General features: G+C 56.3%; 53 protein-coding genes, 1 pseudogene and 2 riboswitches (1 of these 56 running past the window's edge). Of the genes and pseudogenes, 18 read left to right on the top strand and 36 right to left on the bottom strand.

Annotated features, from left to right (window positions below):
- Nucleotides 1-490: 490 nt before the first annotated feature.
- From AC6ROY_RS18535 to AC6ROY_RS18550, 4 genes are all read right to left on the bottom strand, one after another.
- Nucleotides 491-1,612, bottom strand: coding sequence for a nitric oxide synthase oxygenase (locus AC6ROY_RS18535; protein ID WP_500102062.1), 1,122 nt, complete (start codon nucleotides 1,610-1,612; stop codon nucleotides 491-493).
- 186 nt (nucleotides 1,613-1,798) lie between these two features.
- Complete coding sequence (locus tag AC6ROY_RS18540) at nucleotides 1,799-2,254, bottom strand: GNAT family N-acetyltransferase (RefSeq protein WP_500102064.1); 456 nt, start codon at nucleotides 2,252-2,254, stop codon at nucleotides 1,799-1,801.
- Between the two features lie 16 nt (nucleotides 2,255-2,270).
- Complete coding sequence (locus AC6ROY_RS18545) at nucleotides 2,271-2,963, bottom strand: metal-dependent hydrolase (protein ID WP_500102065.1); 693 nt, start codon at nucleotides 2,961-2,963, stop codon at nucleotides 2,271-2,273.
- A 114-nt stretch (nucleotides 2,964-3,077) separates the two neighbouring features.
- Nucleotides 3,078-3,458 carry a response regulator gene (locus tag AC6ROY_RS18550; RefSeq protein WP_500102067.1) on the bottom strand — a complete coding sequence of 127 codons (381 nt, stop codon included), beginning with the start codon at nucleotides 3,456-3,458 and terminating at the stop codon, nucleotides 3,078-3,080.
- Nucleotides 3,459-3,666: 208 nt separating this feature from the next.
- Here AC6ROY_RS18550 and AC6ROY_RS18555 point away from each other — a divergent pair, with 208 nt between their 5' ends.
- Both AC6ROY_RS18555 and AC6ROY_RS18560 read left to right on the top strand, forming a co-directional pair.
- Entirely contained in the window at nucleotides 3,667-4,659 is a 993-nt protein-coding gene (locus AC6ROY_RS18555; protein ID WP_500102069.1) for an MFS transporter, read from the top strand.
- Nucleotides 4,660-4,833: 174 nt separating this feature from the next.
- Entirely contained in the window at nucleotides 4,834-5,829 is a 996-nt protein-coding gene (locus AC6ROY_RS18560) for an acrylyl-CoA reductase family protein (RefSeq protein ID WP_500102070.1), read from the top strand.
- A gap of 184 nt (nucleotides 5,830-6,013) precedes the next feature.
- Here the strand turns inward: AC6ROY_RS18560 and AC6ROY_RS18565 are convergent, their stop codons facing one another.
- The 4 genes from AC6ROY_RS18565 to AC6ROY_RS18580 form a co-directional block, all read right to left on the bottom strand.
- Entirely contained in the window at nucleotides 6,014-6,181 is a 168-nt protein-coding gene (locus AC6ROY_RS18565; protein ID WP_500102071.1) for a hypothetical protein, read from the bottom strand.
- A gap of 105 nt (nucleotides 6,182-6,286) precedes the next feature.
- A riboswitch (cyclic di-GMP riboswitch) is annotated at nucleotides 6,287-6,369 on the bottom strand.
- 52 nt (nucleotides 6,370-6,421) lie between these two features.
- The gene (locus AC6ROY_RS18570) at nucleotides 6,422-7,081 is read right to left on the bottom strand and encodes a sensor domain-containing protein (protein WP_500102072.1); all 660 of its coding nucleotides are present in this window, start codon (nucleotides 7,079-7,081) and stop codon (nucleotides 6,422-6,424) included.
- 104 nt (nucleotides 7,082-7,185) lie between these two features.
- Complete coding sequence (locus tag AC6ROY_RS18575; RefSeq protein WP_500102074.1) at nucleotides 7,186-7,647, bottom strand: HAD family hydrolase; 462 nt, start codon at nucleotides 7,645-7,647, stop codon at nucleotides 7,186-7,188.
- Between the two features lie 24 nt (nucleotides 7,648-7,671).
- Complete coding sequence (locus tag AC6ROY_RS18580) at nucleotides 7,672-7,929, bottom strand: hypothetical protein (protein ID WP_500102075.1); 258 nt, start codon at nucleotides 7,927-7,929, stop codon at nucleotides 7,672-7,674.
- A 126-nt stretch (nucleotides 7,930-8,055) separates the two neighbouring features.
- On the opposite strand from AC6ROY_RS18580, the gene AC6ROY_RS18585 reads away from it, so the two are divergent.
- On the top strand, nucleotides 8,056-8,304 hold the full coding sequence (locus AC6ROY_RS18585; RefSeq protein WP_500102077.1) for a DUF1450 domain-containing protein: 249 nt from the start codon (nucleotides 8,056-8,058) through the stop codon (nucleotides 8,302-8,304).
- Nucleotides 8,305-8,324: 20 nt separating this feature from the next.
- Here the strand turns inward: AC6ROY_RS18585 and AC6ROY_RS18590 are convergent, their stop codons facing one another.
- Entirely contained in the window at nucleotides 8,325-9,125 is an 801-nt protein-coding gene (locus AC6ROY_RS18590; RefSeq protein ID WP_500102079.1) for an RDD family protein, read from the bottom strand.
- Nucleotides 9,126-9,207: 82 nt separating this feature from the next.
- On the opposite strand from AC6ROY_RS18590, the gene AC6ROY_RS18595 reads away from it, so the two are divergent.
- Entirely contained in the window at nucleotides 9,208-10,239 is a 1,032-nt protein-coding gene (locus tag AC6ROY_RS18595) for a stage II sporulation protein M (RefSeq protein WP_500102080.1), read from the top strand.
- On the opposite strand, the gene AC6ROY_RS18600 is transcribed toward AC6ROY_RS18595, so the two are convergent.
- The 10 genes from AC6ROY_RS18600 to AC6ROY_RS18645 all read right to left on the bottom strand — a co-directional run bounded on the left by AC6ROY_RS18600 (nucleotide 10,199) and on the right by AC6ROY_RS18645 (nucleotide 23,701).
- Complete coding sequence (locus AC6ROY_RS18600) at nucleotides 10,199-11,581, bottom strand: DUF58 domain-containing protein (RefSeq protein ID WP_500102082.1); 1,383 nt, start codon at nucleotides 11,579-11,581, stop codon at nucleotides 10,199-10,201. The two genes, AC6ROY_RS18595 and AC6ROY_RS18600, sit on opposite strands and share 41 nt — an antisense overlap.
- The gene (locus tag AC6ROY_RS18605) at nucleotides 11,532-12,458 is read right to left on the bottom strand and encodes an AAA family ATPase (protein WP_500102083.1); all 927 of its coding nucleotides are present in this window, start codon (nucleotides 12,456-12,458) and stop codon (nucleotides 11,532-11,534) included. Before AC6ROY_RS18605 ends, AC6ROY_RS18600 begins: the two co-directional genes overlap by 50 nt.
- A gap of 5 nt (nucleotides 12,459-12,463) precedes the next feature.
- Nucleotides 12,464-13,594 (bottom strand): DUF4350 domain-containing protein, encoded by a 1,131-nt coding sequence (locus AC6ROY_RS18610; RefSeq protein ID WP_500102084.1) that lies wholly within the window; start codon nucleotides 13,592-13,594, stop codon nucleotides 12,464-12,466.
- On the bottom strand, nucleotides 13,578-14,213 hold the full coding sequence (locus tag AC6ROY_RS18615; RefSeq protein ID WP_500102086.1) for a DUF4129 domain-containing protein: 636 nt from the start codon (nucleotides 14,211-14,213) through the stop codon (nucleotides 13,578-13,580). The genes AC6ROY_RS18610 and AC6ROY_RS18615 overlap by 17 nt, the downstream gene beginning before the upstream one ends.
- Complete coding sequence (locus AC6ROY_RS18620; protein WP_500102088.1) at nucleotides 14,206-15,549, bottom strand: DUF7847 domain-containing protein; 1,344 nt, start codon at nucleotides 15,547-15,549, stop codon at nucleotides 14,206-14,208. The genes AC6ROY_RS18615 and AC6ROY_RS18620 overlap by 8 nt, the downstream gene beginning before the upstream one ends.
- A gap of 389 nt (nucleotides 15,550-15,938) precedes the next feature.
- The gene (locus AC6ROY_RS18625) at nucleotides 15,939-17,441 is read right to left on the bottom strand and encodes an extracellular solute-binding protein (protein WP_500102089.1); all 1,503 of its coding nucleotides are present in this window, start codon (nucleotides 17,439-17,441) and stop codon (nucleotides 15,939-15,941) included.
- A gap of 32 nt (nucleotides 17,442-17,473) precedes the next feature.
- Entirely contained in the window at nucleotides 17,474-18,352 is an 879-nt protein-coding gene (locus tag AC6ROY_RS18630; protein WP_500102091.1) for a carbohydrate ABC transporter permease, read from the bottom strand.
- A 20-nt stretch (nucleotides 18,353-18,372) separates the two neighbouring features.
- On the bottom strand, nucleotides 18,373-19,230 hold the full coding sequence (locus tag AC6ROY_RS18635) for an ABC transporter permease (protein ID WP_500102168.1): 858 nt from the start codon (nucleotides 19,228-19,230) through the stop codon (nucleotides 18,373-18,375).
- A 280-nt stretch (nucleotides 19,231-19,510) separates the two neighbouring features.
- Nucleotides 19,511-21,112 (bottom strand): glycoside hydrolase family 43 protein, encoded by a 1,602-nt coding sequence (locus AC6ROY_RS18640; RefSeq protein WP_500102093.1) that lies wholly within the window; start codon nucleotides 21,110-21,112, stop codon nucleotides 19,511-19,513.
- A 327-nt stretch (nucleotides 21,113-21,439) separates the two neighbouring features.
- Entirely contained in the window at nucleotides 21,440-23,701 is a 2,262-nt protein-coding gene (locus AC6ROY_RS18645; protein WP_500102095.1) for a helix-turn-helix domain-containing protein, read from the bottom strand.
- A gap of 145 nt (nucleotides 23,702-23,846) precedes the next feature.
- Here AC6ROY_RS18645 and AC6ROY_RS18650 point away from each other — a divergent pair, with 145 nt between their 5' ends.
- Nucleotides 23,847-24,368, top strand: a complete 522-nt coding sequence (locus AC6ROY_RS18650; RefSeq protein ID WP_500102169.1) for a hypothetical protein — start codon at nucleotides 23,847-23,849, stop codon at nucleotides 24,366-24,368.
- 162 nt (nucleotides 24,369-24,530) lie between these two features.
- Here the strand turns inward: AC6ROY_RS18650 and AC6ROY_RS18655 are convergent, their stop codons facing one another.
- The 3 genes from AC6ROY_RS18655 to AC6ROY_RS18665 are packed head-to-tail and all read right to left on the bottom strand — an operon-like array spanning nucleotide 24,531 to nucleotide 28,522.
- On the bottom strand, nucleotides 24,531-24,983 hold the full coding sequence (locus AC6ROY_RS18655) for a GNAT family N-acetyltransferase (RefSeq protein ID WP_500102098.1): 453 nt from the start codon (nucleotides 24,981-24,983) through the stop codon (nucleotides 24,531-24,533).
- Nucleotides 24,984-24,987: 4 nt separating this feature from the next.
- Entirely contained in the window at nucleotides 24,988-26,784 is a 1,797-nt protein-coding gene (locus AC6ROY_RS18660; RefSeq protein ID WP_500102100.1) for an ABC transporter ATP-binding protein, read from the bottom strand.
- The gene (locus tag AC6ROY_RS18665) at nucleotides 26,756-28,522 is read right to left on the bottom strand and encodes an ABC transporter ATP-binding protein (protein ID WP_500102102.1); all 1,767 of its coding nucleotides are present in this window, start codon (nucleotides 28,520-28,522) and stop codon (nucleotides 26,756-26,758) included. Before AC6ROY_RS18665 ends, AC6ROY_RS18660 begins: the two co-directional genes overlap by 29 nt.
- A 356-nt stretch (nucleotides 28,523-28,878) precedes the next feature.
- Here AC6ROY_RS18665 and AC6ROY_RS18670 point away from each other — a divergent pair, with 356 nt between their 5' ends.
- Both AC6ROY_RS18670 and AC6ROY_RS18675 read left to right on the top strand, forming a co-directional pair.
- On the top strand, nucleotides 28,879-30,105 hold the full coding sequence (locus tag AC6ROY_RS18670) for a chromate transporter (protein ID WP_500102104.1): 1,227 nt from the start codon (nucleotides 28,879-28,881) through the stop codon (nucleotides 30,103-30,105).
- A 141-nt stretch (nucleotides 30,106-30,246) separates the two neighbouring features.
- On the top strand, nucleotides 30,247-30,786 hold the full coding sequence (locus AC6ROY_RS18675; protein WP_500102106.1) for a DUF4352 domain-containing protein: 540 nt from the start codon (nucleotides 30,247-30,249) through the stop codon (nucleotides 30,784-30,786).
- A gap of 69 nt (nucleotides 30,787-30,855) precedes the next feature.
- Here AC6ROY_RS18675 and AC6ROY_RS18680 read toward each other — a convergent pair whose 3' ends face one another.
- Both AC6ROY_RS18680 and AC6ROY_RS18685 read right to left on the bottom strand, forming a co-directional pair.
- Nucleotides 30,856-31,104: a hypothetical protein gene (locus AC6ROY_RS18680; RefSeq protein WP_500102108.1), complete on the bottom strand. Its 249-nt coding sequence runs from the start codon at nucleotides 31,102-31,104 to the stop codon at nucleotides 30,856-30,858.
- 113 nt (nucleotides 31,105-31,217) lie between these two features.
- The gene (locus AC6ROY_RS18685; protein WP_500102110.1) at nucleotides 31,218-32,783 is read right to left on the bottom strand and encodes a methyl-accepting chemotaxis protein; all 1,566 of its coding nucleotides are present in this window, start codon (nucleotides 32,781-32,783) and stop codon (nucleotides 31,218-31,220) included.
- Nucleotides 32,784-33,064: 281 nt separating this feature from the next.
- Between AC6ROY_RS18685 and AC6ROY_RS18690 the strand changes: the two genes are divergently transcribed.
- The 5 genes from AC6ROY_RS18690 (at nucleotide 33,065) to AC6ROY_RS18710 (ending at nucleotide 37,470) form a co-directional block, all read left to right on the top strand.
- Nucleotides 33,065-33,373: a DUF2628 domain-containing protein gene (locus tag AC6ROY_RS18690; protein ID WP_500102112.1), complete on the top strand. Its 309-nt coding sequence runs from the start codon at nucleotides 33,065-33,067 to the stop codon at nucleotides 33,371-33,373.
- A 190-nt stretch (nucleotides 33,374-33,563) separates the two neighbouring features.
- Nucleotides 33,564-34,340, top strand: coding sequence for an ABC transporter permease (locus AC6ROY_RS18695; RefSeq protein WP_500102113.1), 777 nt, complete (start codon nucleotides 33,564-33,566; stop codon nucleotides 34,338-34,340).
- Nucleotides 34,337-35,155 carry an ABC transporter permease gene (locus tag AC6ROY_RS18700; protein WP_500102114.1) on the top strand — a complete coding sequence of 273 codons (819 nt, stop codon included), beginning with the start codon at nucleotides 34,337-34,339 and terminating at the stop codon, nucleotides 35,153-35,155. Before AC6ROY_RS18695 ends, AC6ROY_RS18700 begins: the two co-directional genes overlap by 4 nt.
- A 73-nt stretch (nucleotides 35,156-35,228) precedes the next feature.
- A complete protein-coding gene (locus AC6ROY_RS18705) occupies nucleotides 35,229-36,215 on the top strand; it encodes an ABC transporter ATP-binding protein (protein ID WP_500102170.1) in 987 nt (328 codons plus the stop codon).
- 70 nt (nucleotides 36,216-36,285) lie between these two features.
- Nucleotides 36,286-37,470: a MalY/PatB family protein gene (locus AC6ROY_RS18710; RefSeq protein ID WP_500102171.1), complete on the top strand. Its 1,185-nt coding sequence runs from the start codon at nucleotides 36,286-36,288 to the stop codon at nucleotides 37,468-37,470.
- A 1-nt stretch (nucleotide 37,471) separates the two neighbouring features.
- Here the strand turns inward: AC6ROY_RS18710 and AC6ROY_RS18715 are convergent, their stop codons facing one another.
- Genes AC6ROY_RS18715 through AC6ROY_RS18725 form a run of 3 tightly spaced genes read right to left on the bottom strand, consistent with a single transcriptional unit; the run spans nucleotide 37,472 to nucleotide 39,763 of the window.
- The gene (locus AC6ROY_RS18715; RefSeq protein ID WP_500102174.1) at nucleotides 37,472-37,867 is read right to left on the bottom strand and encodes a hypothetical protein; all 396 of its coding nucleotides are present in this window, start codon (nucleotides 37,865-37,867) and stop codon (nucleotides 37,472-37,474) included.
- Entirely contained in the window at nucleotides 37,798-38,304 is a 507-nt protein-coding gene (locus tag AC6ROY_RS18720; protein ID WP_500102115.1) for a phosphotransferase, read from the bottom strand. Before AC6ROY_RS18720 ends, AC6ROY_RS18715 begins: the two co-directional genes overlap by 70 nt.
- A 37-nt stretch (nucleotides 38,305-38,341) precedes the next feature.
- On the bottom strand, nucleotides 38,342-39,763 hold the full coding sequence (locus AC6ROY_RS18725; protein WP_500102116.1) for a hypothetical protein: 1,422 nt from the start codon (nucleotides 39,761-39,763) through the stop codon (nucleotides 38,342-38,344).
- 192 nt (nucleotides 39,764-39,955) lie between these two features.
- On the opposite strand from AC6ROY_RS18725, the gene AC6ROY_RS18730 reads away from it, so the two are divergent.
- Nucleotides 39,956-45,118 (top strand): AAA family ATPase, encoded by a 5,163-nt coding sequence (locus AC6ROY_RS18730; protein WP_500102117.1) that lies wholly within the window; start codon nucleotides 39,956-39,958, stop codon nucleotides 45,116-45,118.
- A complete protein-coding gene (locus AC6ROY_RS18735) occupies nucleotides 45,090-45,803 on the top strand; it encodes a response regulator (protein WP_500102118.1) in 714 nt (237 codons plus the stop codon). Before AC6ROY_RS18730 ends, AC6ROY_RS18735 begins: the two co-directional genes overlap by 29 nt.
- Nucleotides 45,804-46,004: 201 nt before the next feature.
- On the opposite strand, the gene AC6ROY_RS18740 is transcribed toward AC6ROY_RS18735, so the two are convergent.
- From AC6ROY_RS18740 to AC6ROY_RS18775, 8 genes and pseudogenes are all read right to left on the bottom strand, one after another.
- The gene (locus AC6ROY_RS18740) at nucleotides 46,005-46,133 is read right to left on the bottom strand and encodes a hypothetical protein (RefSeq protein WP_500102119.1); all 129 of its coding nucleotides are present in this window, start codon (nucleotides 46,131-46,133) and stop codon (nucleotides 46,005-46,007) included.
- A gap of 4 nt (nucleotides 46,134-46,137) precedes the next feature.
- Nucleotides 46,138-47,517 (bottom strand): glycoside hydrolase family 3 N-terminal domain-containing protein, encoded by a 1,380-nt coding sequence (locus tag AC6ROY_RS18745; protein WP_500102120.1) that lies wholly within the window; start codon nucleotides 47,515-47,517, stop codon nucleotides 46,138-46,140.
- A gap of 264 nt (nucleotides 47,518-47,781) precedes the next feature.
- The gene (locus AC6ROY_RS18750) at nucleotides 47,782-48,192 is read right to left on the bottom strand and encodes an exo-beta-N-acetylmuramidase NamZ domain-containing protein (RefSeq protein ID WP_500102121.1); all 411 of its coding nucleotides are present in this window, start codon (nucleotides 48,190-48,192) and stop codon (nucleotides 47,782-47,784) included.
- A complete protein-coding gene (locus AC6ROY_RS18755; RefSeq protein WP_500102122.1) occupies nucleotides 48,095-48,559 on the bottom strand; it encodes an exo-beta-N-acetylmuramidase NamZ domain-containing protein in 465 nt (154 codons plus the stop codon). The genes AC6ROY_RS18750 and AC6ROY_RS18755 overlap by 98 nt, the downstream gene beginning before the upstream one ends.
- A gap of 156 nt (nucleotides 48,560-48,715) precedes the next feature.
- Nucleotides 48,716-49,057 (bottom strand): annotated as a pseudogene (locus AC6ROY_RS18760) (ATP-binding cassette domain-containing protein); the annotation flags it as partial.
- Nucleotides 49,058-49,242: 185 nt separating this feature from the next.
- Nucleotides 49,243-49,521: a hypothetical protein gene (locus AC6ROY_RS18765; protein WP_500102123.1), complete on the bottom strand. Its 279-nt coding sequence runs from the start codon at nucleotides 49,519-49,521 to the stop codon at nucleotides 49,243-49,245.
- Nucleotides 49,522-49,833: 312 nt separating this feature from the next.
- On the bottom strand, nucleotides 49,834-50,850 hold the full coding sequence (locus tag AC6ROY_RS18770) for a cytochrome d ubiquinol oxidase subunit II (RefSeq protein ID WP_500102124.1): 1,017 nt from the start codon (nucleotides 50,848-50,850) through the stop codon (nucleotides 49,834-49,836).
- A gap of 12 nt (nucleotides 50,851-50,862) precedes the next feature.
- On the bottom strand, nucleotides 50,863-52,191 hold the full coding sequence (locus AC6ROY_RS18775; protein WP_500102125.1) for a cytochrome ubiquinol oxidase subunit I: 1,329 nt from the start codon (nucleotides 52,189-52,191) through the stop codon (nucleotides 50,863-50,865).
- A gap of 237 nt (nucleotides 52,192-52,428) precedes the next feature.
- On the opposite strand from AC6ROY_RS18775, the gene AC6ROY_RS18780 reads away from it, so the two are divergent.
- Nucleotides 52,429-52,644, top strand: a complete 216-nt coding sequence (locus AC6ROY_RS18780) for a YrzA family protein (RefSeq protein WP_500102126.1) — start codon at nucleotides 52,429-52,431, stop codon at nucleotides 52,642-52,644.
- 93 nt (nucleotides 52,645-52,737) lie between these two features.
- Here AC6ROY_RS18780 and AC6ROY_RS18785 read toward each other — a convergent pair whose 3' ends face one another.
- Nucleotides 52,738-54,033 (bottom strand): Gfo/Idh/MocA family oxidoreductase, encoded by a 1,296-nt coding sequence (locus AC6ROY_RS18785; protein WP_500102127.1) that lies wholly within the window; start codon nucleotides 54,031-54,033, stop codon nucleotides 52,738-52,740.
- A gap of 145 nt (nucleotides 54,034-54,178) precedes the next feature.
- Here AC6ROY_RS18785 and AC6ROY_RS18790 point away from each other — a divergent pair, with 145 nt between their 5' ends.
- The 3 genes from AC6ROY_RS18790 to AC6ROY_RS18800 form a co-directional block, all read left to right on the top strand.
- Nucleotides 54,179-55,048 (top strand): AraC family transcriptional regulator, encoded by an 870-nt coding sequence (locus AC6ROY_RS18790; RefSeq protein WP_500102128.1) that lies wholly within the window; start codon nucleotides 54,179-54,181, stop codon nucleotides 55,046-55,048.
- A 230-nt stretch (nucleotides 55,049-55,278) separates the two neighbouring features.
- Nucleotides 55,279-55,322: riboswitch (PreQ1 riboswitch) on the top strand.
- Between the two features lie 138 nt (nucleotides 55,323-55,460).
- A complete protein-coding gene (queC, locus tag AC6ROY_RS18795) occupies nucleotides 55,461-56,138 on the top strand; it encodes a 7-cyano-7-deazaguanine synthase QueC (RefSeq protein ID WP_500102129.1) in 678 nt (225 codons plus the stop codon).
- On the top strand, nucleotides 56,135-56,144 hold the 5' portion of the coding sequence (locus AC6ROY_RS18800) for a 6-pyruvoyl trahydropterin synthase family protein (protein WP_500102130.1). 434 nt of this gene lie beyond the right edge of the window; only the first 10 of its 444 coding nucleotides appear in the window; the start codon lies at nucleotides 56,135-56,137; the stop codon falls past the right edge of the window. Before queC ends, AC6ROY_RS18800 begins: the two co-directional genes overlap by 4 nt.

A 56,144-nucleotide genomic window follows, 5' to 3' on the forward strand; every position in this document is an offset into this window, starting at 1 on the left:
TCGAACAACGTAAATTGTACGAACCACAAATTTAATTATTTTTTCGTATAAAATTTAGAAAAATTGAATTTTTATGTGTAATTATCCTTACAACCCCTGTTCGGCCAGGCTGCCGGAGCCGGGGTTGCTTGTCTGCTTGCCAGTCGGCTGCCGAACACGGTCGGAGACCGTTTGAACAACGGCAAACCATCCCCCTCATTCCTTGTATAATCAAAGACAAGCAGCACATGGTAGTCTCCAAAATAATCCTCAACCCAAAAGAAGCACCGACATATTTGAGCGGTCCCCTGCTCTATCGGGAATTGAAGCTGACTCCCCCCGCGCCGGGCATAGATGACGAAAACCTGACGAATACCCATTCGTCAGGTTTGTTTGAGGATTATAGAATGTATAAATTATCAGCGAAGCTGAACGATTCTATAATCGCAAGAAAAGCTGCCACTAAAGCACGCATGTAGCTATGTTGAAGGGGCTTCGATCCGAAGCTTTCTTAGTATTCATGCCCATCCGTCCCATGTCCCTGGTATCCCCCGGCGTCATCGACGTTAAAAAAGTTCGGCTTCACGATGCTGTTGTCGTAGCTGGTATGAAAAATATGCGTCGTTGCCGGAGACACCGGCGGAATCAGCCAAGTCCAGTCTCCAGTAACGGCCCGCCCCTTATTCCCCTCATTTTCTTCAAATCGTTTGAACTGCTGAGCCGCCGTATGGTGATCGACGATAGCAACGCTGTTGCTTTTGAAGGCATGCAGCACCGCCACATTCAGCTCCACCAGCGCCTTGTCGCGCCAGAGCGACGATTCCCGCGCCGTATCGAGTCCCATAATCCGGGCCATCTCCGGCAGCATGTTATAACGGTCCTGATCGGCCAAATTGCGCGCCCCGATTTCCGTCCCCATATACCAGCCGTTGAATGGAGCCGCCGGGTAAGACAGCCCGCCGATCTCCAGCCGCATGTCCGACACAAACGGGACCGCGTACCATTTCAACCCCAGCTCCGCAAATGCCGGATAGTCCGGGTGCGTCAGCGGCACTTCCAGCACGAGGCGCTGCGGGATGTCATACAGCCGCGGAGTATCACTCCGCAAGCTCAGCACCAGCGGGAGCACGTCAAATGCCGTGCCTGCTCCTTGCCAGCCAAGCGATTGGCAAAAGGCCGTCAGCTCCGCCGAGATCGGGTCGCCGACCACCCCCGCATCGGTGCGATAACCTGCGTAACGAATGAGTTGGCGGTTCCAGATCCGCGCTTCCGGCTCCCCGGCCGCCGATGGCCGGAAGACGGTAATCGCCGGACGAATACGTCCGCCATTGGTCGCAAAGTCCAGATGGTGAAATAATGCCCCAGCCATTTCATCCTCGGTAGCTGCCGCACGCGCGTCGAATATCTCCAGCGTCTCCCAGAACAGCCGCCCGATGCAACGGTTGCTGTTGCGCCAAGCCATCTTGGCCCCATGCGCCAGCTCCTCCGCTGTATGGACATAAGTGCCGGAGCGTGCAATCGAAGCACGGATGTCGCTGATTCGGGCGTCCGCTTCGGCGGCGGATTTATGCAATTCTCCATAGCAGGTACGGATAAAAGCAATCGCCTCCTGCAAGAGCTCCTCTCGTTCCAATTACAGTCCTACCCCTCGCTGTATAGTTTCTCTTGAGTGTAACCTATAGCCGGGCCGATTCCAACGAACAAGCTGTGACAAGTGGCGTAAACCGCAAAGCTGTCAAAATAGCGGCATTGAATACGACCGTACTCTGGCATGGCATCGGCATGTGTTCAAAGAAAAAACGGCCTGTCCGGCCGTCGGCTACTCAAGGTCTTCCCATGCTTTCTGCATTCGCACATGCCAGATGCCCGCGTCCAGAAAAGGCTCCGCCGAAATACTGACATAGCCAAGACTTCGGTAAAACGGCTCCGCCTGAACTTGTCCGTCCAGGATAACCGCCTTGATCCCCTGTGAGCGGATATGCTCCTCCATCATCCCGATGATTCGCTTGCCAAGGCCATGGCCCCGATAGGCAGCAAGAACCGCGATCCGCTGCAGCTTGGCGGTATGCTCGTCATACATTCGGTAACGCGCAGCGGCCACCGGCTTGTCGTAATCCAGCAGCAAGTAATGGCGGCAGGCATCCCAGGACGCATCATACTCATCGACCTCCAGCTCAGCCGGTACGTGCTGCTCCTTCACAAATACTTCCACCCTGACGTCCAGGCACTGTTTAAGCTGCTCCTCGGAGGTCACTGCAACCTGTTGAATCCTCATGCGGTGTCCTGCTCCTCTATCCAATCGTATGTTGATCTCCCGGCTTCAGCGGAAGGCCCTGGATGCCGACACGCTCCAATTTGTCCGCAAACGCGGCTGTATCCTGACGAATCGGCGGGAATGTATCAAAGTGCAATGGCACGACTGCTTTCGCCCGGAGCCATTGAGCCGCCAGCACCGCATCATCCGGCCCCATCGTATATAAATCGCCAATCGGCAGAAAGGCAACATCAATATCATTCAGCTCGCCGAACATCTTCAAGTCGGAAAACAGTCCCGTATCCCCGCTATGGTACAAGGTCAATCCGTTCCAGCGGATGATATAGCCCGCAGGCATGCCCCCGTAGACGATCTGGCCCTGCTCTGCAAGCACGACGCCCGAGCTGTGGAACGCATGGGTCATCTGAACCTCGGCAAAGCCTAATCCGGCCCGGCCTCCGATATTCATCCCCAGCGTCTTCACACCTTTGGTTTCCATATAAGCCGCCAGTTCAAACGGAGCGACAACCGTCGCGCCATTGGCTCTGGCAATCGGAGCCGCATCCAAAATATGATCCTGATGCGCATGCGTCAACAGCACGTAATCGACTTGAATATCCTCCGGCGTAGTTACCGCCAGCGGATTGCCGCTCAGAAACGGATCAATCACCAGCGAGTTCCCGCCGGATGTCAGCTGAATGCAGGAATGACCATGATACGTAATTTGCATGGTACAAGTGCCTCTCTTTCCATCGTGAAATCCGCGCATGCTTGACACATACGTACTCCATGATTGTATCAAACGTTTAGCTCCGCACCAAATTTCTCACGGACTACCCGCCAGTCAGTGGCTGACGGGCTCCCTCGCCTCCACCGCATGAATCAACGCTTGGCGAATCCGCTCCTTGTTAAATGGCTTGATGACGAAATCGCGCGCCCCCATCCGAATCGCCTGAATGAGCAGCGACTGCTGACCCATCACCGACACCATGACCACCTTGGCCTCCGGGTCCATCGCCATCAGCTTGTCCAGCACCTGCATCCCGTCCATATCCGGCATCTTGATGTCCAAGGTGACAATGTCCGGCCGCTCGCTCACATATAATGATAACGCTTCCATCCCGTTGCTGGCTTCAACTACCGATTCATGACCTAATTCAAGGATGACATCCCTTAGCAGCATGCGCATAAAGAGTGAATCGTCGACGATCAGCACTTTACTCATGGCGGTACAGCCTCCTTTTAGCGAAGTGGTTGAAACCTCCTGCACCTTCAGTATAACCGATTGTGGGAATGCATGGGAAGCCGGAGATCGGTTTGTCTGCCCGAATCTGGATGCTGCCTATGTAAATTTTCGATGAAATGCAAGGCATCCGCCTGACGGCCACGAATACATGGAGCATAGGATCGAAACGAAAGGAGCGTGTGTCGACATGTCCACAGCCCCTCCATCTGCGACGCGCAACATCCCCGAGCTTCCAAGGAGCAGCTGGCAGCTGTATACGTCGTTGCCTGTACTCGTCTGGGCGCTGTATGATTTCGCCAATACCATCTTTACCTCCAACATCATTACGATCTTTTTTCCGTTTTATTTGCAGGAAGCGCTCGGCGGCAGCGAAAGGCTGAACCAGATCGCCAGCACCTTCATCACGTATACGAACGCGCTCGCCAGCGTGTTCCTTGTACTGATGACACCTTTGTACGGCGTACTGATCGACCGGACCGGGCGGAAAAAAGCGTTTTTGCTGCCGCTGTTTCTGCTGTACAAGGAGCCTCCAGGTAAGCCGGCAGCTGCCGGACCGCGCGCTTCCTTCTTTTCCGGGTACCGTGACATTTGGCAAGCGGTGAAGGAAGCGCGCACGTACCGAGCCGTGTTCCTGTTTATGATCGCGTACTTTTTTTTCAATGATGCCGTCGCAACCGCAATTGCCGTCATGGGCGTCTATGTCAAAGCTGTCATCGGCTTCTCGACCGGGCAATTTATTATGCTGTACCTCGTGTCGACGATATCCAGCATTGTCGGATCGTTTCTGTTCGGCTACGTAGCCCGCTCCATCGGATCGAAGCGGGCCGTCGGCGCGGTCGCGGTCATTATGATGGTGTCTATTGTCCTCGCTGCGCTGACGTCCAGCCAAGGCTTGTTTTGGCTGGCGGGCAGCTTGTACGGCGTCTCCATGGGCGCAATGTGGGTCACGTCGCGGACGATGATCGTTGAGCTGACGCCTGTTGAGAAGCGGGGCCAGTTTTTCGGACTGTTTGCCTTTTCCGGAAAAGTGTCGTCGATCGCAGGACCGCTGCTGTACGGCACTATAACCTTGGCGCTCGCGGACACCGGCAACCTGGCCAGCCGTCTGGCGCTTGGCTCGCTGATCGTGCCTGTGCTGATCGGGCTGCTTGTGCATATCCGCATTCCTTATGTTTATTAGAGATAGTCGCAACTGGAGCAGCACTTGGCTTGAGGGCAAAAGCGCTCCTTTTTCCGGGGATCCATGCTCTCCTGCCACGTTCCTGCTTGTCCGTCCCGCCAGCTTGTCAATTGCCTTCGGCAGGTATAGTATGGAGGGGAGAATTGAACCATTCCGAAGGGAGACGATTGTTGAATGAAACCCTTTTGCGCCTTTGTGCTGGACAAATCAGGCGATACCGCCTCCGGCTCCATCCGTCAGCTTGAACCGGAGCAGCTGCCGCCGGGGAATGTCACGATTCGTGTTCATTACTCCAGCGTCAATTACAAGGACGGGCTCGCCAGCCTGCCGAACAGCCCGATTGTGAAAAACTACCCGTTTACGCCCGGCATTGACCTCGCGGGCGTCGTGGAGACGAGCAACGATGCCGCCTTCGCTCCGGGCGATCCGGTGCTTGTGACCGGCTACGAGCTTGGCGTCACGCATGCAGGCGGCTTCAGCGAATACGCCCGCGTCCCGTCCGACTGGGTCGTTCCGCTGCCGGACGGTTTGTCGTTGGCCGAAGCGATGGCGCTTGGCACCGCAGGCTTTACAGCCGCATTGTCGCTGTATGAGCTGGAGCGCAACGGGCTGCAGCCGGGGGACGCCACGCCGCCGGTACTCGTGACCGGGGCAACCGGCGGCGTCGGCAGCGTGGCTGTCGCCCTGCTGGCCGCACGCGGATACCGGGTCACGGCCAGCACAGGCAAATCCGCCGAGCACGCCTACTTGCGGCAGCTCGGCGCTTCAGCCTTGATCGGGCGCGACGAGCTGCGCCCTCCGGAAGCCAAGCCGCTGCGCCGTGAGACGTGGAGCGCTGCGATTGATCCGGTCGGCGGCGAAGCGCTGCCGTTTATTTTGGGCTCCCTGCGCTACGGAGGCGCAGCCGCCGTCAGCGGGTTAACCGGCGGCGCTGCCTTTCCGGCGACCGTGTATCCTTTTATTTTGCGCGGCATCAAGCTGCTGGGCATCGACTCGGTGTACTGCCCGATGCATGTCCGGCAGCAGATTTGGAGTAGCCTGGGCGGAGACTGGAAGCCTCATGCCTACCTGGCGGCGGGCTTCCGTACCATCAGCCTGGAGGAGCTGCCCGCTGCGCTCGACGACATCCGCCAAGGCCGACTGCGCGGGCGCGTAATCGTCCGGCTGTGAAGGCTTGAATTGAAGGCCGGGAACGCCGACGCTTGTGGAACGCAAAAAACCCGGCCTCCAGGGCCGGGTCCATGTATAGCGAGCAGGTTCGCTCGCTGAATAGGCTCACTGTCGCTTGCTTGTTCCGTTTCTTCACGCAGCAAGCAAGCTTCATTACAAGCAGCCTTGCCAAGGCTGCGGTTTTTTAATGCAGCGGTTGCTTCAGGTTCTGCTCATAATGCATCAGCGTCTCAAACGCCTCGCGCATCGCCAGCAGCTCTTCCCGGGAAGCCTGGCTCATCTCCTGCAGCAAATTCGTTGCCACCTTATCGCCCAATAATTCGTTCAGTTCCCGCGCTTCTCTTTCGTTCATACCCCTCAACCTCCGCTGAATTTTTGCCAAAAGCTTGGTGTACAGCGGATGCAAAAAAGCTCCCCTGCACAGCCAAATGGGGAGCGAAGTTGTCGTCTTCGGACCTCCGGCAGCTGGCTGACATAGTTTACACGTTAGTCCCTTTAGCTTTGCGCCACTGACTTTCGTCAGATTTGCCTTGTTCTTGTCGGCTTCAAACCCGATGGAACGATTATATCACGAATATAGTCCCAAATCGAATTATTTGCTCCAGGCGCTAACGAACCAGATCGCCCACTTGAACATCCGGTTCACCACGTAAATCCCGAGCAAAAACCAGATGAAACCGACACCCGCGACGACATAAGAGCGCTGCTGCGGCGTAGCCATCGGAAGCAGCAGTTCCATGACAGCATCACCTGCGAACAAGTCGTAGCCGTACCCTTGCATGGCAGCGATATAGACCAGCGGGGCAAACAGTAATACAAAGCCAACCAGCGGAAACGTCACCGCCAGCACAAATTGCACGATACTGAGCGGCAGCTTGACCATCCAGTACAGCACCGGCAAATATGAATCCAGCGACAGCAGCACCGCCTTCATACCGCTTTTTCCCGGCTCCTGAGGCCAATCCGTCAGCGGCTCGCCTGCCTGCTGCGATAGAAGCGGCTGCTCCGGGCGTCCAAGCGCGCGGGCATCCAGCTCCTGCAGCCGCTTGCAGCCGATCAGCGCAAAGTACAAAATCGGAATCCCGATTCCGATCGGTGTCAATGCCACGCCGAGCGTGAAAAAACAAACGGCAAACGCAAAGCCCGTCAAGGCAAGCGGCAGCGTCGTTATGAGAAAATACTGCATTTTGATTAAAAATGACTGATTCCAGCCGATCGCGGCTGCTTCTGTTCCTGCGTGCATGTTGTCCATCCCTTTCTCTCTCCTCATCACTTAACTTCATTATAAATAGAGGAGAAAGACGTTCCTACCAACCTGCGAACAGGATCGGACTGGACCTAGGTCGGGGTTCAGCCTCACCCTTCCGCTAAGCCGAGCAAGGCGGGGACCCGGGCAAAGCTGGAAACGATCCGATCGGCCCGTCCGTCCACGCCCGGCTGCCGCTCCCGATTGTTGATCCAGATCGACCGCCAGCCTGCGGCCCCGGAGCCGACGATATCGTTCAGCCACATATCGCCGATATAGACACAGCGCTGCGGTTCCGTTCCCGTCTGTTCATTCACAAATCGGAAAATGCCGGGATCAGGCTTCGCTATGCCGACTGCATCCGAAATAAATTGCCGTTCCCGCGGTATAAGCAGGTCCAGACCAAGCGTGCGGATTTTGCTGCGCTGATGCTCGACCGGTCCGTTCGTAATGAGGCCAAATGTCCGGCCCTCGGCAGCAAGCTGCCGCAAGGCCGGCGCCACCTCGGGAAACAGCCGAATCCGTCCCTGCTCCGCGACATAAGCCTCCTGCAGCTGCGCGCATTGCGCCATCTCCAGCTCGCAGCCCAGCTCGCGTCAGGCAAGCTGGTAGCGCAGCCTGCGCAGCTGCTCCAGCTCCAGCTCTCCCCGCTTGTAGTCGTCCCACAGCAGATCGCTGTAGTGCCGCACCTTGGCGTACGCCTGCTCATACGTAAACAAGCCGTCCGGCAAGCCGACAGCCTGATCGACCCCTTGACGAAATGGCTCCAATTGATCATATAACGTATCGTCCAGATCGAAAAAAACAGCCGTGTCGCGTGCAAACGCAACCTGCGGCGTCGTAGCAAAACTCATGCTCCATTCGCTCCCTCACTTTTGGTGTCCGAATCCGTTTCCTTCATTGACAGCAGGCTTGTACAGCGCCTATAATAATCGAGAATGATTATCATTGGCATGCATAAGGCCGAAGGAGACTTCCTGATGAAAATCAAATATTGCTGTAAAAACTTCAAAAACGGCTCCAAGTCCGTTTTCAAGTCGATGAAGGACGAATTTCCCGACGTCGAGCATAAAAAGAAAGATTGCCTCGGCTGCTGTAAGCTGTGCTCGAAGCAATGCGTGGCAAAGGTCGGCAAATCCGGCGTGATTTGCGCCGAATCGCCTGATCTGCTTTATCTTCAGCTGAAGCAGCTGCTGAACGGCCCGATTGAGGAAACGGCCGCTGTCTAAGCAATCCCCGCTCTCCAAGCCTACAACGTCCAATCCTCCGACAACTGCTCGTACAGCACAATCAACAGCGCCGTCTGGCTGCTGGCATACGGATGGATATCCAGTCCAAGCCTGTCGGCAAATCGCTGGGCGATTTGCCAGGCCAGCGTCTCTCGTTTCATTTGATCCAGCGAAGGCAGCCGCTCCACGAAGGACGAAAGCAGCAGCCAATCCTCACGTTCGATTTTTCTGCGCTCCGCCTCCGTCAGTTGAATGTCCGGGCGGGGCTGCTTCCAATTGCTCAACCACTTCTCCGTCCGTCGGCGCAGCGCCAGCTGATCATGCCGCGTGTCGCGAATGACAAGCGTGCCTGCCGCCAAATCACCGAGCCGCTTATCCTTCGCGTGAAAAAACATCCACAGCGCGCCAAGAAAATAAAAGGACGGCAAAAAATCAATCAGCCGAAAAAAGTTGCGAATGACCGCCGCCAGGAAAGTGAGCGGCTGACCGTTTTCCTGAACGACCCGAAGCCCGACCCATCTTTTCCCGAGGGACTGCCCGGCCATGAAGTATTCCGTCAGCACAAAATAAGCGCCGATGAGCGCAAAGCTGAACAAGCCGAGGAACGCAGACGCATATTCGCCTCCGATCCCGGCCATCGTAGAGCCGGTCAGCAATACGGCGAGGCCGACTAGCAGCGACATCGCAGCCAATGCCGCTCCCAGCACAAGCACATCGAGCAGTTGAGCCGCCGCCCGGCTGCCAAGCCCGGCTGTACGGAACTGGAGACGGACGTGCTCCGGGGTTACAATGTCCGCCTCGCGGTTTAATGATTCGCTCATGTCAGGATCACCTTCTCCTTCTTCCAGTTTTTGTGGTAGTATGGTACATAGCATTGATTGCGAAGGAGGCACGTTTCATCTTATGGAGATTCAACGATTCATCCGTGAGCAGCGGCCCGTCTGGTCCGAGCTTGAGAAGCTGCTCGACCGGTTCGAGCGCCGCAAGAGCGAGGTGCAGGCAGCGGATATTGACCGGCTGACTGTGCTGTACAAGCAAGCCTCCGCTCACCTGGCTTACGCCCAAACGTATTACGGCGGCGACGATACGCTCGTGTATCTGAACCAGATCGTCACGCGCGCGCACCACGCCGTGCATGCCGGGCAGCGGCAATCCGACAGCCGGCTCGGCGATTTTTTCAAGCGCCGCTTTGCCGGCTATTTGCTGGAACGCAAATGGTTCATTGCACTGGCGCTGCTGCTGTTCCTCGTCGGCGGCTTGTGCGGCTTTGCAGCCGTCTGGCAGGACCCGCTGAACTTATACACGGTCCTGCCCGCCTCGATCGCCGAAAACGTCGACCCGCAGCGGGTTGGCGAAGGTCACGATACGATGCAGCACGCTGTCGTCTCAACGTCCATTATGACGAACAACATCCGCGTCGCTGTGCTTGCCTTCGTAAGCGGCATTACATTTGGCGTGCTGACCGTGTATGTGATGGCTTATAACGGTCTGATCATCGGCGCGCTGACGGCGCTGTTCTGGCAATCCGGCCGCAGCTACATCTTCTGGGCGTATATTTTGCCGCACGGCATTATCGAGCTGACCGCCATCTTCATCGCAGGAGGCGCGGGACTGTTCATGGGCTACCGGATGATCGTGCCCGGCCCGTACACGCGCAAGTACATGTTCCTTCGCTCCGTGAAGGAATCGGCGCTGCTGCTGATCGGCACGATCCCGCTGTTTGTCATCGCCGGCATTATCGAAGGTTATATTACGCCCTCCGCGCTTTCGCTGGAAATGAAATATGCGTTCGCCGGACTGACGCTGCTGGCGCTCGGACTGTACATCGCCTACGGCGTCATCTCGGCCCGCAGGCGGCGACTGCCGGACAGCAGCGTCGGGCAGCCGTCCACCGTTACAGCAGATCGTCGGCTTTCACATCAAGGTATTGGCTGACAGCCGTCCATGCCAGCTCGCCGACCGGCACATCGACAACGTCGATTCCGCGAGCGGCCATCCCGGCCGCGTAGTCCCGCCGATCGAGTGTGAGCTTGTGCGCGAGGCTTTTAATGTAAGCTTCGCGCCGGCTAGCGGTCGGCTTATGCGCCCAGCTGTGCAGCACCTCGTCGCGCAGCCCCAGCAGCAGCACATGATGCTGCCTGCGCAGCCGGAGCAGCAGCGGCAGCAGCTGGTTTTCAAACATATAGTTATCCAGATCGGAGAACAGTACAATAAGCCCGCGTTTTTTCTGCACCCGCATCAGATGCTGCAGCGCCATCGAATAGCTGGCCTCTACAAACTCCGCGTTCAGGTCGAAAACCGCTTCCGTAATCGTCTGCAAATGAGGCAGCCCCGCACCCGGCGGCACATACACCCGCACCTTGCTGGAAAAAGCCAGCACAGCCACCTTGTCCCCCTGCTTCAACGCAACCGCAGCAAGCGCAAGCGCCGCCTCCAGTGCGGCATCCAGCTTCGTGCGACCGTCCAGCTCGACCCCCATCATCCGTCCGCAATCCAATAAAATCGTGACGACCTTGCCCCGCTCGGGCCGAAATACGTTGGTCATCAGCGACCTTGACCGCGCCGATGCCCGCCAGTTAATAAACCGCGGATCATCGTCTGTCACATATTCGCGAATCGCATGAAATTCCGAGCCTGACCGCTCCCGCTTGTAGACACGCCGTCCATCCAGCACAAGATCGCGCTGGGCCGACGCCAGCAAGCCGCGGACCGCCGACAAATCGGGGTAAATGCGAATGCGCTGCTCCGTGCTGACCAGCATTTGCTTGGACCACAGACCCAGATTGCCGCTGAAACGAAGCCTGATCCGTTTCAAGGTATACGAGCCGCGCTCCAGCCCTGCCGCCGTATACGCCAGCACGGCCTCTCTGCCCTGCCACGTTGTCTGCAGACGCTCGCCTTCCGCGATGCGGAACACCTGCGGCACATCGTCCACCGCCTCCAGCCGAAGCGTTTGCGACAGCGGAGCAGACGCAGTTACCGTCAACTTAACCTGGAAGTCGGCGCCCAGATCGGCTTGCCCCGGCAGCTCGCGGCTCACCTGCAGCGCGCCGCACCGGGGAAGCAGCGACAAGTCCAGCACGGATGCGGCCAGCAGCAGCACATTTACCGCGATAAAAACAGCATCGCCAACCCCCGCAGCGTAGCCCCCGGCCACGACCAGCGCGCCCGCCGCAACGACGGCGGCCAGACGCGGCGTAGGCACGATGAGCCGCCGCTCCAGCCGGTCAGCGAGGGACCGGAATTTGGGCCAGCGTTTCCTGGATGAAGTGGTCACTCGTCTCCCCCTCCAATTCCACCTGCGGCGTCAGCAGCAGCCGGTGACGCAGCGTCGGAACAGCTACCGTCTTGATATCATCCGGCGTGACAAAGGCGCGTCCGTCCAGCAGCGCCCATGCTTTGCCCGCCATCATCAGCGCGATGCCAGCCCGCGGGCTGGCGCCCAGCAGCACCCGCTTGTCCTCCCGCGTCGTGCGGACGAGCGTAGCGATATAAGCAAGCAGCGAGTCCTGCACCACCACCTCGCTGAGCTGCTGGCGCAGCTCGCCCAGCCGTGCCAGCGACAGGGCAGGCGGCTGCTCGGCCCGGCCCCCGCCATGCGCGTAAAACGGCTTGTGCTCGCGCAAAATGCTTAGCTCGGCCTCCGGCGACGGGTAGGACACGATCAGCTTGAACAGAAACCGGTCCAGCTGCGCCTCCGGCAGCGGATAGGTGCCCTCGTATTCCACCGGATTTTGCGTCGCGACGACGAAAAACGGATCAGGCAGCTTATGGGTCTGTCCTTGAATCGTCACCTGACGCTCCTCCATCGCCTCCAGCAGCGCCGACTGCGTCTTGGGCGGCGTCCGATTAATTTCATCGGCCAGCAGCAAATGCGTAAACACGGGACCGCGGATCGTCTCAAATTCGTTGCTCTTCATATTAAATACGACGTTGCCCGTAATGTCGCTTGGCATCATATCCGGGGTAAATTGCACACGGCTGAACGTGCCGTCCACCAGGTCGGCGAGCGTGCGGACCATCTTCGTTTTCCCTAGTCCCGGCACGCCTTCCAGCAGCACATGGCCGCCTGCCAAAAATGCCGTCAGCAGCAAGCGGATATTGTGCTGCTGCCCGATTACGATTCGGTCCATCTGATGCAAAAGCTGTTGCAATCGGTTCACTTCCTCTCAAGTTTGCTGATCAGTTCATCAGCCAGACGGCTGTCGTGCTCCAGTTGTTTCGAACGGTACAGCGCGGCCTCGCGCGCCTGGCGGAAGCTGTCCAGCAGCTTCGCCAGATGCTCGACATCGCCCGCGCTCCCGTGAAGGCGAGCCGCCGCCAGCAGCTGTCCGTCGGTGGCGTCCAGCCGGATGCCCCATTTCTGCCGCAGCAGGCTGCGAAGATAAGCTTCCTGATGGCCGAGCGCCTCGCGGGCAAGCTGCCTGCGCTCATACCAGCCTGCGGCCGCCAGCAGCGTTTCATCGCCGCGCCGGACGGTCCAAGCGCGAGGCGTGTAGGCCGGCCCGAAGCGGACGGCCTTCAGCCACAGCCACAGCAGCGCGGCAATTGCCAGCTGCGCCAGCACCGCCAGCAGCCAGGCAGGATATACCGACAGCATGCCCGGCTGATCCTGCTGGCCGTGATGATAGTCGTCGAACCAGACGGCTTTGCGGTCGCGCGGCAAATACGGCCAAAGCAATTCAAAATGCGACTGTGCCAGCACCGTTTTGTTTGTCGTCCACTCCGGTACGAGCAGCAGCGTCACCGTTCCCTTCCCCTGCTTCATGCGCGCGGCAATGACACCTTGCCCATCCTGCAGCAGCGGCTCCGCCCCTGCGGCAAGCTTGATCCGCACCGCTGAAGCGACGGAGCCTGTCCAATCCTTGCTGCCGGGACGCAGCAAATCCGTAACGGGAACGGCCAACGGCTCGTCCGTTTGCGTCAGCTTCGTATAGCTGAAGGGCAGTCCGGCAGGCGGAGCGGAGTCGAACAGCAGCAAGTCATTGCCCTTCTCCACCCAGTCAAGCGCATCGTCGAGATCTCTGTCCGTCAGGTTGTACGGCTGGATCGACACCATCGTATGCCCCTCGGCATCCGGCAGCGCCCGCCACGGCTGACGCCATGCTTTCACCCGCTCGCCGTTTTCCTTCAGCAGGTCGTACAAGCCCTTCGCGCCATCCGCCGCAGGCGAATTCGAAAGGTACGGAGCATAACTCGGCAGCCCCGGCTTGACCAATCCATAACCGGCCAGCACAAACAGCAGCACACTGAGCGCTAACCAGATTAACTGCTTATGTCGCCGCAGCATCGGCTCCGCCTCCTTCCTGCGCCCGGTCGGCGAGCTCCCGCATGCGCGCGTAATCGGCAGCGGACGCTCGCCCGCTGCCGTACACAAGATGGTCGAACAGCGAGGACGCCTCGGTGAAGGCCGAGGTCAGCGCCGGGCGGCGCTCCAGCAGCTCCTCGCGATATTCGCGGTTCGTCTTCCACTTCTCCGCGCGCACCCAGCCCTGCTCGTCAAGCAGCAGCAGCAGGCCGAGAAACATCCGGCGCACCGCCTCCGGGTAGTCGCCTTCCCCGGCCAGCCGCTCCGCATCCGCGCGGTAAGCCCCCGACGTCGCAGCCAGCTCGCCTGCGCTGGCAAACACGCCGCGCCTGCGGCCGCGCCGGGCTATGATCATGTTGCGAATCAGCCAAATGATGACCCCGACCAGCGCCGCCAGCAGCACAATCAGCACGCCGTAGGCAAGCACCTTCGACGACTCGGGCGGCAGGTCCACATCGGGGAACAAGGCCAGCAGCTTCTCCCACATTCGCTCCAGCCAGTTCAACACCGGATTGGGCCGTGCGACGTACGGAGCAAACTCCTCGCGCGACAAAATGTCCTGCAGCTTGTCTTTATCCGCTTGCAGCTGCGCATTAGTCATGGTTCGAAGACGACTCCCCCGGTTTCGTGCGATCTGCCGGCTTTACCGGCTCCTCAGAGCCGGAACCGGACGCTGCTCCGGTATCGGACGGTGAGCCGCTATGACGATTTGCTTCCGCATCCGCCTGTCGTACCGGTTCAGTCGCGTCCCCGTCGCCGTCCGCCGTGCCGTCGGAGGACACAGCGCTGCCTGGCGCGGAAGCGGAAGCGACGTCGCCGATTTGACCGGATTGACCTGCTTGGGCGGACGGCCCGCTCGCAGCCGGATCGGAGCCTGTCTGTGCAGCCGTCTCATGTCCAGCACCGCCGCCATAGCCGCTGCCTGCCGGACCGCCATTTCCGCCGAAGCCGGCTGCTGACTGTGCTTCAGCGCCGGAGGCCTGCAAGTAACGCTCCAGGTCCGAGCCTTCATTGCGCACGCGGAGATCATAATAGATCACGCCGTAAGGAATCGTATACAGCGGAGCTACCAGCAGCACCAGCAGCACATTGATGAGCTGCCCGATCAGCGAGCTTTTGAACACGGCCACGATCAAGGCAAATACCCCTAGCGAAAACACCGAATAAATGATGCTCAGCAGCAAGAGCACAGCAAAAATGCGCCAAAAATTTCCTTTGGTCAGTCTCCAGCTGGTCCGAAGCGCCTGCTCGCCGTTTTCCAGCGCAATCACCGGGAAATAAAATCCGAACCGGATCAAAAAGTAACTCGAAGCCGCGCTCAATCCCAGTATGGATAGTATATATACGACGATGGCAATGACAACGAAAACGATTCCGCCTGAGGGCATATCCGATCCCAGTGCGGATAAGCCGGCCCCCACGCCAACCGTGACCGACACGATAATAAGAATGGCGATGACCAGCACGATCCAGATCGCCATCATAATTCCCATCCCAATAAGGCCGTATAACAAGGTATTGCCCACAAGCCGGCCATACCGGCCGAAGCCGAGACGCAGCAGCTCGCCGAACCGGGCTTCGCGCCCTTCCAAAGCAGCCTTGACCAGATGCAGCTGCGAGGACAGCAGCACCGGAAGCAGCAGCAGCGCATAAAGCGGCATCAGCAAAAAGACGAAAACAAGCAGACCGACGTTCAAATCCGAAGGATCTGCAGCGCCTGTCCCGGTGTACAGCTCAAAGGCATCCCTCATCGTTTCGCCGCTCTGCGGAAGCAGCGGGACACTGGAAAGATTATAAAGAATCCAGTTTTGCGCTAAATAAAACGGCCCGACAAACACCAGCATTAATAAGAATGCCGGGACGAAGTGCTTGCGGTATAACTGGAAGCTCCGGTCCAGTATGGCACCTACTCCCATCGGCCTGTTCAACAATTCCATGCACATACCCTCCATTTCTTATTCGACATCATTATACATGATTGCTGACATGAAGGCACCAAAAAAAACCAATTACTTGTGCCGGCAGGTCCGTTAACAAACAAAAGCCCCCGGCTCGCGGAGGCTTCTGCATTTTCGATCAGGGTCAGTCTACAGCATCAGGAACCGGCAAGCCGAAGTCAGGTTTGCCGGTTGTCCTCAGATGACGTTTGACGTATTCGCTCCTTTTCCTCTAAATGAGGGGGAATTGGGCTGCTAGCCAATCGACTAAGCGTTTGCGGACAAGCGCTGCAGCTTCCCGGTTATGAGCCGGTGGCTCCCTTTCTGCAGAAATGCAGGAATCCGCCGTCAACTCCCCGGCGGATTCCTGCTTCCTTATCATGGTTGCTTTACTTAGGCTTGTTGGCGTTATAGTAGGCTGTAAATTCCTCGATGACTTTGTCGCCGCCGTTTTTGCGCCATTTGTCAACAGCTGCGTTCCAGCCGTTTTCATCCAGCTGGCCAAGCACGTATTGCGTTTGCGCATCGGTAATGGCCTTTTTGAGATCCGAGCCCTTTTGCGTGTTGGTGCTGGAAAGCAGCGATGCGCTCAGATCAATCACAGCGAGCTGCTTGTTATCCGCGAACAGCTTCTGAACCTTTTCCTCAATCGGCTTAATCGTGCCCTTAATCTCCGACTTGCCGCCATCCCATCTTAAATTCAAGGCGTCCGCAGCCATAAGCGCTTTATCCTTCTTCTTCGCTGCGCCATTTTCGACCGTATAATCGACTCCCTCAACTCCCCATTCGAAGATATCGGTCATCGGCTTGTCAGCCAGCTTATCAAGGAAGGCGATAATTTGCTTCACCTTTTCCTCGGACGTCACGCTTTGCTTCGGAATCGCGATCAGGGAGTCATAGCCGAATGTGCCTCGAACATGCTGGCCCTTGGAGCCTTCGAAATTTTGCGCGACATCAACTTGCGCCTTAGGGTCAAGCTTGGGCAGGTCATTGTGCCGGGTAACACTGTCGTCGATCACGGAGAAATAGCTGCCTGCCTTGCCTTGATTAAAGTAATCATATTTTTTCGCGATCGGGAAGTCCGGGCTGATGATTTTTTCGCTAACCATCTTTTTGTACAGGTCGAGCGCCGCTTTGAACTCCGGGTACAGGAAGTCCGGCGTGACTTGGCCATCCTTCAAGCCCCAGCCATTCGGGCCGCCGTTGTAGACCGTAAGCTGCTTGAGCAGCTCCATCGTCGCGTCCTCCTGGATGCCGAACGTATCGTTTTTGCCGTTTTTGTCCGGGTCATTTACTGTGAACGCCTTTGCAACATTGTAAAGGTCCTCCGACGTTTTCGGCACCTGCAGCCCCAGATTATCCAGCCAGTCCTTCCGGAAAATCATCCCGTAGCGAGCCAGTGTCCGGTCACGCGGAATGCCATACAGCTTGCCTTCAATTTTTGCGTTCGTTAACGCAACCGGATTAATTTTGCTCAGATTTTTGGTGTCGGCCAGGAATGGAGTCAAGTCCCAGAATACTCCTGAGTTTTGCGCATTCAACATAGCCGTTTCCTTGTTCTTGCGGAGCAGCATAACATCGGGCAGTTTACCGGAAGCGAGCGTAGCGCTTACTTTATCATCGTAGGCGGAAGCTGGAACGAATGTAAAATTCAGCTTGGTGTTTGTATATTCCTGAATTTTCTTGATCGCAGGATTGTCTGCCGATGGCGGCTCAGGCATTTGCTGGATGAGCATCACGGACAGCTCCAGCGGCTTGCTCGCGTCAGCGCCCTGCCCGGACGGGGCCGGCGCTTCCTTCGTAGCACAGCCAGCCAGCACGGCGGCGGACAAGCAAGTGATGCAGACAGCCGAGGATACAAGCTTGAAGGTTCGTTTTTGCTGGAAAGACATCGTAATTCCCCCTGTTTTTTCGGAATATGAAATTAACCTTTCACAGAACCAAGCAGCGCGCCTTTGGCGAAATGCTTTTGCAAAAACGGATACACAATCAAAATCGGAAGCGAGGAAATAACGATAACCGCCATCTTGATTGTTTCCGCGGGTGGCGCAACATAGCCTTCTTCAAATGTGGACGAGTCTCCAATCCCCCCTTGAGATAATATAACGATTTGCCGCAGCCACACCTGCACCGGCCACAATGAGGAATCATTGATGTACAGCACGGCGCTGAAATACGAGTTCCAATGTCCGACTGCATAAAACAAAGCCATTGAAGCAAGCACCGGAGCAGACAACGGAATGACAATCCGGAATAAAATGCCGAAGTCGCTGCTTCCGTCGATGCGAGCCGCTTCCTCCAGGCCGTCCGGGAGCTGCTGGAAAAAGTTGCGCATAATAATCAGGTTGAAGGCGCTGATCAAGCCCGGAATAATAACCGCTCCGAGATTGTCCAGCAAGCCGGTCCACTTCACGATCAGGAACGTCGGAATCATTCCGCCGCTGAACAGCATCGAAAAAACGATCAGACGCATAAACAGCTTGTTGCCCGCCAAATCGCGCTGCGCCAGCGGATACGCCATCAGTGCGGTGAAAAACAAATTGACGAGTGTTCCCACAACAGTAATGAAAATGGACACGCCCAAGCTTTTCATAATAATCGGCGTCGATAAAATGTAGCGGTAGCCTTCGAGCGAGAACTTCGTCGGAATCAGGATAAAGCCACGTGCGAGCAGTTCCTCGGGAGCTGTAATGGAGGCGGCCACAATATAAACAAACGGTAAAATGCAAAGCAGCGCAACCAAACCGAGCAGCGTGTAGTTTGCCCAGTCCAGCACCCGGTTAGGCAAAGATTTGTCAACCATGAGCGATCGTTCCTTTCCTGTTAGTAAATCCCCTCTTCGCCAAACTTCTTGGACAAATAGTTCGCCCCGACGACCAGCACCAGCCCGACGGCAGACTTGAAGAGACCTACGGCCGTACTGTAGCTGAATTTGCCCTGCGTAATCCCGGTCGTATACACATACGTGTCAAACACTTCCCCAACCTCGCGGTTCATCGGGTTAATCATCAGAAAAATTTGCTCGAAGCCAGTGTCAAGAAAATGCCCGAGCCGCAAAATGAGCAAGATGATAATTGTGCTGCGGATCGCCGGCAATGTAATGTGCCATAGCTGCCGCCAGCGTCCGGCGCCGTCGATGCGCGCGGCCTCGTAAAGACCCGGATCGACGCCAGCGAGCGCGGCCAGAAAGATGATCGTCCCCCAACCCATTTCCTTCCAGATGACCTGCGAGGTAATCATCGTCCGGAACCATTCCTGGCTGAGCAGGAAGTTGATCGGCTCCTTGCCCCAGCTCTCCAGCATGTTATTGACAATGCCGCCCGGCGTATTAAAGAACAGAAAGCTGATCCCGACCACAACAACCCAGGAGACGAAATGCGGCACGTAAATGAGCGTCTGGATCGTCCGCTTGTACAAATCCTTGCGCACCTCGTTCAGCATAAGCGAGATAATGATCGGCATCGGAAAGAAAAATACGATATTATACACGGCCAGCAAAAAGGTATTGCGCAGCAGCTGCCAGAACGAATCATCGCCGAGAAACGCTTCGAAATGCTTCAAGCCTACCCATTGGCTGTTGGCGAAGCCGAGAAACGGCTGGTAGTCCTGGAAGGCAATGAGCACGCCCCACATCGGAATATATTTGTAGACGAGGAAAAACAGCAAACCCGGCGTCAGCATCAAATAAAACCAGCGATGCTTTTTGAACCGGCGCGCGAAGGTCGCCCATGCCGATGGTTGCGATTTATTATTGTTTAGTGTCGCGGTTTGCACCTGTCCTCAACTCCTTTATGTCTTTGTCTTTGTCGCTTCTTTGCTTTCGTTACTTGCGTTCGTTTTGTTTTGTACCTTTTTTGTTTTGTACCTTGTTGCTTGCTTACAGGTTGAAGCTTAGCGCGATCCGAGGTTCCCGTCTACAATCCAGGCAGCATGCGCTGCGCGCTTCGGGCCGAAATAATCATTAGGGAAGCTCGGATAATCCTGATGGAAGCTCATCGACCCGGAATTCATCGAACGCTGCGAACCCGCCGCCGGCCGTCCCTTGGCGGTTTACGGCGAACAAGCCGAGCTTCGCCCCTACCCAGCGGCCTGCGCTCGCCTGCAGCGAATCGCCCGCCTGCTGCCAGTGGAGGCCGTCGAAGCTGTAGCTGAAGCGGAAGCGCGCTTCCTCATTTATAGTCAGCCGAAGCTGTACGCCAGCTTCCCCTCCTGGTGCGACATGCTCCAGCTCGGTCGACCATAGCTCCCGCTCCGTTCGGGCGCCCTGCTCCGGCGCCCCCTGCACGACGGACAACCGCCAGCGCCCGTTCTTCGCCGTTACCGCAAGGCAAGCATACGTGATGCCAAACAAAATCAAGCCTGCCTGATCCCCGTCCGCCGCCGCGTGAAGCCGGAGCGGAGCCGTCGCCTGAAGGCTGGGCGCAGACAGCTTCTGCAGCAGCAGCTGCGGCGCTTCGTACAAGGTCGCTGCCCCGTCCGGCAGCGGCAGAGCATTCAGCCGCAGGCTGCCTGGCCTATCCTGCAAGGAATACCAGCCAGCGGCCGGGTTCGCCTGCCATTGCCACTGCCGCCCCAGCGACGGCGACGTGAAATCATCGGAGGCCGCAGGCGCGCTGACCGGGAAGACGCCGCCTACATCCGGCTTGGTCCACCGCTGCACCGGCTCGCCGATGCCGTCTCCGTTGCTGTCTTGCCCCATCACCGGCCAATCTTCCTCCCAGCGCATCGGCTGCAGATGAATGATCCGCCCGAATGCGCCGCGATCCTGAAAGTGCAAAAACCATGACTCGCCGGATTCCAGCTCGATCCAGCCGCCCTGATGCGGCCCGTTAATGTCCGTATCCCCCTGATGCAGCACGATCCGATCCTCATACGGCCCGGCAAGCGTCCGTGAGCGCAAAATCGTCTGCCAGCCCGGCACAACGCCGCCCGCCGGAGCAAATATAAAGTAGTAGCCATTGCGCTTGTAAAGCTTCGGCCCTTCAATAGTCGGATGCCGTTCAGTCCCGTCAAACACGATAACGCCTTCGCCGATCAATTCGCGGCCATCCGGCGACATCTCGACGAGCTGCAGCTTGTCCTTCAGTCCGCAGCGGCTGTGGGCAAACGCATGCACCAGATAGGCCCGTCCATCCTCATCCCAGAACGGGCAAGGGTCAATCCAGCCCTTCACCGCACTAACCTGATGCGGAGCGCTCCAGGGCCCCTCGGCGGCGTCAGCCGTACAGACGAACGTCCCTTCGTCCGGGGTCGCAAAGTATACCCAAAACTTGCCGGCATGATGCCGGATGCTGGGCGCCCAGACGCCCTCGCCGTGCCGTGGCCGGTCAAAGCCGGGCAGCTCAAGCCGGTCCATCACGTGGGTCAAAATCGTCCAGTTGATCAAATCCTTCGAATGCAAAATCGGCAAGCATGGCGCATGTGAAAAGCTCGACGAAACCATATAAAAATCAGAGCCTACCCGAATGACATCCGGATCGGCATAGTCTGCATATAAAATCGGATTCCGGTAAGTGCCGTCCCCCAGATCCGCCGGCCATACCGGCTTGCAGGTGTCTCTCATCTGCTGCCCCTCCTGTCAGGGATGATCGGGATGATCGTCCCGCACTCCTCATTCATCCTCATCCTTGTGCCCTTACTTTAAACGAACCGGTCCTTCATGCAAATAATCCGCCCGGCAGAAGCTGCCCGGATTGGCGGCCGGTTCAAGCAGAAGCAGCCGGAATAATCACCAGAGCAGGCTGGATAATCCGGATAGCGCCCTGAGGGTTATCCGGTTATTCGGCTATCCAGCCATTCAGCTATCGGCCTCCAGCAGCCAAGCAGCTGCCAGAAACGCAAACAGACTCTGGCGGCAAGCCAGAGTCTGCGAGCGTAAAGCGAATAAACATCAGCCGGAGCGGTACTTTTTGCGGTAATCGCCGGGCGTCATATCTTCCATTTTACGGAAATAACGAATGAAGTTTTGCGAGTTCTGATATCGCAGCCGCTCCGCGATTTCGGAAATTTTCATATCGCTTTCGATCAGCCATTTTTTCGCTTCGTTCAGCCGGAATTGAGATACATAGTCGCTGAAGTTGGTGCCCGTTTCTTTGCGGAACACCGTCTTCAAATAGTTCGGGTGGTAATTCAATCTGGCCGCGCACACATCAAGCGTCAGCTCCGACTCGAACTCCCGGTGAATGATCTCCTTCATCTGCTCGGATATGTTGCGGTTGCGCGCCTCCCACTTGCGGCTCATCACCGATACCATCGGCTCCAGCACCGTCGTCATAAACCAGCGCTCGATTTCCGCAGCCGTTTTCAGATGCAGCAGCTGCTCGAACAGCTCGCGTTCGCCTGTCGCCAGCGCAGGCAGCGATTCGCCGACCTGCTGCAGCTCGCGGAGCAAATCCGCCAGCAGCCGGAACAGCATCATCTGGTATTCCTGATGGTGCATCGTTTCCTTCAGCGTCATGCTTAACAGCTCATGCAGCAGCTGGCCGGCCTTCTCCAGGTCAGGCACCATCAGCGTATCAATCAGCTGCTTCTCGATCCACTCGGGAAAGACCAGCTGTGCGCGGCTGTCCGGCAGCACATCCTCCATATGCAAAATCGCTTCTTCGCCGAAGCGAATCCGGTATTTCAGCGCTCCGATGCTTTCGCGATAAGCCTGCGCGGCGGCGGCAAGCCCGACGCCGCTGCCGCTGATGCCAATGCTCACCTTCAGCTCCAGCAAATTACGCACGGTCGATTGGATTTTTTCGGCTGTGGCGTACACTTCATTTTTAGCCGCTTCCGGCGGCGTATCCGCCGGCATTTTCAGCAGCGTCACCTGATTGCCGCCAATAACGACAGGATCGTGGCGGCGCTGGGCCGGGATCAGCTCGGAAACGATGTTGTTGATCGCGAACATCAGCAGGTCGCGGTCCGACTCCATAAACCGCGTGCCGGAAAGCGTATCAATTTGTACGGTAAGCACACAATAAGAGCCTTCTTCCGCCCCGTCATGGTACTGACCGGCACGCTCCTGAATTTCCTTGCCGCTTAGCTCGCCCAGCAGCAGCTTGCGGACGAAAAACTCCTTGAGCTGGCGGGTTTGACCTTGAATTTGATCCAGCAGCTTCGTCTGGGAATGCTTCAAAGTCCGGATGTGCTCACCGATTACCTGAAATTCATCCTCATCGCGCCTGCTGTTCATCTCCTTCATGCTCCGGCCCAGACCCAACTCGATCACCTGGCGGATCGGCCTGTACATCCGGCGCGAGCCAAGCAAGGATACGCCCAGCAGCAGCAGAAAGATGACCGAGCATATAATGACGGTGTAGTAACCGATGGCCCGCGAATCCTTCGTAATTTCCGCAATGGAAACCAGGGAAACAAATTTCCAGCCATTATAATCCGACTGCCCGTACGTGATGCCGATCGAACGATGATCAAGCTGCACGGTCGTATACCCTTCGGTCGTTTCCAGCGTCTGCAAATGCTCAATAACCCGGTTAAGCGTGCTGTCGTCAAAGGTCGGATTTTCCGCATTCCGCGTCAGCAGCCGGTACTCCTCATCCAAAATAACCGTCATCGACTCCTCGGTCATCTCGGGAACCAGCTTCAGCAGCCGGGCATCGGGGAACGTCACCTCCAGTATGCCCTCCGGATTGGCAACCGAGTTAATCGGCAGCTTCTTGATCAGCCGCACGGATTGCGACGGTTCGTCCGTAACCCACTTCGACGTTTCCCCGATCGCGGCTGTGGAGGCAAGCGCGCTGCGAGCCTGCTCGGACATCAGCACAAAGGCGCTGTTATCCAGCGACCAGCCGCCCTCCAGACTGGCGAGCCGGACATTTTGGATACCTATGTCGTACGTCTGCAGCTTGTGAAGCCCTTCCGTCAGTTCATTGATTTTCAGAAAGTCATACGTGGACAGCCGCATACGGATCGTTTGACTGACCAGCGGGCTGATTGTAAACTGAATCATCGAATTGTCGATCGTTTCCAATAGCTGCTCGACCTTGAGTCGCGTCTGATTCAGGACCTGAATATTGCCTTGAATAACCTTCTCTTCAATAATCCCGCGGGCTTTCAGGTAGGATAATATACCGAGCGAAATAACCGGGATCGTCACCAGGATCAAACAAAATACGGTAAGCCTTCGTAAATATTTCGATCTCCACATAGTTCCCCCTTGTTGGCGAAGCCGGTCAATGATTCTAAATTATAATGAAAAGGCCATCCCCGTTCAAATGCCGCCCATAATCATCAGGGCAGAACCTGCCTCCGCAAATAATCACCAGGGAAGACATCATGATCTCTAGTGAACTATATGCGAGAAATGGACTTCCTACAACGGTCCGGGCCATTACCCGGACTGCGATATGCTGCCGCTCGGCCATATCGGCATCCGTTCCGTGGACGGCGGCGGCGCAGATCGCTTCACCCGGTTCACGCGGGACGAGCAGCGCACGATGATGACGCTGTGGTCGATCTTCCGCTCGCCGCTGTTTTACGGCGGAGAGCTGCGCGACAATGACGATTGGACACTGTCGCTGCTGACCAATGACGAGGTGCTGGCTGTCAATCAGCGCAGCTGCGACAGCCGCCTCGTCTCCAGCGATGGCGTGCGGATCGTCTGGGCCGCCACAGCCGAGGACGGCGACACGCTTGTCGCGCTGTTTAACCTCGGCGAGGAGCCTGCCGCTGTCTCCGTCACGCTGGAGCTGCTTGGCCTCGCGCCGGTCAAGCACGCCCGCGACCTGTGGGAGCAAGCGGCGCTGGACGACGTGCAGCAGACGCTTGAGCTGACACTGCCGCCGCATGGCAGCCGACTGATCAAGCTTTCCTAAAGTATTGGTTTAAAAAGGAGCCTTTCATTCCACGTTTACCGTGGTTTGGAAGGCTCCTTCTGATGCCGTTGACATGAAAAACTCCCTGCGGGAGGGAGCTTTCAAGAAAGCCGCAGCGAGCTGCGCTATAGCCCGCTTCCGCTCGCCGCGGCTTTATGGAGGCTACACATCCTGCGACAGCCGGACCATGTCCAGCAGCTGCATGCCGTTTTCATAAATCGGCTCCTTATAGTGGCGGACGAAAAAATCGCGGTCGATGCCAGTCATCCGAAATCCGCATTTCTGGTACAGCGCCAGCTGCCCGACACCCGTGCTGCCGGTGCCAACCTCAATCGTACGGTAGCCGAGCCGCTTCGCCTGCTCAACGGCGTGCTGCACCAGCGCTTTGCCGATGCCTTGACCGTGCAGCCGCTCAGCGACCGCCACATTAACCAGCTCGACTGTTTCCGGGCGGGTCGGCAGCAGCACATATACCCCGACGATCGCCTCCTGCCGTTCCGCCACATACGTCACGCCGCGACTCACGTAGTCGACCACCAGCTCTGGCGACGGGTCAGCGAGCAGCAGCAGCTCCATCGGCGGCGGTTCGCCTGTTGCCAATCTCCTAATACTCATTCGTTCAGCTCACTCCTTTCATTTTTCCCTGTGAATGACGGTACAACTGCTCATAGTAGCCGTGCTGCTCCAGCAGCTGCGCATGATCGCCTTGCTCGACAATCTCCCCGCTGCGCATCACAAGAATGCGGTCCGCCTGCATAATCGTGGACAGCCGGTGCGCAATGACAAGCGTCGTCCGTCCCTTCGAGACAACCGCCAGCGCCGACTGAATCAGCTGCTCCGTGTACGAATCGAGATTCGCCGTCGCTTCGTCGAGAATAAGCACCTTCGGCTTGAACACAATAATACGCGCGAAGGAAATGAGCTGCCGTTCGCCTGCCGACAGCCCGCTTCCGCGCTCCGACAGCCGTGTATCGTAGCCGTCCTTCAGCTTGGCGACCACCGTATCGGCCCCGACAAACGAACAGGCGCGGATTACGTCCTCGCGGGAGATCGACTCGTCGAACAGCCGGACATTATCAATAATGGTGCCGGAGTACAAATACGGCTCCTGCTGCACGAGTCCGACGATCCGGTGCAGCGTCGCCTGCGGCAGCTCGCGGATATCTGTATCGTCGATCCGGATGCTCCCCTGCTGCACATCATAAAACCGGCACAGCAGCGAAATCAGCGAGCTTTTACCCGCGCCGGTCGTGCCTACGATGCCGATCAGCGAGCCTGGCGCGATATGCAGATCAATCCCGCGCAGCACCGGCTGCCCTTCCCGATAGCCGAACGTGACCTGCTCGAAGTCCAGCTTGCCCTGTACCGTCTCCGGCACGAGGCGCTTCGGCACGGGAGCGTCCTTGACTTCAGGCTGAATCGAGAAAATGCTCCAAATGCGGCTAACCGAGACCGTCGTTGACTGCAGCGTGTTCCACTGCTGGGTAATCGTATTGATCGGCTGGAAAAACAGCCGGATGTACGTAATAAATGCGTACAGCACGCCAAATTCAATCTGCTTGTCGAACACGGCGATGCCGCCGAGCCAGGTGACAAACGCCACCGACAAATTGCCCAGCAAATCGAAGGAGCGGTTAAACAACACGTTCGTCCGGATTTCCCGCAAATTGGAACGGTAATACGTCCGGTTGCGGTCCGTAAACTGCTGCTGCTGCTCCTTCTCCTGATGGAACGCCTGGGTCAAATTCATGCCGGCGAGGTTTTCGGCGACAAACGCCACCAGCCGCGACAAATTCGTCCGCGCCAGCTGGTACGTCCTGCGCATATAGGAGCGGAAGGCGATCGCAATGAGCGCGATGATCGGCAACAGAATCAGACAATACCAGGTCAGCTGCACATCAAGCTGGAACATCAGCACGATGATGCAGACAAGCGTCAGCCCGTCGCGGATCAGACTCAGCAGCACCTGGTTGAAAAACTGGTTGATCGTCTCCGTATCGCTGGATACGTGGGTGATCAGACTGCCGCTCGGCACCCGGTCGAAATACGACATCGACAGCTTCGTAATATGCTCGAACAGCTCCTTGCGGATTCGCGCGACGATGCTCTGCCCGGCGAATTGGAGCAAATTGTTTTGCAGGTAAGTAAACAGCAGCCCGGTCAAGGAAAGCCCGACATAAATCGCGCTGATGATGATCAGCGTGCCATAGTTCGTATCGCCAAGCATCAGATGATCGTCGATCGCAATCTTGACCAGATAAGGCTGCAGCAGATCGGCCGCGATGGCCAGCAGCGTACAGGCGATCATCAGGATAAACGTTTTGCTATGCGGCTTCGTGTAAGCAAACAGCACCCGAAAAGCCGAGGTATACGCCTTCGCCTTGGTGTTATCGCCTGCTGACTTGTCCCTGGACATACGGGTTCCCCTCCTCTTGTATCGCATGCAGCATCGCATAAATACCGGGCTGAGCGCTGAGCTGGGCGTGCGTGCCCCGTTGGACGATCCGTCCCTCGTCAAGCACAATAATGAAATCGGCATGCTTGAGCGCGCTGATCCGGTGAGCGATCAAAATGGTCGTCCGACCGGCCCGCTCCTTGCGGATCGTTTCAATAATCGCCTTTTCCGTCACCGCGTCAACGGCGCTTACGCTGTCGTCGAGCAGCAAAATAGGAGCGCCCTTGATTAGCCCGCGAGCCAGGCTCGTGCGCTGCCGCTGGCCGCCGGACAACGTAACGCCGCGCTCGCCGAGCTTCGTTTCAAACTGCTCCGGAAACTCGACAATGCTGCTATGAATTTGCGCCTGGCGGGCGGCCCGCTCCACCTGCTCCAGTCCCGAGTCGCGGCGGTAAAAGGCAATGTTGTCGCGAATCGTCGTGCTGAACAAGAAGCCCTCCTGCGGCACGTAGGCGATCTGGCCGCGCAAGCTTTCCAGCGTCAGCTCCCGGATGTCGATACCGCCAAGCTTGATCGTTCCGGCCGGCGGGTCGTAGGTGCGCAGCAGCAGCTTGGCAAGCGTCGTTTTGCCGCTGCCCGTCTTGCCGACGATGCCGACCGTCTGCCCCGGCTCCACCGTCAGCTCGATATCCCGCAGCGCAGGCTTTTCCGCATCGGGGTATGTAAAGGTCAGCCGAGTGATCTGCAAGGCAGAGCGCTCCAAATCAACCTCCCGCGCGCCCTCCAGCTCCAAAATGTCGGGACGGCGGCTCAGCAAATCGTTTAACCGCTCCAGCGAAGCGCGAGCGCGCTGCATCGTGTTGATCACATTGCCGATTTGCTGCAGCGGGTTCACCATCATCCGGATGTACAAGGTCAGCGCGACAAAGTTGCCGAGTGAAATTTGGCCCCGGATCGTCAAGTACCCGCCGTAAGCGAGCGTAATGACTAGCGAAAGCGCCCCTAAAAACGGGATCAGCGCCTGAAACAGCGAAGAGATCCGGACCAGGCGCAGCTGCGCGTCGCGAATCCGGTCAACCGTCTGCCCGAACCGGCCCAGCATCACGGACTCCACCGCAAATTTTTTGATCACGCGAATGCCGCCGAATTGCTCCTCGACCGATTCCGTCATCGTACTCAGCGATTCCTGCACCTTGAGCGAACGGCTGCGAATAACCGGACCGAACTTGATCACGAGCAGCGGGATCAGCAGCAGCGGAGCGACACAGATTGCGATCAGCGGCAGCGGAATCGCGCTGCTTACCATCATCGCAACCGCCGCAATGAGCAAAATGCTGGCATTGGTCGTCTGGTTGACCCCCATCGAAATCGACTCGCGGATGGCCGTGACATCATTCATCACGTAGCTGAGCAGCTTGCCGACACCATGCTTGGAATAAAAGCTTTCGCTGAGCTGCGTAAAGTGCTCAAACAGCTGCTTGCGGGTAATAAATTCGAAATACCGTCCGGCACGCATAATCACATACTGCCCGACCCCGGCCAGCAGCCCGAACAGCAAGCCAATCGCCAGCAGCTTGAGGCTGTAGCTGACGATGAGCGGGGGCGTCAGCTCCCCGCGCTGCAGATGGTCGGTGAAATCGCCGAGCAGCCGCGGATAGTACGCCTGAATAATGTTGGCAGCGGCAATCAGCACAACCGCCAGCGCATACAGGGGCCACTTGGACTTGAGATAATTCCACAACAAACGCTGAGCCTTCATGAAGCGGATCACTTCCTATATGTTGTAGTTGGCAATGCAACTATAGGAGCTGCACGGCCTCGGAAAGCCCATCTGCTCACGTTCATAAGCTGCTGCAGGCTTTATTTTACCACAACACTCCCCATTGCTGAACGCTTTCAAGGCGAATTTCCGAAATTTTTCATCGGGTCCGGCGCAGCTTTCGGCCATTGTGACGCTCGGCATCGGCCCCCCTTTACAATTTCTTTAAATCTCCTCGGCGGCATTCCTGCTCCAAGCTGGAGGAGTTAAGGCAATGACGGCGAACTTTGTTGCTTAGAAAAGGCTGGTCGGGCCGCATCGCGGTTCCCCGATCACATAAGGAGGCTTCGTCCATCGTGAAGCGGTCGCCCGCATCTACACCGCCTGAAAACAGCTCTTTCGCAGGCCGATTGAAAACGCTGCTGGAAATAGGGCTGCTGTCAACCAAGCTCGGCTTAACATCGTTTGGAGGACCTGTTGCGCACCTCGGTTATTTTCATGAAGCGTATGTCCGACAAAAAAAATGGCTGGACGAAAAAAACTATGCCGACCTCGTCGCGCTCAGCCAGTTTCTGCCCGGACCGGCCAGCAGTCAGGTCGGGTTCGGCATCGGACTGCTGCACGGCGGCTTAGCCGGCGCAGTCGCCGCCTTTATCGGATTTACGCTGCCCTCTGTCGTAGCGTTATGTTTATTTGCCTGGCTGCTGCAAACGTGGAATGTGACGGGCGCAGGCTGGCTGCACGGCTTGAAAATAGTCGCCGTCGCCATCGTCGTCCAGGCCATACTTGGCATGGGCCAGAAGCTGACGCCGGATAAGCCCAGAGTTACACTGGCCATTCTTGCGGCAGCCGCGTCCGTCCTGTGGCAATCGCCGGTTAGTCAAGTGAGCATTCTGGCGATTGCCGGGGTCGTCGGCGTGCTGATCGCTAAAAACGCCCCCGCATCCGGGCCCAGCCTTGTTCAGATTCCGGTCAGCCGCACGCTGGGCGCCATCTGTCTGCTGTTATTTGCCGGACTGCTGATCGGGCTGCCGATTTTGCGAAGCATGACCTCCCTGCCCTGGGTTGCGCTGGCCGACAGCTTCTACCGCTCCGGCGCACTTGTATTCGGGGGCGGCCATGTCGTGCTGCCGCTGCTGGAGCGCGAGCTTGTGCCGGGCGGCTGGGTGAGCCAAGCCGACTTTCTGGCCGGGTACGGCGCGGCCCAAGCGGTGCCGGGTCCTTTGTTTACATTTGCAGCGTACCTCGGCATGCTGATCGGCGGCTGGTCCGGGGCGCTGCTGGCGACCATCGCCATCTTCCTGCCCGGCTTTCTGCTGATCGGCGGTGCGCTGCCGTTCTGGGCGCTGCTCCGCCGTATCCCCAGCGTGCAGGCGGCGTTCGGCGGCATCAATGCGGCGGTGGTCGGGCTGCTGCTCGGCGCCTGCTACGATCCGATCTGGACCAGCACGATTCAGCAGCCTGCGGACTTTGCGCTGCTGGCCGTTTTATTCGGCATGCTCATGTATTGGAAGCTGCCCCCATGGGTCATCGTAGCGGCGGGAGCAGCAGCAGGCGCAGTCTTTCACACGCTGCTCTCCTAAGAATTGCTGCAATTATACCCTAATACTTGTAGAAATTCGTCCGAATTTCCCATGACAGCCATTTTGCCCTATGGTATTTTATAGGATGTTATCATCCGTCAGCTCTAGGATCAGCAGGGGAACGAGGAGGAAGGAAGCAAGTTGCGTGGATGGCTGGTCACCTTTAGTTTAAGCATCATGCTTGCAGCGTCAGGCTGCTCAACTCCAGTTAGCAAGCTCCGAATGGTGTATTACGCCCAGGAGACGATGCTGAGTGACATGAATTACCGGCTCGGCTATATATTATTTCCCGAGACGCCTGACCTGCCGGCCAAAAAGGGGCATAAATATTTGCTCCTTGGCGTCGCCATAGTCAACAAAGGGACAAAGCCCGTTATCGTGGACCATAAAATGTTTACTTTTGTAGACAGCAAGGGTAAAACCTACAAGGCGTTGACCCAAAATCTAGACAAGTGGGGCAAGCATTCCGAATTTATGCTGCAGGTCGGCGAAACGCGGCAGCCTTTCACAAAAGGCATGGTGGCCGAGATGAAAAGCCTCGTGTTTGAAGTCCCTGACACGTTGGAAATTACGAGAAACCACACGATTCCCGGCTCTTCCCTCGTCATTAAGGACGACAAGGATGCCGTGCGCTTCTCCTTCGACAAGCGCTGCCCGTCGCGGAATATGTGCTATGAATAGGCGGCTGGCGCGAGAGCCGGGCGGGGATTTGCCCCTGCCCGGCTTTTGGGCGCGTGACGGCACGTGACTTTATTGATTCAAGATCGTGTTGAAAGCTGTGTTCTTGTCATTATACGAGAGCACCGTAAACACAGGCCCATGTGCTGTATAAAATCCCGATAATTCAGCGCTGTCTTTTCTTGTATTTTTTATTTTTTCGATGTCTTTCAGAAACGGAATCGTATTGATCGTGGAGGACTTAAACTTCAATTCGACGATGGCGATGACTTCAACCACTCGATCACTAAGATGCCGCTCCTCATGTTCATCAATTCTCACGATGGCCAGATTTCTTTAATAGCCCTGTCAATTACATCAATCAACGGCGGTATCCCTCCGAGGAAAAACATTTGCATCATATATGTAGAACAATGGAGTCGGTTTAAGCTGCCTTATAACGTATTTGAAACGCTCACCAGCTCCTGCGTCATCCTGTTGATCTCTTCCATAGAAGCGTTAAGCTGCTCGGTGAGTGCCGCCTGGTTCTGGGTTAACTCGGTCATATTGCCGATATGCTCCAAAATCTGGTTCGTAAATTGCTGCATGTCCTGCATGCTTGTTTCGATACTAATCGTCGCGTCAGAGCTGTGGTCGGCAAGCTTGCGTACCTCTCTCGCAACGACGCCAAAGCCAAGACCCAGCTCTCCGGCCCGAGCCGCCTCGATGGCCGCATTCAGACCAAGCAGATTCGTCTGGCTGGCGATCTCGCGAATAAAGCTGGTGACCCCTTTCGTCTGCTCCGCACTGCTTTTAACCTGATTGGCTGCCTCCATCGACTGCTCCTGGGCCACAGCCAGCTCCTGCGCCTGCGCCGTGATTGAATTGACGCCCCGTAACACTTCATCCATGGATTGCGACAGCAGCCGGGTTCCTTCCGTCAAGGCTTGAATCACTTCCGCCTTGTTTTTCTCGAAGGTAATATCACGAATCGTACCCGCTACGCGCAAAGGCACCCCGCCGCTGTCACGAATCGTCTCTCCGCCGGCATGGTACCAGCGGTACTCTCCGCTTTTGAGCTGCAGCCTGTATTCCACCTCATAAGGCGTTTTTCCGGTAAAATCAAGCATATGATCGGCAAATGCCTTGATGGTCCGTTCCGCATCATCCGGATGCAGTCTGTTGCTCCAGCTGCTGAATACGTTCGGAAAGTCTCGTTCATCCTTGAAGCCGAGCGTCTTCCTGAATTGAGGCGACCACCAAAATTCATTGCCAGGATTCACGACATCGTCCTTCACAACTTTCATATCCCAAGGGGCTTCCACAAGCGCGCGATTCACAAGATCATAGCGGGTGACAAGCGCAGCCAGCTCCTCTTCTCTTGTTTTCTGCTCATGGATATCAAAAATCGCACCAATCAACTTCGTAGGCACGCCCTGTTCGTTGCGAAGCAAGCAGCCTGTCGAACGAACCCACCGGACTTTATCCTCACTGATCTGCACGCGGGCTTCCAAATCGAAAGGCTCGTCATCGCCTCCATTTTGCCATTGTGCGTCAAAAGCCTTATTTATTCTTAACATATCATCCGGAAGAATAATTGTACTCCACACATCTGCTGCATGCTTCCGGTTTACTTTCTTTCTCGCATCGCTGCTCATTAACGCCTCGACACGTTCAGATTGGCACATTCGGTTATCCGGGTGATTCGGGTCGCCGTTAGTGATGGTCAAGCTCCACTCCCCGGTTTGCATCACCTTGTTAACGAGCCTCAATCTGGCTTCGGTATCCGTTAGCCTGGTACTCAATACTTCAATCAGTTCATTTAATTGCTTCGCCATGGACGATAAAGCTCCATGACTCTCAGGCAAGTCCAGCCTGGCCGAGAGATCGCCTGCGATAATTCGACTCGTCCATTCTCCAATCTGCTGCCCCATTTGCTGGAGGCTTGTTTTGTCAGCTGCTTTCGAATGGTGCTCATCGGGCACTTGAGTGCCGCTGGATTGATTCCGTAACCGGAACATGATGATTTCCCCTTTTGTTTTCAATATCTATCTACTTGTATATATCGACAATCGGGAACGGAATTTGAATGTTTTTTTACAAATGTGAACTCCATGAACCGGTTCGGAAAGCCGCTTGGATGGAAATGGTAGATTTCCATCCAAGCAAAAGCCGTCTTTATCTATATTTTACGCGAGGCTAGCTACAGTTTAATGAAATACGATTCCTATCGACAAGATTCTCCTTTTTATTTATAATTAAGCGCAGATTGGAAAATTGTGAGAAGAGGGGTCAGTGATTTATGCACGTAACTTTAGTAAATGCAAGCGGTGGTGTGAAAACGGTTAAGGTTGGATTTAGCTGGACCACCTTCTTTTTTGGCTTTTTCCCTGCGCTGTTCAGAGGCGATTTGAAGTGGGCGGCCATTATGTTCGTAACTGCGCTTGCCGTTGGATCCTTTACCTTCGGCATCGGCGCATGGATTCCCGGCATTATCTTCTCCTTCATTTACAACAAAATGTACATCAAGGAACTGCTGGAGAAAGGCTACCGACCAGCCGATGCTACAGCGCAATCCGTACTGCAAACACGCGGAATCGTCACAGGCTAGGATGCGTTTTCATCAATTTTGTGCGTCAATGCGGGAATTGCTCGGTTGCAGAGCAATTCTTTTTTTATTTGCTCGATTTTTTCATTGCGCCAGCTCCCTCATTTTGGTATGATGATCATCGTCTCTCGCATTTCGCCTTGACTGAAGTTGACGGACTAGCCCCGTCGAACGAACTTATCGGAGGTGTCATATGCTTTATTATGTTTTGGCCGTCAAGGCCTACTCCCGCAACCTGCAATACCGCGGAGCGCATATGGTACACAATGTAGCAAGCGCGCTGTTCGGCTACATGTATGCCTGCATCTGGATCGGCATCGGGGACAATCGTTCCCTGGGCGATTATGGGGTGCAAGGCATGATCGGCTATATTGCGTTTACGCAAGCGATCCTCTGGATTACCGGGTTTATAACAAATGGCCTCGGTATTCCGCAAGCTGTCCGGACCGGACATATTTCGCTGGACCTTATGCGACCCGTTCATCTGTTTACACATCTGCTGAGCAAGGAAGCCGGTCAGATCGCCTACCAGATCGTGTACAAATCCATCCCCATCTATGTGCTGTACGTGCTTGTCTTCTCGTTATCGATCCCTACGAACGCTTCTCAACTCGCTTTTACCCTGCTCGGTCTGGCTTGCGCCGCTTATTTATCGGTATGCATCAATTATTTGATCGGCGCAACGGCGCTATGGACGACGGAATCGAGCTGGCTGTACTGGGGCAACCATGCGCTGCTGATGCTGCTGGCCGGCTTTTTTATTCCTGTGGAATGGCTGCCGGACTGGCTGCAAACGATTAGCTGGCTGTCGCCTTACCCGTATGTGCTCTATGTGCCGACACGCATTTATCTTGGCTTCGAGGATGGCTCGCTGCTGCTCGGCTCCGTCCTCTGGTGCGCTGCTCTGACGGCTGTCTGCCTCGGCGCTACCGCGCTGCTCCGCCGTAAGCTGGAGGTGCAGGGAGGATGATCAGCCGCGCTCTTTCTTCGGGTCTGACGACATTTAGATTGTATGTGCTGCTTGTACGAGCCAGCATTCGCAGCCGCATGCAATACAAGCTGAACTTTGTGCTGGGCAGCCTGCTGGCCGCCTTGATCCAGCTGACCGACTTCCTTATTCTCGTCATTGTCATGAACAAGTTCGGCGCTCTGCAGGGCTGGAATTTGTATGAGGTCGGCTATTTATTCGCGGTGATGACCTTATCCAAAGCGATCTACCGCACCTTCGCGAGTGAAGTGCATCATCTGGAGAAATATTTGGTCAGCGGAGAGCTGGATCAGCTGCTGACGCGTCCGGTACCGATTTTATTTGCTCTCTTTACGCAAAATTTCCGGCTCATGCCGGGGGAATTGCTGCAGGGCGGCTTTATTTTGTGCTGGGCCCTGAGCCATCTGATGCAAAGCGGACAAATCGGCTGGATCGCCGTCCCGTATACGCTGCTAACCATTGGCACAGGCAGTGTTATTTTATTTGCCATCGGGCTGGCGACAGCGACGATCGGCTTCTGGGTGACACGAATCACCGAGCTGCAGAACATTACGGAGGACGCGGCCCGCACCGCCGCCCAGTACCCGCTGGTGCTGTACCCGGACTGGATGAAGGCGATGCTGCTTGTGGTCATTCCGGTCGGCTTGGTCAGCTATGCGCCGGCGCTGTTTATTTTACGCGGAGAATACGGCGGCTGGCTGCTTGCCGCAATCGGTGTGGCCGCGCTTGTATGCCTTGGGGCAAGCATGCGCTTCTGGCGCTACGGATTAACCAACTACCAGAGCACTGGCAGTTAAGGAGGGAATCAGAATGAGCAAATCCAATATGGAGCAGCAGGCAGTCAGTGAGCCGCACGCTCCCGTACAGCCGATGATTGAGGTCCGCCAACTCCGTAAAATGTTTCAAACGCCAGTCGCGCGCGAGGGGCGCTTTGCCGGGCTGCGCACGCTGTTTTCCCGCGAATACCGCACGAAGGAGGCGGTCCGCGACATCAGCTTTAGCGTGGCCCCCGGTGAATTTGTCGGCTATATCGGCCCGAACGGAGCTGGCAAGTCAACAACGATCAAGATGCTGACCGGCATCCTTCACCCGACATCCGGCACGGTGCTCATCGGCGGAGTCGATCCGCATCGCCACCGGCGTCAGGTCGTGCGACGGCTCGGCGTCGTGTTCGGGCAGCGCAGCCAGCTTTGGTGGGACCTCCCGGTCAAGGATTCCTTCGATATTCTGGCCGAAATGTACCGGGTCGAGCCCGCGGACAAGCGGCGCAGACTCGGACAGCTGGCCGAGCTGCTCGATCTGGAGGAGTTTTGGCTAACTCCGGTGCGCAAGCTGTCGCTCGGCCAGCGAATGCGGGCCGATCTGGCGGCGGCGATGCTGCATGATCCGGACCTGCTGTTTCTAGATGAGCCGACCATCGGGCTTGATGTGACGGCGAAGCGTAATATTCGGCAATTTTTGCAGACGCTGAACCGCGATTTCGGTAAAACGATTTTGCTGACGACCCATGATATGGACGATATCGAGCAGCTGTGCAAGCGGGTGATGGTCATTAACCACGGTCAGTTGGCCTATGACGGCACGATTGACGATTTGCGCAGCCTGATTGGCCTGCCTACGATGATCCGCGTCACGTTCCGGGGAGCCTTTGCCGTACCTGCCTCACAGATGGGCAGCGACGGATCGACAGCGGCGTTTCGCGTCACCGAGCAGACTGAAAACGGCGTCGTCATCGCGGGCAACCGCCAGGATTGCACCGCCATGGATATGCTGCGCGAGCTGAGCGGATGGGGCGACATTGCGGACATTCATATGGAAGAGCCGGCATTTGAGGATGTGATTCACCGGATCTATTAGCTGCGAGCTTTCGCTAGCCGTTCCACGAGTGGTATACTAAGGGCTATACTACTTGGAGAAGGTGATTGTGTTGACTTACAACTTCGATCAGTTCATTGACCGCCGCAACACGCGTTCCTATAAATGGGATCAGTCGGAGAAGCTGTTCGGCCGCGCCGATATTTTACCGATGTGGGTTGCGGATATGGACTTCCCTTGCCCGCCCGCTGTTCAGCAGGCGCTTGTCCGGCGGGCTGAGCTGGGCATATACGGGTATTCCGTGCATACGCCTGCTTACTTTGATTCCATTGTGCAATGGTACAAGCGCCGCCACGGGTGGGAGCTGAATACGGCGTGGATCACCGATTCCCCTAGCGTGGTCACGTCGATGAGCATTGCCGTCGAGCTGTTTAGCGAGCCGGGCAGTCCGGTCGTGCTTCAATCGCCGGTTTATTATCCGTTCTATGATGTGATTCGCAGCAATGGACGCGTGGTCGCCAAAAACCCGCTGGTCGTTCGCAACGGCCGCTACGAAATGGATCTTGATCATCTGGAATCGCTGTTCAAGGAAGGCGCCCGGCTGCTGCTGCTCTGCTCTCCGCATAATCCCGGCGGACGCGTCTGGGAGCGTGACGAGCTGCTCCAGCTTGGCGAGTTGTGCCTGCAATACGGGGTAATGGTTGTCTCTGATGAAATTCACGGCGATCTTGTATTCCCGGGGCATACCCATACGCCATTTGCTACCTTGTCGCCGGAGCTGGCGCAGATCACCTTAACTTGCCTGTCCGCGACCAAAACGTTTAATCTGCCAGGGCTGCATACGTCGTTTATTGTCGCTTCCAATCCGGCCGTCAAGCGGAAAATGGAGCAGCGCATCCGCACGCTTGGCATTCATATGGCTAACCACTTCGCGCAGGATGCGGTTCAGGCCGCTTTTAACGAAGGCGGACCGTGGCTGGACGCGATGATGGCTTATGTGAAGGACAATCTCGATTACACGCTGGCGTACTTGCAGAAGCATTTGCCTCAGGTGAAGCCGCTCGTACCAGACGGCACCTACTTGCTGTGGATGGACTGCCGGGCACTCGGGCTTGATATCCCGGGATTGAAAGACCTGATGTACAACCAAGCCAAGGTTGCCTTTAATGAAGGCTCCGTCTTTGGCTCCGAGGGCGAAGGCTGGCTGCGCATCAATCTGGCCTGCCCGCGCCAAATCGTCGAGCAAGGACTCAAGCAGTTTTGCGAGGCGGCTTCCGCCAAAGCGACGTTAAAGTGAGTTATAGATAAAGAGACGCTTCCACCCCCCTACAGCTTGGGACGGTGGAAGCGTCTTTGCTTAGGGCGGCTTCCTCAAGACGGCTCGGCATTTGCGATAGCCTTGCTCTGGCTTTAGCTTGGCTGACGCCCTGGCTCTGCTGTCTCTGCTGGCTCTGCTGGCTCTGCCACATATTATAGCCCAGCTCGGCCCGCCTCGTGCCTCGCTCTGTTCCACCCCGGTCAGCTTCAGCGTCCCCAGTCCGGATCGCTCCCCCAGCCACTCGCGCAGCCAGGCTCGCCGCATACGCATCCAACCGCTCCATCATCAGCTGATCCGTCCGCTCCTTCACGCCAAGCTGCGTGACCAGTCCGGAAGCAGCAGCTTGCTCATATCCTGATACATGAAATAGGTCCATGGAAAGTCGTCTGCTTCGACTTGGTGAATCCGAACGAACGCCTCGGCGAGCCCCGTAACCCAGCCCGCCATGTCGGTCGGCTCAAGCACAACCGCTCCCGGCAGCAGCGTCATCAGGACAGCGGGCCGACCAGCTTGTTCGCCCGTCTCGTCCCGGGCGATGATCCGGGGCGCAGGCAAGCCTGCTGCCACAGCATGCTGCAGGCAGCGCGCTTCATGAAGCGGCAGGTCCGGCTCCTCCTGCAGCCATTCTGTATGATCGAACCGACGCAGCGCCCAAGGGATCGCCTCCCCTCCCTGCAGAACTGCCAGCCGATAAGTAGCCGAGGAGATGCCGCCCAGCAGCCGCTGTGCCTCATAAATGTCTGCGTCCGCCTGAGGTCCGGCCTGCTCCCTTATCCAACCGAGCATTCGCTCGGATAGCGGTTCTTCCGACATCTGATTTAATCCACAGTCATGGTCCGCCATATAGCCTTTATACCTGAACGTCCATCCACTGAAATTGCTCCTTGAATAAGTAGTGTGCCGTATCACTGCCCGACGTCTTGGAAAGCTGCTGAACGAAGCGATTCCAATCCCCGGCCAAGTTCTGAATCTCCCCTAGCTGATTCATTCGATAAGGATGATAACGAGATAACTGGCTGGTTCCTTCATGATTAAGTTTTGATTTATACAAAGACACCATCATGTTCCAGTCTGAGCGGAACGCTGCGCCTACATCCTCTTCATTCAGATTGTCAACCATACGTTTAACGATTTCCAAAACTGCCAATTGGTCAAAATTGATCATGTAAGCTGCTTTGTTACGGACATAAGGATCTGCTCGTTGTTGCTCGATATACGCGGTCACTCGATCCATCTCGTTTTGCAAGAAGCCTTGAAAAGCCTTGTCCATCTTCCCTCTAGTCTCTTCGCCAAGCTTGAAGTGCCCGGATATCAAGCTATACTTCATCGCAGCTACCCCTAGCTTGACGCCAAGCTCTTCCTCTGAAATATTAAGCGAATCGGAAGAATTGTAAACCTTCGACAGCTCCTTGACCATCATGCCAACCGCCTGCAGATCATCGACAGTATAGCCATGTTTGCTGCCTATGTTCATCTCCGGCTGCTGCGAGATCATAGCAAATCGAAGCTGCTCGCCCATAAAATCGCCGTTGGTTAACAGCCATTCGTCCTCTGTACCCTGCACGCCCGCGTAGTCGGGCTGGTTCGCTATGAACTGCAAATACTCCGTTTTGCGTTGCTCGTAGATATCAAGAAAGCTATCGCGCAACGCCCCCTCTTCCCCTTCAACACCATTACTAGCCAAAAAATTGCCTATCTGCTTCGAAAAATAAGTTGCCTCGTCCCCTAACTTATCCATAAAAAGCTGTTCCAGCTTCGCTAGTTCTGCTTGCTGCTTGTCTCCGGTATACTGACTCTCGATGCGCGTTTTATACTGAGCATACTCTGAAGCATAATAGTCAATACGCAAAGCAACTTCATCCAGGTTACCCATTCCGATGCCAGCTCTTGTGTTCAGGTCCATATTGACCTTAAACCAATCAATCTCTGCATTCCCTCCGGATGCTCTCATTCTAGCGAGCGCCGCCTCCGGGTCATTATCTTGCATCCAAACGCTTCCATCCGCATTTTTTCCGATTTTAAACGATGAGGTCGCCGCGCGGATTATTGCCTGTTCACGGAGAACACGCTCATTCGCTCGATAGGTTTCGACTCCCATGCTTCCCATCGTATTATGCATTCTTACAGACGGAGTTGGCGGCGGCAGCAAAGCAGCTGTAGAAAAACCTGAATGGCTTCTGGATGAATTCATGATCGGCAAAGAGGCTGGTTGGATTAGCTCTTGCCAGTAACCCTGTCTCAGTCCACCATATGTAAACTGATTCAATTGCATGAACATCTCCTCCTTCCCCTCAATTCTACCTTATCTACCAATTTTTAAAAAGGTACTCCTTTTAACAATCGACCCGCCTGAAGGCGCTTGCTTATCCGACTAACACCTCGCTCTAAAAAGCTTCCGTTTGCCTGAAAAATCCATTATACTTTGCACAACAACCTTATGGGCTTGACTGGAGGCTCTCACGATATGTTGGAATTGCCAGGCTACCGGACAGTCGAGCAGCTCGGAGAAGATGAGGAAATGATCTGCTGCCGGCTTGTCCATACGCAACACTCCACCCACGTTCTGGCGTTTACGACGCATGACGAATATCCCGATCTTGGCGTATGGAACGCCTTCAGGCAGGAGCTTGAGCTGCTGCAGCGGCTGGACGGCCACGGCGCAATCCGGCCGATTGCGCTGGAGTCGGCCGGCAAGCGGCCCGTGCTGCTGGCCGAAGATTTCGGCGGCGTGCCGCTGACCCGGCTGCTGGAGCCCGGACAAGGCCGCCGGCCGCTGCGCCCCGTGGCCCGATTCGGTCTGCTCCTGCTGCTGCGCGCGGCTGCCGGCATGGCCGATTGTGTCAAGCAGCTGCACCGCCAGCAAATTGTCCACAATGCCCTGCAGCCCTTGCATATTTTCATCCATCCCGATACGCTGGAGGTTCGGCTCGGAGGCTTCCGCTACGCAACGCCGATGTCTATGCCCGGCCCGGCTGACATGTCTGCGGCCGGACAAGTTAATGACGGAGGACTGCCGGACAGCATGCTGCCGTACATGTCCCCTGAGCAAACCGGGAGGCTGGACCGCCGTCCCGACTACCGGACCGACTTTTACTCGCTGGGCATCACCTTGTATACATGGTTTTCAGGACGGCTTCCGTTCGAAACGCAGGACCCGCTGGAGCTGACCCATGCCCAGCTTGCAGGCAAGCCGACTCCCCTCTCTACATGTGAGCCTATGATCCCTGGCCCCTTATCCGATCTGATTGCCAAATGCTTGCATAAACCGCCGGAGGACCGGTACAACAGCGCTCACGGCATCCAGACCGACCTGCTGCTCTGCTTGAAGCAATGGCAGCAGACCGGAACCATTGAAGCCATTCCCCTGGCCAGCCACGATGTGCCGGAGCAATGGCAATTGTCGCGCAAGCTGTACGGCCGCAGCGCCGAGCAGGCGATTTTGCGGCAAATGTGCGAGCGGCTTGCTGCCGGAGACGCTGAGCTGCTGCTTGTCTCCGGGCAGGCGGGCATCGGCAAGACGACGTTTGTCCGCGAGACGCTGCGCGCGCAAAGCGATCACAGCCTGTTCATTACCGGCAAGTTCGAGCCGTATCCCGCCAACCTGCCTTATGCCGCCTGGAAGCAGGCGTTCGAGGAGCTGGTGCGGCAGCTGCTGACCGGCAATGAGCGGCAGCTTGAAATATGGCGGCTGCGCATTCTGCAGGTCATCGGCGATTACGGGCGGCTGCTGACGAATCTGGTGCCGCAGCTTGAGCTGCTGATCGGCGCGCAGCCGGACATTCCGCCGCTGCCGCCGATGGAATCGCTCCAGCGGTTCCACCATCTGGTAGGTTTGTTTATTGAGGTGTTCGCCGATGCGCGACATCCGTTGATCATCTTTCTGGATGATCTGCACTGGGCCGATCAGGCGTCCCTGCTGCTGCTGAACTACTTGCTGCTGAATCGGCCATCCCGGTATATGCTGCTGATCTGCGCCTACCGTGACGATCAGCAGGTGCCCGATCAGCCGTTTGCACCGATGGTTTCAGCCTGGGAGGAGCGGCAAACCGGCCTGGAGCGGCTCGTCCTTCGCCCGCTGGAGGCTAACGACGTGCGCGAGCTGCTGGCCGATACGATGCCGATCGCATCAGGCAGCCTCGATGAGCTGACCGCTGTCGTGATGCGGAAGACAGGCGGCCAGCCGTTTTTCGTCAAGCCCTTTCTGCAAAATGCGCATGACCGCGAGTGGATTACGTTCCACAGCTCAACGCATAGCTGGCGGTGGAATCTGGAGCAGCTGGCCAGCGTAGAAACATCGGCGCGCGTCATCGGCCACTGGACAGGCGATGTGGACGATTTGCCCGCTGCGACCGTGCAGCTGCTGATCTGGGCGTCCTTCCTCGGACGGGAGTTCGAGCTGCAGCTGCTGGCCCTCGCCAGCGGCTGGTCTGTCGAGGAAGCGGCCGCCGACCTGCAGCCCGCCGAACGAAACGGGCTGCTGCTGGCGTCAGGCCGGTCTGCGGCGACCAAAGTGTTCGCCTTCCAGCATGACCGCATCCAGCATGATTGCCTGATGCTCGTGCCCGAGTCAGGCCAACCTGCGTACCATGCGCGCATCGGCAAGCTGCTGCTGGAGCGGCTGCTGACCGGCGAAGATACCGGCTCCGGCTTGTTTGAAACCGTCAACCATCTGAACGCGGCGCTCCCCTGCCTGCGAACTCCTGCGGAGCTGCAGCAGCTGGCCGAGCTGAACGCCCGGGCCGGCTACAAAGCCAAGCAGACGACCGCCTATGAACCCGCGCTGCGCTATTACCGGCAAGCGACGTCGCTGCTTGGCGACGAGGGGTGGCTCGACAGCTTCACGCTGATGTTCCAATGCTGCAAGGAGCAGGCGGAATGTGAATTTCTATGCGGGCAGTTCGATACCGCGCACCGCCTGTTCAGGCTGCTGCAAAGCCATGCTGTGTCGGCTCTGGAGCAGGTGGACATCTATATCACCATGATTCAGATGGAGACGAACCGCAATCGTTACAAAACGGTGCTCGCGCTCGCTCGCCAAGCGCTCGACTTGCTGGAGATCCGGCTGCCTAAGCGCGCCGGCGTCCCCCAACTGCTTGCGCTGCTCATCCGGATCAAATGGAGGCTGCGCGGGCGAAGCATCGCCTCGCTCCGCGAGATGCCTGCGATGAGCGACCCGCGCGCGCTTGCCGCAATGGCCGTGTTGACTTATGCCGGACATGCGTTTTTTATGGGAGATCGCCAGATCTGGCCGTTCGTGCTCACCTTGATGCTGGAGCTGACCCTGGATTACGGGCAAGCGCCGGAGTCATCCGTCGGCTTCGTCGGCATGGCGATGCTGGAGACGCTTGTACTGAAAAACTACAAGGCCGGCTACGATTGGGGCAAGCTTGCGCTTGACTTGTCTGACGCCCATTCCGAAGTGCGGTCGATGGTGTCCGTCGCCTTCTCCCTTTGCTTTGACAGCTGGCGGCCTTATGAGCCGGAGCTGCTGGAGCAGTTCTCCCGCAATACGGAGCTCGCCCGGCTGGAATCGGCCAGCCTTTGGCATGCCAATGAACTCATTCTGGTAAACGGCTCCATCCTGTTTATGATGGGCAAGCCGCTTGACGAGGTGTACCGGCTGCTCATCCGCAACGTGCCGGAATTTACGCGCGGTCGCAGCAGGGTTCACTGGGATGGCATAGCGATGCTTGCCCGAATCATTAGCCGGCTGACCGGCGAGGCGCATCCGCAGGACCCGTTTGTGAGCATGGACCTGCAGCGCGCGCCGACTCAGGAAGAGCTGGAGGACCCGGGAAACCAAAGCATACTATCGGCGCGGTACATGTACCATTATGTGAGCTGTTATTTATTCGGGCAGCCCGAAGAAGCTTACCGGTATGGAATGCTGTCCGAGGAGCTGTTCAAACGGCAAGGCTATAAAAAAGGCATCTTCGAATATTCGACACACGGCATGTACATGGTATTGACGATGGCGGCGCTTTATCCGAAGGCAACCGCCGCCGAGCAGCGCAATTACTTGCGCACCATGCGCCACACCGTCCGTTATGTCAAAAAATATGCCGAGCTTTCCCCTGTCAATTACCGGCATAAATATTTGCTGCTGGCCGCCGAAACGGCCCGCGTCTCCAATAAGCCGGAGGAAGCGGCGCTGAATTACGAGCTGGCCTGCCTTGATGCCGAGGAGCAAGGCTATTTGCATAACACCGCGATTGCAGCGGAATGCGCAGCCCGATTTTATCTGGACATCGGCAAGCAGCAGCTCGCCAAGGCGTACATGAGCAAAGCGTATGACTACTACCTGCATTGGGGCGCCAAGGCCAAGGCGGCGGATCTCGCTTCGCGTTACCAGCATCTGCTTCCCGCCGCTCCTGTCCCCGCAGCAGGCGGCGTCGACCATCTGGCCATTATGGCTGCTGTGCAAGCCATTTCCAGCGAAGTGATTATGAGCCGATTGCTCGATCTGCTGATGCGCATTTTGCTGCAAAATGCAGGGGCCGAAACCGGAGCGCTCATTTTCCCGCAGCAAGGGCAGCTCGTGATCGAAGCGCAGGGCGCTGTCGACGATATCCGGCTGGAGCCGGTTCCGCTCGATCAGACGGATCATCTGGCTACCGCCATCGTCGGCTACGTAGCAAGGACGTTGGAAGAGGTTGTGCTCGACCATGCATCCAAGGAAGGGATTTTCACCCAAAGCCCCTCGGTGCGCAGCAAGCAGCTGAAATCCGTTGCTTGCCTGCCGATTTTGAAAAACGGCCAGCTGGTCTGCATTTTATATCTGGAAAACAACTTGTCTACAGGCGTCTTCACCCCAGGCAGAATGGGCGTGCTGAAGCTGCTTTGCGCCCAGTGCGCCATCTCGATCGACAACGCCAAGCTTTACCGCAACGTCGAGCAGCTCAAGGACAGCCTGGAGCAGCAGGTCGAGGAACGGACGCGGACACTGGAGCAGTCGATGCGGGAAACGGCGGCGGCGCTGGCGGAAGTGTCCATTCAGTCCGAACGAAACCGGATTGCCGCCGAGGTGCATGATATAGTCGGCCACACGCTGACCTCGACCATTTTGCAGATTGAAGCGAGCAAGCGGCAGTTTCACAAAAACCAGGAGGATGCCTTCCATCGGCTCCAGGGCGCGCAGGACTTGATCCGCCATGGCTTGAACGAAATTCGCCGATCCGTCCATATGCTGCGCAATTACAATGACCAGGATTTTATTGAACTCTTGCACAAGCTCATCCGCGATACGGAGCAAAGCACCGAAACACGCATTCACGCGGATATCGCTCCGCTGACCGGATTGCCCGGCACGCATCGCCATGTCATTTATCATGCGCTGCAGGAAGGGCTGACCAACGGCATGCGGCATGGCGCCGCCACTGAATTTCGCTGCATGCTGCACGAGGACGGGAAATATGTGCTGTTCCGTCTGGAGAACAACGGCGCCGGCTTCCGGTCATTGACCCCCGGCTTTGGCCTAACTGCAATGCGGGAACGGGTGGAGGCGCTCGGCGGCACGCTGACTATTCATTCAAACGACGGGATCGGCTGTCAGCTGTGGATTACGCTCCCTTACGCCAACCAACAGGAGGGTCACCGCCATGAAGAACATCGGGCAAGCGCCCTATAGACTGCTAATCGTAGACGATCAATTTTTGACCCGGGAAGGACTCAAGACGATTTTGGAGATGGAGGAGGATCTGGAAATCGTCGGCATGGCCAAAAACGGCCTGGAGGGCTGCGAGCTGGCGCGGACGCTTCAGCCGGACATTATTTTAATGGATATCCAGATGCCCGTTATGGACGGCATCACCTCCATGAAGCAAATCAAGGCGCATTCGCCGGATGTCACCATTCTCATCCTGACGACCTTTGTCGAGGAGGATTATATTATCGAGGGGCTGTCCAGCGGAGCAAGCGGCTACATTCTCAAGGACATGGATGGCGACCGGATGGTGCAGTCGATCCGCGACGCCGCCGTCGGCCAGTTTGTACTGCAGGGCGTCATTGCGGCCAAGCTGGCGTCACGCCTGTCCCAGATCAAGCAGGAAGCCGAGTTTTTCACGATGCGTAAAGGAAGAGCGGCGCTCACGGAGCGTGAGGAGGAGGTTGCCCGCCTGATGATGCAGGGCTACTCGAACCGGGAAATTGCGGAGAGCCTGATCATCTCGGACGGCACCGTGCGCAATTACATCAGCACCCTGTACAGCAAGCTGGAGGTCAGCAATCGCGCGGAGGCGATTGTCGCGCTGCTGCGCGACAATCATTCCCTCTCCTTGATGTCATATGACAAGGATCATGACAGCCGACACTAGTCGATAAGTCCTATTCCCCCTATTGTAAATAGGAGGAGGGATCTGCAATGGAGCACTATTCAAGAACAAGCCGTTATTCCCAGACGAAAAGCTTTTATTTCCGCGAGCGCTGGACCCCGTTGAGGCTGCTCGGTATTCGCATATATGAAGATGACGAAGGAGGGCTCTGGTACAAAATAGGTACTCGCCCCCGCCGTCGCTTCAGGCGTTAAACTTGAAAGCGTTAAACTTGGCGCGTACAACGGATCGTGCAGCTACAGCGTGCAAGCGGCCTGCTGCTCCGGCAGCTGGCTTCAGCTTGTCCAGCGTTTGGCGCAGCCAGCCGATCATTCGATCATTGCACGCCCCGGCCGGTTCCGGCCGGAAACTTTTCGCCGAGCGAGACGGGAAGCTTCCCGAACGCCGAACTTTGCCCCAGCAGCGCGCGGGCGGCGCTGCGCATCGCGAGCGGACGGCTTTCATACACAGCTACAAACGCGCCGACCTCAGGGAAAGCAAGCAAATCATACGGACTGCGCAGCGCCACAATGATCGGGTCCTTGCCGGACGCCTGCAGCGCCTCAACCAGCTCGACCTGATCCTTCTCCAGGTAGGCGTTGTACGTCGCGACAATAATCCGCTCGGTATACATGCAGATCCGCACCAGTTCCTCCTTCAGCTCAGCCGCACGTCCGAACGGAATCAGCCACTCCGTCTCATCGGCTCCCAGCTCGCAGAGCGCACGTCCGAGACTGAAATCGCCGCCCTCCGCCTGCTCCTCGTCCAGCTTGCTTGCGGCAGGCTCCATCGACAGCACGTACATCGGCTTGTCCGGCGCAAGCGGCAGCAGGCCGCGATCATTTTTCACAATCGTCACACTCGCCTCGCTGATTCGCTGCGCGGTCGCGAGATGCGCGTCGCAGCCGATTGCCGCCTGAGCGGCCCCTTCCGGCTGTCCAGCGCCGGCTGCCTGCAAAATGCCGCGCTTCGCCTTCAGCCTCAGCAGCCGCAGCACAGATTCGTTGATCCGCTCCTCCGTAATCCGTCCATCCCGCACAGCCTGCAGCAGCAGCTCCCAGGCGCGCAGCTGACGGTCGTAGCGGTGACTGATCAGCACCAGATCCGCTCCCGCCTCAATCGCCATTACGGCCGCCTCGGCCGTGCCGACATGCTCGGCGATCGCATTCATCTCCATGCAATCGGTCATCACGACGCCGTCGTACGCAAGCTCTCCGCGCAGCAGTCCGGTCAGCACCGCCTGCGACAAGGTCGCCGGACGCTGGTCGGACTCGTAAGCCGGAAACACGATGTGCGCGGACATGACAGCGTCAACCCCGGCCTCATAAGCCGCCTGCGGGTCCCCGCTGGCTGCAATCGCCATTGCGCCTGGCATAAGCGCCACGCCTTCCGTGAAGCGCGCAACCATGCCGCCCTCCTGATCAACGGAAATCCAAAGCGGCAGCGTATCTGCGGCCGAAGCAGCTGCCTGCAGCGCTTGATTTAAAGCTGCCGCCTGATCCGTGCTCCGAACGTTACGCGCAAACAAAATAACGCCGCCGATGGCCTGCTCTTCAATTAAGCGCTTAATTTCCGAGGACGGCTCTGTTCCCTCGAACCCGCAAACAAGCAATTGGCCGATTTTCTGCTCCAGACTCATCTGTTGCAGCCAGACAGCGGCATCAAAGTCGTCCTCCCCAGTATGTGCTCTCTCCTTCACCTGTCCGCTTCCATTCATCCGTTATTCCTCCATCTCTCATCCATGCAGCCGCAGAATCCGCGGTAAAGGCCAACGCTTCAAGCTTCAGACTCTCACGGTCCTCTCAGCTTTCATTGTGCCTCTGCTGCGGCTGCATGTCGCTCATTTTTGTCTTTCTGTATCTTGTCACGCATACAGCCTATAAGCAGCCCGTTCGCGCTGCCAAGCCTCAGCTTCCTGCTTTGGCTAACGCGCGGTGATGTCCCGCAAGCTCTGCGCTTAACCCAGACGCTACAGCACCAGCTAATCGCCGGTCAGCAGCTCAATGAACCTCCGTCCCCCCTCGCGTACCGGAAGCAAAAACTCCAGCTGCTGCGGATACAGCAGTTGAACTGCCTTCAGCAGCGTCAGCCCCGTACTGACCGCCAGGAAAGCTTGCGAATCGGTGACAAACAGCTGCACCCCGCCGCAAAGCTGCCCCTGATGCTTCGAGAAGGTTGGCGACAGGTAGACCGGATGCGCGTGTACGCCGGGCAGCCCGATTTCCGTATACGTCATCCCGCGCCGCCAGCCGGACATCGTCACAAACTTCAGCTCGCAGCGCCGGGCCAGCCGCTCATTCACCCACTGTGCATACTCCCCGATGGTCAGACCGGTCGCATACGGCCTCCCTGCCAACGCGCCAACCAGCGACTCGTAGCCCGGCTGCAGCAAGCCGCCCTCGACCCGCAGTCCGCCCAGCGGATGCGAGTCCGTCCAGCACGTACAACGACTTGCCGGTTTCCGGGCATGCCTCCATCATATACACAAGCGTGGAATTATACGTATAGAAGCGAACGCCCTTATCCTGCATGTCAAACAGCACCGTGTCCACATCGGCCAGCAGCGCCGCATCCGGCTTTTTCCGGGCGCCATCGGCAGCTGTACATGGAAATGTCCAGCTGCCGATGGCGCTCATCCTCAAAGCGAACTCCAGCGGCACAAGCACCAGCGAACTGAGTGCGCTGAATGCAAATACTTTGGTCATGTCGCGGTAACCCGACCCTGTGGCCTTTACGACGATCGCGCCTAAATTTTTCATTCGTCATTTCCTCCTCGGTTTGGTTCGGCTGACAGCTACAGCCTAGCTACAGCAGAATCCGCTCCTCGCTGGCAGGATCACAGAAAGGCGCCTTGCTCATATCTAGCACAAAGTTCTTCAATTGTCCAATCGTCGCCTGAGTTTCCGGGTGCACCTGTTCATCACGACAATCCGTTCGCCGAGCGTCATCGCTTCGACCTGGTCACGGGTGACATACACAATGATCGCGCCGAAACGCTTGTGCAGCTCGGACAGCTCAAACCGCATCTCAATCCGCAGCTTGGCGTCGAGGTTGGACAACGGCTCATCGAACAAAAGCACTTGCGGATCGCGGACAATCGCCCGACCGACGGCTACCCGCTGGCGTTGGCGTCCGGACAGCTCGCAAGGCTTGCGCTCCAGCATCTCGTCCAGCCCGAGAATTGCAGAGGGGGACTTGACCTTCTCGTGATTTTCCGACTTCGGCCGCTTCAGGTTCTTCGAGCCGGACGGCAAATTCCTGATCTTCAATCGTAAAGCTCAAACCGGCTACCGCCGTGAAACTGCCTCTATTCTCATCTTCGTACTCCTTGCGGACATTGTCAAATACGACGCGCGCCATATGATCTCCTCCTAGCCTTTAACAGCTTCGATGGTGATACCTTGCAGGAAGTATTTTTGCAAGGAGAAAAACAGCACGATCATCAACAGCGCGCCGGCATAATGGCCCCGAAATCCATAGACACAGCGAAAATCATCGCCGTATACGTATCGCTGAGGTCAAACGTATTGATCACCAGAATATACAAAGGAATCAGCGTCACTTGAGCCGGAATCATCTGCCGCTGGAAGGTCTCCGATGCGGTTGAATCCTGAAACGAACCGATCAGCATCCAGTAAAACGGAATAACGGTCATCAAGGACCAGAAGGACAATACGACGAACGCCAGTGTGATCAGGAACGATTTATTCGTTTGTGTCATCAGTCATCGCCCCCTTCCCTAGTACTCGATATCAGAAGTTGTACTCGGTTCCACCCGGATGAAGTCCTTTTTGGGGCATCGTCATATCCGTACAAGTCGTTCCGTGCAGACTAAGGACAAAAAATGCCTTTGCAACCTGAAAATCCATCGTTGTAAAGGCATCTTGCTATTTATCGGGCCTTAGTCCGTTCCAGCTTGTATTTCCAGTACTTCGTATCGCTTAAAGCACATACCTTAGGGCAGATAACAGCATCAAACCAGCTATTCCGAAGCAAAGCCGCATCAACCATTTGTCCTGGCAGTCAAAGCGGTTCATGAGGTTTCTCCCTTCACATACTTGGCATTAAATAAAAACAGTCTGAGCAGCAGGATAAGCGCCGGAATCAAGAGTACGAGTCCCGCAACAAAGGATACGACTAACGCCCGCCCCATAGTCGGGTTTGTGACACTGCTGGACAGCGTCAAATTCGGGTAAAGCAAATAAGGCAGATGCGACAGCCCGTAGCCGAAAAAAGCACATGCAAACTGCAGCATAACCATCACAAATGCTGCGCCGTAGTTCTTCCGACGCCAAATCATCCAGACGGCCATCATAAAGCTTGCCAGTGACAGACCAAACAGCCACCAAACCTCGAGCGTATTTTCGAAATGCTCCCGATTGTGATTACGGAGCGCAATAAAGACGAAGAGGCTGGAAATGATCGTCGGTATCCCTCCCCATAAAGCAAATGAGCGAAGCCATTCAAGTGCTCTCCGATCTTCCGCATGATCAGCGTAATACGTCAGGAAGGTCGAGCTGATAAATAGAACACTCGAAATGGCAAGAAGCACGACCGCCCAAGAATAGGCGCTAAAAAACAGTTCTTCCATGAGTAGTGTAACGTTATTTTCGCCGACAGACAAAAAACCGCCCTCCGAAATGGTAAACACGGTCGATAGGGCTGCTGGTATTAGCAGTCCCGTCGCCCCATATGCAAATAGATAAACGTTGCTTTTCTTGGCGCCATAGTTGGCGAACGCATAGAAGGATCCACGGACAGCGAGCAGAACGAGCGCAATGCTTCCAGGGATCAGCAAGGCCGTTCCGTAATAATAGGCGGTTTCCGGAAAAAAACCGATGATCCCGACGAAAAAGAAGACAAGAAATACATTCGTCACTTCCCAAACCGGAGACAAATAACGCGAGATCACAGGTCCAATAACGGTTTCGATTCCGATTACCTTGCCATAGTAAGCGTAAAACCCGGCACCGAAATCGATGGATGCCACAATTAAGTAGCCGTACAGGAAAATCCAGAGAATCGTGATGCCAAGCTGATCAAGCGTCATGTCCAGGTCCTCCTATAAAATAATCCGGCGTTCTTCAAGCTCAAGCTCCGCCGGTTTATTGCGGAACAGCCGACTAAGCACGAGCAGGCAAACAATACCTAGCAAGAGATACAAAGCGGCGAACAGCCAAAACGCAGCGCCGACATTCGGATTTGTTGTAGACGCGTCGGACACACGCATGTATCCCCTCAGAATCCATGGCTGTCTGCCTACTTCCGCATAAAACCAGCCCAGCTCAATGGCAAGCAAAGAAAATGGTCCCCCCGCAAAAATTCCCCACAGCATCCAGCGATTATAGGCGTTCCATCGCTTCATTCGGATCAGGATAAGGAACAGAACAGAAATACCAAACAAGTAAAATCCGATGCTAACCATAGCATCAAATAAATAATGTACATACAATGGAGGCCTCTCATCCTTTGGAAAGTCGTTCAGTCCCACAACACTTCCGTCTGGATCGTGCGTTGCCAGAAGACTGAGCGCCCAAGGAATTTTGATCGCTCCAGTGATCTCGTTCGTATCCGGATTCAAGTGACCTCCAATAATAAGCGGGGCCCGGCTGCCTGTTTCAAAATGCCATTCAGCTGCAGCCAGTTTTTCAGGCTGCGCTTCGGCTAGAAACTTGGCCGAAAGATCCCCTATCCAAATCGTAGCCGCCGCGAGAATCACTCCCGTCAACATATTGAGCCGAATGGATTTTTTGTAATAGTCATGCTTGCGCCCTCTCAGCATTGAGAAGGCGGCAATCATGGCTAAAACGAAGGCTGACGTTAAGTAGGCGGAGGACAATACATGCGCTACTTTGGAAGGCGTCGCCGGATTAAGCATAGCCGCGAGCGGATCAAGATTGGTCAGCTTGCCATTTTCGAATGTAAAGCCTTGTGGCGTATTCATAAAAGCATTCACCATTGTGATAAACAATGCGGAAGCAGATGATCCGATGACGATCGGAAGGGTTAACAGCCAGTGGAAATATGGATTGGAGAAGCGGTTCCACGTATACAAATAGATACCAAGAAAAATGGCTTCAAAGAAAAACGCAAAGGTTTCCAAAAAAAGCGGCAGGCTGATCACGTTGCCAGCAAACCGCATAAACTCTGGCCATAGCAAGCTAAGCTGCAGTCCGATACACGTTCCAGTAACAACACCTACTGCTACGGTAATGACAAAGCCCCGTGTCCAACGGCGTGCCATCAGTGAATAATGCTGGTCTTTTTTCCTTATTCCTATCCATTCAGCGATCGAGATGAAGATCGGTATCCCAACCCCAACTGTGGCAAACAAGATATGAAAAGCAAGTGTCATTTCCGTTAAGCCGCGACTCCAATCCAACGAATGCACGATAGCGCCTCCTGCTTGAAAAATGTTGATGATGTACTAATTTTCTCCGCTCATTATTCCTTTCGTCGCCAAAACATATTCATCGCTTGACCCGATGGATTGGCAACCGTCCTGATCCCGAGAGAGATCGTCGCCAATTCTTGCTGCTTCCGCTATACTGGATAAAGAAAAACGACAGGGCCGCATCCTGGAGCTACAACCGGGTAAGGGCAACCGTCCATAAAGGAGACAGGCGCGATGGAGTTCAGGCTGGATTTGATTGAGGATAAGGTGGAATTTTTCGAAGCGTATGATTTGCGTACACTGGAGCGCAAGCTTGATGAGCAAATTACGAACAACAAGGCGCTGATGCTGCAGGTCGGCAGCGTTCAGCATCATGCCGTTTTCGACCCGAATGCAGGGAAAATGCTGTACAGCGCAGTCGTCCATTTTAAAGCCAGGCTGCGGACGTAAGCAGCGCTTAAAACCCCCGAAGCCTCGTCAAGGCTCCGGGGGTTGGCATTTGTATGGCTTCTGGAAGCAGATCGCTTCTGCTGCCGTGAATCTTTACTTGTGGAACTTCACCAAATCGTCAATTTGGACCGGCAACCCTGTGCGGATCGCACGGTTCGCTGCAATACCGGTCAAAATCGAACGCGCGCCGTCCACGTGGTCAGCCGCACGGTTGAAGCGGTCTTCCAGCGGTGTGCCGAAAATATCGTTCAGCAGCACAGGGTCGCCGCCGCCATGGCCGCCTACGCCTTCCTCGACTTCCACATCATACGGAGCGTCGAACATCGGGAAGACGGTCATCGTTTTGCCGCGCAGTGCGCCCTCAAGCGCCTTGTCGCCGCCCGAGTTGACGTAGGATTGCTCGACGATCGACATTTCCAGACGGCCCTTCGTGCCGTTGAAGGCGATACGGTAGCCTTCCCATGGCAGATAAGCATTCAGCGAGTAAGTCAGGATCGCTTTATTTTTATAACGGACGAGTACGCCCATCGTATCTTCGATGTTGATGCCGTCGCCGAACACGCTTTGGTCGCGACGGTAGCCGTCTTCATGCTCAGCGTCCAGGTACATCGCCTTCAGGTTCGGGTTCGAATCCAGATGCAGCGCAAACGGATCGTCCTTCGCGTTCGGATTGCCGGTTGCGCGATCGTAGAACTTCGTCTCGCCGCGGTTTTCGGCGTTTTCACGGCCGTAGAACAGCAAGTCGCCGTAGGCGAATACGGATTCCGGCTGGGAGCCGATCCAGAAGTTAACGAGGTCGAAGTGATGCGTCGATTTATGGACCAGCAGACCGCCGCTGTTGCGCTTGTCCCGGTGCCAGCGACGGAAATAGTCCGCGCCATGCTTGGTGTTCAGCAGCCATTCGAAATGAACGGATGTCACTTGACCGATCACGCCGTCCTCGATCAGCTCGCGAGCTTTCGTATGGTGCGGCGCGTAACGATAGTTGAACGTAACGCGAACGTTTTTGCCTGTGCGCTCAACCGCGTCCAAAATTTCCTGGCACTTGTCTTCGTCCACGGTCATCGGCTTCTCGGTAATGACGTCGCAGCCAAGCTCCAGTGCACGAATAATATAGGTGTGGTGCGTCCGGTCCACGCTCGTTACAATGACAGCATCCGGCTTGTGCTCGGCGATCATTTTGTCGAACTCTTCCGACTTGTACGTAGCAACGGCTTCATAATCGTATTTTTCAACCAGCTTTTTGTTCGCATAATTCATCCGCGTCTGGTTGATATCGCAAAATGCAAGCAGCTGTGAAGTCTCTCTGTAATGAGTGGCAATTGCCGCATAGAAAAACTCGGCGCGTCCCCCTGAACCGACCAATACATAGGTTTTTTTAGCGCTCATGACTTGTCGCCTCCGTAAAGTTCAATTGTTCGTTTCTCCCTATCATCATAGCGCAATATAGAATGTATTTCTGCTCATTTCCTGCTAGAATATTTGATAATCACGCATATTTTGCTATACTAATGACAGGAAGAGAGGTGCCGCCATGCGAGATATCCAAACGATCAGCTTCGGCCGGATGTCCGACCCGTTGTACGTCGAATACGCGAAACGGAGCACCGCGTTCAGTATGACGGACAATCATTTTCATCCTTACTACGAAATTTATTACATGCGTACCGGCCAGCGAATGTACTTCATCAAGGATTCTTCGTATCCGATTCAGCAGGGCGACCTGGTGTTTATCAATAAATACGAGCTGCACAAAACGCTGCAGTCCGGCACAGGCGGTCATGAGCGCGTCATTCTGCACTTCGACGACCGCTTCATCCATGCGATGGGCGAACAGCAATCGAAGCTGCTGCTCAGCCCGTTCCAGCAGGACAGTCCGGTGCTTCGGCTGCCGGAAGCGCAGCGGTCCTTAATCGAGGATCATATCGACCGGCTGGACGAGGAGCTGACGACGAAGCCTGTGGGCTACGAGCTGTACGTTTCCCATGCGGCTGTTGACCTGCTGCTGCTGTCGGCCCGGTTCTTGCAGCAAAATGCGCCGGTCGATATCGCCTACTCCACCCCGATGCACAAAAAAATATCCGAGGTCGTCCGCTTCCTGAACCAGCACTACGCCGAACCGATCCATTTGACGATGCTTTCCGAGCAGTTTTTCGTCAGCCCGTATTATTTGAGCCGGATGTTTAAGGAAGTGACCGGCTTTACGCTGATTGATTACCTCAATCTGACACGGATTCGCGAAGCCCAACGCCAGCTGCGGGAAACGGAGTTGAAAATCATCGACGTGGCCGCCAATGTCGGCTTCGATAATTTCTCGCATTTCGGCAAGACGTTCAAAAAAATTACCCGCACCTCGGCCCGCTCCTATCGGATGCAGCAAAAAGCGAAGCAGCCGACAAGCTGAGCCAAGGCTGGGATGCCCGTATGAGGCCCTGACGCGGCGGGGGCGACGGCGCGGCGGGAAAATCGAGTAGCTTCATCATCATCCCGTAGTCCATCGTCCCAGAGCTGCTTAGAACGGGATTCCTTGACGAGAAGCACTGGAAGAAACTGACCTCTCTTCACTCCTCGCCGCATGTGTGGTACAATACGCAAGAAAACTAAAGAAGAATACCGGCTGCGGACCTGTGCCGCCCGGGAGAGGTTCGCGAACTCCCTCTATAAAAAACTAAGTCAAAGCGATGACCCTGCTTGCGGGTATCGTCGTTTTTGCGTTCGGCGCGAAGCGGGTCCCCCGTTTCGCGCCGATTCTTTAGTCCCATAGAGAAGCCTGACCGGATCTCTTTCTTCTCAAACCTGAGAGGAAGATGATAACCATGCAAGAAAACAAAGCGATCGTCGTATTCAGCGGCGGTCAGGACAGCACGACCTGCCTGTTCTGGGCCAAGCAGCGTTATGCGGCTGTTGAAGCGATTACGTTTGATTACGGCCAGCGGCACCGGCTGGAAATTGAGGTGGCCTCCGACATCGCCCGCGAGCTGAACGTCCCGCACCGGGTGCTGGACATGTCGCTGCTCGGGCAGCTTACGTCCAACGCGCTGACGCGAACCGAAATTCCGGTCGAACAGCAGGAAGGCTCGCTGCCGACGACCTTTGTGGACGGACGAAACTTGCTGTTTCTGTCGTTCGCCGCTGTCGCCGCCAAGCAGCTTGGGGCGCGGCATATTGTCACCGGCGTTTGTGAGACGGATTTCAGCGGGTATCCGGACTGCCGTGACGTCTTTGTGAAGTCGTTGAATGTGACGCTGAATTTGGCCATGGATTACCCGTTTGTGCTGGAAACGCCGCTGATGTGGCTGAACAAAGCGCAGACGTGGGAGCTGGCCGCCCAGCTCGGCGCCTTTGACTTTGTCCGGGAACGGACACTTACCTGCTACAATGGCATCGTCGCGGACGGCTGCGGACAATGCCCGGCCTGCAGGCTGCGGCGCCAGGGGCTGGATGACTATATGGCGGCGTCCATCCAGACGTACGGAAAGGAGGCTGCGCAATGATTCAGC

The organism is Paenibacillus sp. sg306046, assembly GCF_059821225.1.

Excerpts from the sequence above, each read along its gene's own strand:
- AC6ROY_RS18630 (WP_500102091.1), bottom strand. The coding sequence starts at position 18,352 with ATGGTTGACAAATCTTTGCCTAACCGGGTGCTGGACTGGGCAAACTAC.
- AC6ROY_RS18565 (WP_500102071.1), bottom strand. The coding sequence starts at position 6,181 with ATGAACGAAAGAGAAGCGCGGGAACTGAACGAATTATTGGGCGATAAG.
- AC6ROY_RS18705 (WP_500102170.1), top strand. The coding sequence starts at position 35,229 with ATGATTGAGGTCCGCCAACTCCGTAAAATGTTTCAAACGCCAGTCGCG.
- AC6ROY_RS18720 (WP_500102115.1), bottom strand. The coding sequence starts at position 38,304 with ATGTCGGAAGAACCGCTATCCGAGCGAATGCTCGGTTGGATAAGGGAG.
- AC6ROY_RS18560 (WP_500102070.1), top strand. The coding sequence starts at position 4,834 with ATGAAACCCTTTTGCGCCTTTGTGCTGGACAAATCAGGCGATACCGCC.
- AC6ROY_RS18740 (WP_500102119.1), bottom strand. The coding sequence starts at position 46,133 with ATGATCGGCTGGCTGCGCCAAACGCTGGACAAGCTGAAGCCAGCTGCC.
- AC6ROY_RS18595 (WP_500102080.1), top strand. The coding sequence starts at position 9,208 with ATGGAGATTCAACGATTCATCCGTGAGCAGCGGCCCGTCTGGTCCGAG.
- AC6ROY_RS18755 (WP_500102122.1), bottom strand. The coding sequence starts at position 48,559 with ATGAAAAATTTAGGCGCGATCGTCGTAAAGGCCACAGGGTCGGGTTAC.
- AC6ROY_RS18570 (WP_500102072.1), bottom strand. The coding sequence starts at position 7,081 with ATGGACAACATGCACGCAGGAACAGAAGCAGCCGCGATCGGCTGGAAT.
- AC6ROY_RS18635 (WP_500102168.1), bottom strand. The coding sequence starts at position 19,230 with ATGCTGACGCCGGGTTTGCTGTTTTTCCTCGTCTACAAATATATTCCG.
- AC6ROY_RS18540 (WP_500102064.1), bottom strand. The coding sequence starts at position 2,254 with ATGAGGATTCAACAGGTTGCAGTGACCTCCGAGGAGCAGCTTAAACAG.
- AC6ROY_RS18715 (WP_500102174.1), bottom strand. The coding sequence starts at position 37,867 with ATGGACCTATTTCATGTATCAGGATATGAGCAAGCTGCTGCTTCCGGA.
- AC6ROY_RS18620 (WP_500102088.1), bottom strand. The coding sequence starts at position 15,549 with ATGGAATTGTTGAACAGGCCGATGGGAGTAGGTGCCATACTGGACCGG.
- AC6ROY_RS18745 (WP_500102120.1), bottom strand. The coding sequence starts at position 47,517 with ATGAATGGAAGCGGACAGGTGAAGGAGAGAGCACATACTGGGGAGGAC.
- AC6ROY_RS18735 (WP_500102118.1), top strand. The coding sequence starts at position 45,090 with ATGAAGAACATCGGGCAAGCGCCCTATAGACTGCTAATCGTAGACGAT.
- AC6ROY_RS18615 (WP_500102086.1), bottom strand. The coding sequence starts at position 14,213 with ATGACTAATGCGCAGCTGCAAGCGGATAAAGACAAGCTGCAGGACATT.
- AC6ROY_RS18665 (WP_500102102.1), bottom strand. The coding sequence starts at position 28,522 with ATGAAGGCTCAGCGTTTGTTGTGGAATTATCTCAAGTCCAAGTGGCCC.
- queC (WP_500102129.1), top strand. The coding sequence starts at position 55,461 with ATGCAAGAAAACAAAGCGATCGTCGTATTCAGCGGCGGTCAGGACAGC.
- AC6ROY_RS18690 (WP_500102112.1), top strand. The coding sequence starts at position 33,065 with ATGCACGTAACTTTAGTAAATGCAAGCGGTGGTGTGAAAACGGTTAAG.
- AC6ROY_RS18780 (WP_500102126.1), top strand. The coding sequence starts at position 52,429 with ATGGAGTTCAGGCTGGATTTGATTGAGGATAAGGTGGAATTTTTCGAA.
- AC6ROY_RS18765 (WP_500102123.1), bottom strand. The coding sequence starts at position 49,521 with ATGACACAAACGAATAAATCGTTCCTGATCACACTGGCGTTCGTCGTA.
- AC6ROY_RS18695 (WP_500102113.1), top strand. The coding sequence starts at position 33,564 with ATGCTTTATTATGTTTTGGCCGTCAAGGCCTACTCCCGCAACCTGCAA.
- AC6ROY_RS18655 (WP_500102098.1), bottom strand. The coding sequence starts at position 24,983 with ATGAGTATTAGGAGATTGGCAACAGGCGAACCGCCGCCGATGGAGCTG.
- AC6ROY_RS18545 (WP_500102065.1), bottom strand. The coding sequence starts at position 2,963 with ATGCAAATTACGTATCATGGTCATTCCTGCATTCAGCTGACATCCGGC.
- AC6ROY_RS18610 (WP_500102084.1), bottom strand. The coding sequence starts at position 13,594 with ATGCTGCGGCGACATAAGCAGTTAATCTGGTTAGCGCTCAGTGTGCTG.
- AC6ROY_RS18660 (WP_500102100.1), bottom strand. The coding sequence starts at position 26,784 with ATGTCCAGGGACAAGTCAGCAGGCGATAACACCAAGGCGAAGGCGTAT.
- AC6ROY_RS18640 (WP_500102093.1), bottom strand. The coding sequence starts at position 21,112 with ATGAGAGACACCTGCAAGCCGGTATGGCCGGCGGATCTGGGGGACGGC.
- AC6ROY_RS18580 (WP_500102075.1), bottom strand. The coding sequence starts at position 7,929 with ATGAGTTTTGCTACGACGCCGCAGGTTGCGTTTGCACGCGACACGGCT.
- AC6ROY_RS18790 (WP_500102128.1), top strand. The coding sequence starts at position 54,179 with ATGCGAGATATCCAAACGATCAGCTTCGGCCGGATGTCCGACCCGTTG.
- AC6ROY_RS18550 (WP_500102067.1), bottom strand. The coding sequence starts at position 3,458 with ATGAGTAAAGTGCTGATCGTCGACGATTCACTCTTTATGCGCATGCTG.
- AC6ROY_RS18785 (WP_500102127.1), bottom strand. The coding sequence starts at position 54,033 with ATGAGCGCTAAAAAAACCTATGTATTGGTCGGTTCAGGGGGACGCGCC.
- AC6ROY_RS18685 (WP_500102110.1), bottom strand. The coding sequence starts at position 32,783 with ATGTTCCGGTTACGGAATCAATCCAGCGGCACTCAAGTGCCCGATGAG.
- AC6ROY_RS18725 (WP_500102116.1), bottom strand. The coding sequence starts at position 39,763 with ATGCAATTGAATCAGTTTACATATGGTGGACTGAGACAGGGTTACTGG.
- AC6ROY_RS18770 (WP_500102124.1), bottom strand. The coding sequence starts at position 50,850 with ATGACGCTTGATCAGCTTGGCATCACGATTCTCTGGATTTTCCTGTAC.
- AC6ROY_RS18590 (WP_500102079.1), bottom strand. The coding sequence starts at position 9,125 with ATGAGCGAATCATTAAACCGCGAGGCGGACATTGTAACCCCGGAGCAC.
- AC6ROY_RS18585 (WP_500102077.1), top strand. The coding sequence starts at position 8,056 with ATGAAAATCAAATATTGCTGTAAAAACTTCAAAAACGGCTCCAAGTCC.
- AC6ROY_RS18555 (WP_500102069.1), top strand. The coding sequence starts at position 3,667 with ATGTCCACAGCCCCTCCATCTGCGACGCGCAACATCCCCGAGCTTCCA.
- AC6ROY_RS18730 (WP_500102117.1), top strand. The coding sequence starts at position 39,956 with ATGTTGGAATTGCCAGGCTACCGGACAGTCGAGCAGCTCGGAGAAGAT.
- AC6ROY_RS18625 (WP_500102089.1), bottom strand. The coding sequence starts at position 17,441 with ATGTCTTTCCAGCAAAAACGAACCTTCAAGCTTGTATCCTCGGCTGTC.
- AC6ROY_RS18575 (WP_500102074.1), bottom strand. The coding sequence starts at position 7,647 with ATGGCGCAATGCGCGCAGCTGCAGGAGGCTTATGTCGCGGAGCAGGGA.
- AC6ROY_RS18700 (WP_500102114.1), top strand. The coding sequence starts at position 34,337 with ATGATCAGCCGCGCTCTTTCTTCGGGTCTGACGACATTTAGATTGTAT.
- AC6ROY_RS18645 (WP_500102095.1), bottom strand. The coding sequence starts at position 23,701 with ATGTGGAGATCGAAATATTTACGAAGGCTTACCGTATTTTGTTTGATC.